This is a genomic window from Pseudoxanthomonas winnipegensis, from assembly GCF_004283755.1.
GTDB classification, from domain to species: Bacteria; Pseudomonadota; Gammaproteobacteria; order Xanthomonadales; family Xanthomonadaceae; genus Pseudoxanthomonas_A; species Pseudoxanthomonas_A winnipegensis.
Window position 1 is genome coordinate 57,672 of sequence record NZ_SHMH01000005.1, and the last position, 57,671, is coordinate 115,342.

Here is a 57,671-nt window from a genome sequence, read left to right on the forward strand (position 1 = left end):
GCTGCCGCGCAATCCGGCGCATGCGCCGATCGAGGTGCCGGCCGGGGCGGACTTCGCCATCGAAGGCCTGTACTGCGGCCTGGTGCGCAGGGGTTGAGGCCGTGGCCGAGGTGCCACGTCGTGCGTTGTCGGCGGTGCGGGCCCCGGGCCTGCCGCTGGACGAGCTGCTGGCCGCGCGCACGGTCTGGCGGGCCGGGCGCGGCGGCGCGCCGCGCCATGACGGCGAGCCCACCGGCCATGCCGCGCTGGACGCACTGCTGCCCACCGCCGGCTGGCCGCGCAAGGCCTTGACCGAGCTGCTGCTGCCGGCCGACGGCATCGGCGAGATCGCCTTGCTGCTGCCCACGCTGGCGCGCCTGACCAGCGCCGGTGAGCGCGTGGCGCTGATCGCCCCGCCGTACATTCCTTACGCGCCGGCCTGGCAGGGCCGCGGGGTGGATCTGGCGCAGCTGGAGGTGGTCGACGCGGCGCCGCGCGATGCGCTGTGGGCCTTCGAGCAGTGCCTGCGCAGCGGCGCCTGCGCGGCCGTGCTGGGCTGGCCGCAGGCGGCCGACGAGCGCGCGCTGCGCCGCCTGCAGGTGGCCGCCGACAGCGGCGACTGCTGCGGCTTCGCCCTGCGCGAGGCGCGCCATGCGCTCAACGCTTCACCGGCCGCGCTGCGCCTGGAGTACCACAGCGAGGAGGGCGCCTGGCGCGTGCGCAAGTGTCGCGGCGGCCAGGTGCCGGCCCAGCCGCTGCGGCTGGTGCATTGAGGCGTGGCCATGCCATCGCATCGACCGCTGCCGTGGAATCCGGCTCCCCGACCCGACGCTGACACGGCGCCCTGCGCGCGGGCGGTGCGCTGATGCTGTGGGCCTGCATCCTGTTGCCGCACCTGGCCATGGACGCGGTGCTCCGGCGCCTGCCCGAGGACGAGCGCGCCGCGCCGCTGGTGCTGGTCGAAGGCCCGGCGCAGCTGCGGCGGCTGCATTCGGTCAACGCCGCCGCCGCCCAGGCCGGGCTGACGCCGGGCATGCGCCTGTCGGCCGCGCACGCGCTGCTGGCGCAGGTGCGCACGGTGGATTTCGATGCGCAGGACCAGGCGCGCAGCCAGCGCTTCCTGGCCAGCTGGGCCTACCGGCACAGCTCGCTGGTCAGCCAGCAGTGGCCGCATGCGATCGTGCTGGAGGCGCGCGCCAGCTTCCGCCTGTTCGGGCCGTGGCCGCGCTTCGCCCAGCGCCTGCGCGAGGAGCTCGAGACGCTCGGCTTCCGCCACCGTCTGGCGCTGGCGCCCACGCCGCGCGCGGCGCAGGTGCTGGCCGGGCGCGAGGACGGCCTGGCCATCGCCCGGCCCGAGCGCCTGCAGCAGGTCCTCGACGCGGTGCCGGTCCGCGCCGCGCACCTGCCCGAGGACAGCGGCGAGCGCCTGCACCGCATGGGTCTGCACACGCTGGCCGCGCTGCGCGCACTGCCGCGCGACGGGCTGCGGCGGCGCTTCGGTCTGGCCCTGCTCGAACACCTGGATCGCTTGTACGGGCAGGCCGACGACCCGCTGGACTGGTACGCACCGCCGGACCACTTCGACGCGCGCGTGGAGATGGGCTATGAGGTGGAGAACCACATGGCGCTGCTGTTCCCGCTGCGGCGCCTAGTCGGCGATCTGTGCACCTATCTGTCGATCCGCGACGGCGGCGTGCAGCGTTTCGTGCTGCGGCTGGAGCACGAGCAGGGCCATAGCGATGTGGAGGTCGGCCTGCTGGCGCCCGAGCGTAACCAGGCGCTGCTGTTCGAACTGGCGCGCAACCGCCTGGAGCGCGTGGCCATCGATCAGCCGGTGGTGGGCCTGCGCCTGCTGGCGCGGCAGCTGCCGCCGTTCGTGCCCGCGGTGCGCGACCTGTTCGACACCCGCCCGCAGCAGGCGCTGGACTGGCCGCAACTGCGCGAGCGCCTGCGCGCGCGGCTGGGCGATGCGGCCGTCTACCGGGTCGAACCGGCCGGCGATGCGCGCCCGGAAAAGGCCTGGCGCCGCGCCCTGGGCGATGCGCCGCGCGGCGTGGAGACCGCCCCCGCGCGTCCGCCGCGCCCGGCCTGGCTGCTGCCGCAGCCGGTGGCCCTGCATGGCCCGGCGCGGATCATCTCCGGCCCCGAACGCCTGGAAAGCGGCTGGTGGGACCAGGGCGATGCGCGCCGCGACTACTACGTGGTGGAAACCGCGCGCGGCCAGCGTGCCTGGGCGTTCCAGCCGGCCGGCGTGCGCGACGCGCCGTGGATGCTGCATGGGTGGTTTGGATGAGGCGGGGCAGAGTGGAAGGCTGCGGGAGAGAGGGCGATGAGTTGGGATGACGCGGTCGATGGGGTGGATCGGGACACGCCGGGCGGGCGCATGCCGCGCGCCTGGCGCACGGCCCAGCGCCTGCGCACGGCGGCCAACGACGATGCGCCGCAGGGCGTGGCCGCAGACGGCCTGCCGGCCTATGCCGAGCTGCACTGCCTGTCGGATTTCTCTTTCCTGCGCGGGGCCTCGGATGCCACGGCACTGTTCGAACGTGCCAAGGCCTGCGGCTACAGCGCGCTGGCGATCACCGACGAATGCTCGCTGGCCGGCATCGTGCGCGGCTGGGAAGGCGCACGGGCCACCGGCGTCGGCCTGATCGTCGGCAGCGAGTTCGCGCTGGTCGATGGCACCAGCTTCGTGCTGCTGGTGGAGACGCGCGCCGGCTACACCCAGCTGTGCGCGCTGATCACCACCGCGCGGCGCGCCGCCAGCAAGGGCCGTTACACCTTGACGCGTGCCGATGTGGAGGCGCAGTTCCACGTCGCGGCGCCCGAACTGTTCGCCCTGTGGCTGCCCGGCGCGCAGCCGCAGGCGCAGGACGGGCGCTGGCTGCAGCAGGTGTTCGGCGAGCGCGCCTATCTGGCGGTGGAACTGCTGCGCGACGGCGACGACGACGCGCGGCTGGCCGCGCTGCTGGCGCTGTCCGGGCAGTTGGGCATGACGCCCCTGGCCAGCGGCGATGTGCACATGGCCACCCGCCGCGAGCGCGTGCTGCAGGACACGATCACCGCGATCCGCCACACCGTGCCGCTGGCCGAGGCCGGCGCGTTGCTGTTCCGCAACGGCGAGCGCCACCTGCGCTCGCGCCGGGCGCTCGGCAACATCTATCCGGCGGCGCTGCTCGAGGCGACGGTGGACCTCGCCCGGCGCTGCAGCGGCTTCGACCTCAAGCGCGATGTGAAGTACGACTACCCGGCCGAGCTGGTGCCGGCCGGGCATACCGCGACCAGCTATCTGCGCGAGTTGACCGAGGCCGGAATCCGCACGCGCTGGGCCGAGCGCGGCCTGACGCTCTCGGACAAGGTGCGGGGCGATATCGAGCAGGAGCTGGCGCTGATCGAGGAGCTGGAGTACGAGGCCTTCTTCCTGACCGTGCATGACGTGGTGCGCTTCGCCAAGTCGCAGGGAATCCTGTGCCAGGGGCGCGGCTCTTCGGCCAACTCCGCCGTGTGCTACGCGCTGGGCATCACCGCGGTGGACCCGGACGAGAATCGCCTGCTGATCTCCCGCTTCCTGTCCAAGGCGCGCAACGAGCCGCCCGATATCGACGTCGATTTCGAACACGAGCGGCGCGAGGAGGTCATCCAGTACGTCTACCGCAAGTACGGCCGCGCGCGTGCGGCGCTGGCGGCCACGGTCATCAGCTACCGCGGCAAGAGCGCGGTGCGCGAGGTGGCCAAGGCCTTCGGCCTGCCGCCGGACCAGATCGCGCTGCTGGCCAACTGCTTCGGCTGGGGCAATGGCGACACGCCGATGCAGCAGCGGCTGGAGGAGGCCGGCTTCGACACCGCCAATCCGCTGATCGTGAGGATTCTGGCTCTCACCTGCATGCTCGAAGGCAAGCCGCGCCACCTGTCCCAGCACGTCGGCGGCTTCGTCATCGCCGAGCAGACCCTGTCCACCGTGGTGCCGGTGGAGAACGCGGCCATGGCCGACCGCACCATCATCCAGTGGGAGAAGGACGACCTGGAGACCATGGGCATGCTCAAGGTCGACTGCCTGGCGCTGGGCATGCTGACCTGCATCCGCAAGACGCTGGACCTGATCCGCGTGCACCGTGGGCGCGATCACGACATCGCCAGTGTCCCGTCCAACGACAAGCCCACCTACGACATGATCCAACTGGCCGACACGGTCGGCGTGTTCCAGATCGAATCGCGCGCGCAGATGGCCATGCTGCCGCGGCTCAAGCCCGCCAAGTTCTACGACCTGGTGATCGAGGTGGCGATCGTGCGCCCCGGGCCGATCCAGGGCGACATGGTCCATCCCTATCTGCGCCGGCGTCAGGGGCTGGAGCAGCCCACCTATCCGTCCGAGGGCGTCGAGGAGATCCTCGGGCCGACGCTGGGCGTGCCGCTGTTCCAGGAGCAGGTGATGGAGCTGGTGATCCATGCCGGCTATCAGCCGGACGAGGCCGACGGCCTGCGCCGCTCGATGGCCGCCTGGCGACGCGGCGGCGACATGGAGCCGCACCGCGTGCGCATCCGCCAGCTGATGGAGGACAAGGGCTACGCGCCGGCGTTCATCGACCAGATCTTCGACCAGATCAAGGGCTTCGGCTCGTATGGCTTCCCGCAGAGCCACGCGGCCTCCTTCGCCAAGCTGGTTTATGTCAGCTGCTGGCTCAAACGGCACGAGCCTGCGGCCTTCGCCTGCGGCCTGTTGAACGCGCAGCCGATGGGGTTCTATTCGCCCAGCCAGATCGTGCAGGACGCGCGCCGCGGCAAGGCCGCGCGCCAGGCCGTCACCGTGCTGCCGGTGGACGTGCTGCACAGCGACTGGGACAACACCCTGGTCGGCGGAAGGCCGTGGCGCAGCGCGCACGATCCGGGCGAGCAGCCGGACATCCGTCTGGGCTTCCGCCAGGTGGCCGGCCTGTCCGAAGCCACCGGCAAGGCGGTCATGGCCGCGCGCGCGCAGCGCGCCTTCGCCGATCTGGAAGACCTGTGCCTGCGCGCCGGCCTGGACGAGAAGGCCCGCACCGCGCTGGCCGAAGCCGGCGCGCTGCGCTCGCTGGTCGGTCACCGCAATGCCGCGCGCTGGGCGGTGGCCGGGGTCGAGCGTCGCCGCCCGCTGCTGCCCGGCAGCCCGCGCGAACAGGCCATCGCAATGCCGGCGCCGCGCATCGGCCAGGACATCACCGCCGACTACCGCTGCGTCGGCCTGAGCCTGGAGGCGCATCCGATGGCGCTGCTGCGCGGGCGCATGCGCGCCCAGCGCATCCTCGGCCTGCGCGAGCTGCAGGACCGGCCCAGCGGCAGCGGCGTGCACGTGGCCGGGCTGGTCACCCAGCGCCAGCGCCCGGCCACGGCCAAGGGCACCATCTTCGTCACGCTCGAGGACGAGCAGGGCATGATCAACGTGATCGTCTGGCCGCACCTGGCGATGCGCCGGCGGCGCGCGCTGCTGGAGTCGCGGCTGCTGGCCGTGCGCGGGCGCTGGGAGCGCGTGGACGGGGTCGAACACCTCATCGCCGGCGACCTGCGCGACCTGAGCGAGATGCTCGGCGAGCTGGCGCTGCCCTCGCGGGATTTCCATTGAACGCGCGCTCGGCCCATCCGTACGTCGGCGACCTGTTCGCGCCCGCGCCGCTGACGGTGTTCGACGACGCCGAGGGCGGCATGCGCTACTGGCCCGACGTGGTCGATCCGGCCACCGCCGCGCGCTGGTTCGACGCCCTGCGCGAGGGCGCCCACTGGAAGCACGAGCGCCGCCCGATGTACGACCGCATCGTCGACGTGCCGCGTCTGCGCGCCGGCTACCGGCTGGACGAGTTGCCGCCACAGCTGCCGCTGGCCGACATGCTGGCCCTGGTGCAAGCGTGCGTGCCGGCGCCGTACACCGGGGTGGGCATGAACTTCTATCGCGACGGCCGCGACAGCGTGGCCATGCACCACGACAAGCTGCACACGCTGGTGCCCGGCCAACCGATCGCGCTGGTCTCGCTGGGCGGCACGCGGCGCATGCACATCCGCGCCATGCACGGCCGCCGCCGCACCTTCGCCCTCGATCTGGCCCCGGGCAGCCTGTTGGTGATGAGCCATGCCAGCCAGCTCACTCACGAACACGGCATTCCCAAGACCGATGCGGCGGTGGCGCCGCGCATGAGCGTGGTGTTCCGCGCGCGGCCGGACTGAGAACTGCGTCAAGCGCATTGCGTGCGGCGTGCAACGCCTGAGTTTGCCGGCTGGCGGCCCGGCAATGCCGCTGTTTCATCGGCAAGCGTGACGTACATGCACTTGTCAACTCGATCACGTTGGTAATTCGGGATATCCGCTTCAGAAAGCGCTTGCAGCACCGTCTTGGCCGATCTAAACAGGCGCACGCGATCCGCAAAGGCTCGCCAGGAACAGGGGCGTTACATGCACGGCTTGAAGCATCACCATCGCCTCCGGCGCGCCGGGGGTGCGTCAGCTTCCGTTGGCGATCGCCTGGCCTTGGCGTATCGCCAGGAAGGCTTTGCCGTGCGTGCCGCGCCGCTGCCCGCTGATGGCCCGCAGCAGCCCGATGCCGCCCTGCTGCTCAGCCGTGGCGGGCAGATCGTGCTGGTCCATGCCTACGGTTCGGTCCATGGCGCGCAGGCGCAGGCCGCCGTGCAGCAGCTGGCCACCGACGGTTTCACCCAGGGTGCGACGCGGGGCGAGCTGATCGCCGCCGCCGGCTTCACCGTGGCCGCCTACCAGGCCGCGCTGCGCCTGGGCCAGATCACGCTGTGCGAAGACGCCGCGCGCGCCGCGCTGCTCGATGCCCCTGTCGAGGACACGCCTATCGCCACGCGCGTCCGCACGCCGGGGCGTCCGGCCCTGGCGCTGCGCGCTGCCATCAGCTGCGGTGGCGCGGCGATGGCCCTGGTCCTGGTGCTGGCCGCCATGCCGGGCCTGCGCGGTCAGATGCAGGACCTGCTGCACCGTCCCGCGTCCGCGCCGGCCATGGCCACCCCGATCGCGGCCAGCGACTGGGTGGCACCGGCCGGATCGCGCTCTGGCGCGCTGGAGCTGGGCGGCACGCTCGCTCCGTCCATGGCCCAGGCCCAGTCGATGACCGCGCCGCTGCCGGCCAACTTCAACCAGGCACTGGCCGCGCGGCTCTAGGCCTCGCGCCTCCTCCGTCACGCAATGGCGTGACGTCCACGCCCCTGCATGCAGTCTGTTGTGGACAGCCCTTAGGAGCGCCGCATGCCGACCCTGCCCAACGACCCCATCCCGCCGTCCGACATGGACCCGCGCGTGGACGATCCGCCGCCGTTGCCCGCCCCGTCGCGGCATGACGGCCAGGAAGAGGGCGACCCCGCCGTCGACGAACCGCTCGCACCGGGCCATCCGCACGGCGCTTGAGGCCGCGCACAACGACGAAGGGCGGGTCCTGCGACCCGCCCTTCGTCTTGCTCCGACCTGGACTACTTACTGCGAAGACATCGAATAGGGCAGCTTGCCCAGGTCGGTGGCCCAGGTCGTGTTCGGCTGCGCCTGCATGGTGAAGCGCAGTTCGCCGCCGGCCATGATCTGCGCGTGGGTGAGGTAGGCGCGATCCAGCGGCTTGCCGTTCAACAGCACGCTGCCGACGTAAGGATGTGCGGCATCCAGTCCGTCGGCGATCACGGTGAAGCGCTTGCCGCCTTCCAGGTTGAGCGTGGCGCGCGGCAGGAACGGCCGGCCGATGATGTACTGGTTGCTGCCCGGCGTGACCGGGTAGAAGCCCAGCGCGGTGAACACGTACCAGGCCGACATCTGGCCCAGATCGTCGTTGCCGGCCAGCCCGTCGGGCGTGGCCTTGTACTGGGTGTCCATGATCTGCTTCAGCCGCTGCTGCGTGCGCCAGGGCTGGCCAGCGTAGGCATAGAGATAGGCCACGTGGTGGCCGGGCTCGTTGCCGTGCGCGTACCAGCCGATCAGGCCGGTGATGTCCTCCATGTGCTCGAATACTTTCGGGTCCACCTTGGCATCGAACGCCGCATCCAGCTTGCCCAGCAGCGCGTCGGCGCCGCCATGCGCCTTGACCAGCCCGGCCACGTCCTGCGGCACGTACCACGAGTACTGCCAGGCGTTGCCTTCGGTGTAGTCGGTGCCGTAGCCGCTGGCGGTGGGATCGAACGGCTCGCGGAAGGAACCGTCGCGCTTGCGCGCGCGCATGAAGCCGGTGGCCGGGTCGAAGGCGTGCTTCCAGTTGCCGGCGCGCTTGTCGAACTCGGCGGTGATGCCGGCATCGCCCATGTCGCGCGCCACCTGGGCGATGGTCCAGTCGTCGAAGGCGTATTCCAGCGTCTTGGAGGCCGCTTCCCCTTCCTCGTCGATCGGCACATAGCCCAGCTCGCGGTACTGGGCGATGCCGTCGTAGGGGCCGTAGTTGGCGCTGGCGACCATCGCCTCCAGCGCCTGGCGCGTGTCGTAGCCGCGGATGCCCTTCATGTAGGCATCGGCGATCACCGGGACGGCGTGGTAGCCGATCATGCACCAGGTCTCCAGGCCGTTGAACGCCCAGATCGGCAGGATCCCATACGGGCTCTCGCGCCGCGCGGCCAGCAGCGAGTTGACGATGTCGTTGGTGTGCGCGGCAGGCTGGACGATCGTCAGCAGCGGATGCAGCGCGCGATAGGTATCCCACAGCGAGAAGGTCGAATAGTTGGTCCAGCCCTTGGCCTGGTGCACGGCGTTGTCCGGGCCGCGATAGCGGCCATCGACGTCCATGAACAGCGTCGGCCCGAGGAAGGTGTGATACAGCGCGGTGTAGAACTGCGTGCGCTGGACCGGCGTGCCCTGCGCCTGCACCGCGGCCAGCGCCGTGGCCCAGGTCTGCCTGGCCGCGTCGCGCACGCCGTCGAAGTCCCAGCCGGGCACTTCGGCATCGAGATTGGCGATGGCGTTCTCTTCGCTGACCGGCGAGATCGCCAGCTTGACCAGCAGCGGGCCACCCGCATCGCCCACATCGAAGCTCGCGACCAGCTGGCGGCCCTCGATCTGCGCGCGCTGGCCCGGAGCCTTGTCGGCCGGCGGGGCGAAGCCCTTGTAGATCACGTCCTGCTCGGTGTCGTTGAGCGTGTGGCCGGTCAGGGGCTTGGAAAACCGCATGGCGAAATACAGCTGGCGACCGGGCGCCCAGCCGCGCGTCTCGCGGAAACCCGTCACCGTGCCGTCGGCGCGCAGCCGCACGCGCGACCACAGCACCTTGCCCGGGTAATCGTACATGCTGGTGCGCATGTCCAGGATCACGTGCCCGGGCTTGCCCTTGGGGAAGGTGTAGCGGTGCACGCCCACGCGCGCGGTGGTGGTCAGCTCGGCGCGCACGCCGGCATCGTCCAGGGTCACGGCGTAATAGCCGGGCTGGGCGGTCTCGGTCTGGTGACGGAAGCGCGACGTGAAGCCGCTGCCGGGCTTGTCGATGTCGCCGCGCTCCAGCTTGACCTCGCCGGTGGAGGGCATCAGCAGGAAGTCGCCCAGGTCCGAATGTCCCGAGCCGGAGAAGTGCGTATGCGAGAAGCCCACGATGGTGCTGTCGCTGTGGCGGTAGCCCGCCGCCCAGTCATAGCCGTCCTTGCGCGACTTGATCTGGGTATCGGGCGAAAGCTGCACCATGCCGAAGGGCAGGGTGGCGCCGGGAAAGGTGTGGCCCTCGCCGCCGCTGCCGATGAAGGGATCGACCGCATCGAACGCCGCCTGCTCGGCTGGTGTCAGCCGTTGTGCGGCGGTGCTCGACAGCGGCAGTGCCGTCAGCAGACCGGCCAGCCCCAGGACGCCGACATGCCGCATCAGCGCCGAGCGCTGGGAGGACAGGTTTCGCATTGTTCATGGACCCCATTGCGATGATGGGCACGGACCCTAGCACGGAGGGGCCGGCATTCCTGCTCGACCTTGGTCCTGCGGTGGCATGCATCACGGCGATACGCACGCGACCTTGACAGGGGCGGCTCTATAGGTGGGACTCCAGATGCATCGGGAGTCTTCCATGCCCAGCAACAAGTCCGCACACAAGGCCGCGCAGGACGACAAGCGCGCCGGCAAGTCCCCCAGCGCCCAGGCCGGCGAGTACGTGCGCGAGGAGATCGAGGAACTGGAGGCCGGCGAGGGTCGCGCCAAGAGCAGGCAGCAGGCCATCGCGATCGGCCTGTCCAGAGCGCGCCGCGACGGCGTGCAGGCCAAGCCCGCCAAGAAGGCCTCAGGCGAGGTCAAGCACAAGGCCGGCCAGGATCTGGCCACCGGCCGCAAGCGCGCCACGAAGAAGGTGGCCAAGAAGGCGGCAAAGAAGGCGACGAAGTCGGCCGCAAAGAAGACCGCGAAGAAAGCGACCAAGAAGACTGCCAAGAAAGCGACGAAGAAGACGACGAAGCAGGCCGTCAAGAAAGCCGCGAAGAAGGCCGCAAAAAAGACAGCAAAGAAGGCCGTGAAGAAGTCTGCAAAGAAGGCCACGAAGAAGACGGCGCGCAAGAAATCCAGCTGACGGCCCGCGCACAGGCCTCAACCGTCGTTCCCGCGAACGCGGGAACCTAGCGACCTTCGCATGTCGCCCGAGCGTTTCAACCGCCGTTCCCGCACAACGCGTAACGGTTAGCGCCTCTGAGCAGAATGTGCGCCAAAGCAGTGGCCGGGTGCGCCCGGCGGCGCCCGCGGCCGCGAGGATCGCCACGCTGTTCACAGACCATCGAATCCCCAGCCGCTAGCCTGCTGGAGTCACCACAGGGGTCATGCGATGCCGTACACCACACCGGTGCCCGACGGGGCGCCGATGCCGGAGGCGTTCGAACGCGCCGTTCCCGACGCACAGCGCACCGAGGGCGTGCTCTATCACACGCCGGCGCTGCCGGCGTCGGCACGTCGCGCCCCGGACGGGGAGGACGCACGCCTGCTGCTCGGGCTGTCCTCGCCGGAACAGGACTGGTGGCAGGCGCTGTTCGAGGCCGACACCGAAGGCGCGCGCCGCGAGTACGACGCCTTCCTCGCCGGCGATGCGCCGTTGGACATCGAGTACCGCGTGCGCCTGCCCGGCGGCGGGCAGCGCTGGTTGCGCGACCGTGCGCGCGTGGTCGCCCGCGACGCGCAGGGACGCCCGAGCCAGCTGATCGGCGTCTTGGACGATGTGACCGGGCGCAACTCGCTGCGCCGACGCGCGCGCGAGGCGGCCGAGAAGTACCGGCTGCTGTTCGACTCGATCGATGCGGGCTTCTGTGTGATCCAGATGCTGTTCGATGCGCAGGGACGTCCGCAGGATTACCTGTTTCTCGAGGTCAACGCCGCCTTTGCGCGGCAGACCGGTATCCAGGACGCGCCGGGTCAACGCATGCGCGAGATCGCGCCGGCGCATGAGGAGCACTGGTTCCAGACCTATGGACGCATCGCCCGCAGCGGCGTGCCCGAGCGCTTCGAGCACAGCGCCGCGCAGCTGGGCTTCTACTACGACGTCTATGCCTTCCGCTTCGGCGACCCGGCGTTGCATCAGGTGGCGGTGCTGTTCAACGACATCTCCGCCCGCAAGCAGATGGAGGATGCGCTGCGCGAGGACGGCCGGCGCAAGACCGAGTTCATCGCCATGCTGGCCCACGAACTGCGCAATCCGCTGGCGACCATCACCAGCGGCCTGCAGGCGATGAAGCTGGGCAGCCACGGCGTGGCCATGCATCCGGCCGCGCCGATGATGGAGCGCCAGATCGTGCAGATGAGCCAGCTGCTGGACGACCTGCTGGACATCAACCGCATCGCGCTGGGCAAGGTGGTGCTGCGCAAGGAGCGCTGCGACCTGGGCCAGCTGGCCGCGCATGTGGCCGAGGCCTTCCGTGCCCATTACCTGGAACGCGACGTGCGCCTGGAGCTGGAGCTCCCGCAGACGCCGGTGTGGGTGCGCGCCGATTCCACGCGCATGGCGCAGGTGCTGGGCAACCTGCTCAGCAACGCGGCCAAGTTCAGCCATCCCGGCAGCCGGGTGCGGCTGCGCGTGGGCGAACAGGACGGCCGGGCGATGGTCGAGGTGCGCGACACCGGCATCGGCATCGAGCCCGACAAGCTGCAGCACATCTTCGAACTCTTCGCCCAGGTCGACAGCAACCGGCACGCGTCCTTCGGCGGGCTGGGCGTGGGCATCGCGCTGGCGCGCGAGCTCGTTGGCCGCCACGACGGCGTCATCGAGGCGCACAGCGCCGGCCTGGGGCAGGGCAGCACCTTCACCGTGCGCCTGCCGCTGGACGCCCCAGCACCGGCCGTGGTGCACGGCGTCGAGGACAAGCCGGCCCGCGACGGTGCGCTGCAGCTGCTGCTGATCGACGACAACCGCGACGCGGCCGATTCGATCTCGATGGTGCTCGAGCTGCTCGGCCACCAGGTCACCACGCGCTACAACGGCGCCGACGGCCTGGCCGCGGCCGAACAGGCCAGGCCGGACGTGATCATCACCGACATCGGCATGCCCGGCATGGACGGGCACGAGGTCTGCCGCCGGCTGCGCGCGCGGGCCGACGGCGCAGCGCTGCGCATCGTGGCGCTGACCGGCTGGGGCACCACGGAGGATCGCGAGCTGACCCGGCAGGCCGGCTTCGACCACCATCTGGTCAAGCCGGTGACCGCGGCCAAGCTGCGTGAGGCGCTGGCGGCGGTGACCGAACGCGCCTGAGCGGGCACCCGCTCAGGTCGGGATCGGCCCCGGCGTCCGGCTGTCAGGCGATCCCACGTCCTGGCATTTCTCGAAGAAGCCGCACGCCTCCTCGGCCGGCATCGGACGGCCCAGCAGATAGCCCTGCAGCAGGGTGCAGCCCAGCTCGGTGAGCAGGGACTGCTGGGCCGGGGTTTCCACGCCCTCGGCGATGACCTGCAGCCCCAGCGAATGGCCCAGCGCGATGATGGCCGATACGATGGCGGCATCGTCGCCACCGCGCTCGAGGTCCTGCACGAAGCCGCGATCGATCTTCAGTTCGCTGGCTGGCAGCTTCTTCAGATACAGCAGGCTCGAGTATCCGGTGCCGAAATCGTCGATGGAGATGCTCACGCCCATCTCCACCAGCCGCTGCAGGATCGCCAGGCTGGCCTCCGCATCGTGCATGGCCATCGATTCGGTGATCTCCAGTACCAGCGCGCTGGCCGGCAGGCCGTGGCGGCGCAGGGCCTGCGCCACATCCTGGTAGAGCTGGTCGGAATGGAACTGGTTGGGCGAGAGGTTCACCGCCACGCTCTGCACCTCCAGGTCCTGGGCGCGCCACTGGGCGAGCTGGCGGCAGGCCTCGTCCAGCACCCAGCGGCCCAGCTCGATGATCAGGCCGGACCGCTCGGCCAGCGCGATGAAGTCGCCGGGCATGATCAGCCCGCGCTGCGGATGCTGCCAGCGCACCAGCGCCTCCACCCCGATCACCGGCCCGTCCGGTGCGCGCAGCTTGGGCTGGTAGTGCAGGCGCAGCTCGTTGCGCTGCAGGCCGCGGCGCAGATCCTGGATCAGCGCGATGCGCGCATGCGCGCCGTGGTTCATGCCCGGCTCGAACAGCTGGTAGCCGTTGCGGCCGCGCTCCTTGACCGCGTACATCGCCGCATCGGCGTTGGCCAGCAGGTCGTGGGCGACGGTGCCGTGCTCGGGATACAGCGCCGCGCCGATGCTGGCCGACACGGCGATCTCGCCGCGGTCCAGCTCCAGCGGCACGCTGGCCAGCTCCATCAGCAGCTCGGCGATGCGCATCGCGTCCTGCGGCGCCTCGATCGTGCTGAGCACCACGAACTCATCGCCGCCGAGCCGGGCGATGGTGGCGTGCGGCGAGAGGCGCCTGACCAGCTGCGAGGAGAACTGCAGCAGCAGCCGGTCGCCGATCTGGTGGCCGTAGGCGTCGTTGATGCCCTTGAAGCCGTCCAGGTCGACGAACAGCAGGGCGAAGCGCCCGCCCTCCCGCTCGGCCGCCGCGATGGCCTCGCCCAGCCGCTCCTCCAGCAGGATGCGGTTGGGCAGGCTGGTCAGGCCATCGTGCAGGGCCAGATGGCTCAGTTCGCTGTTGGCCTTGGCCAGCGAGGCGGCCAGCAGCGCGGTGCGGTCCTGCAGGCGCCGGTCCAGCACCGAGGTCATCAGCGCGATGCCCAGGATGGCGAAGGTCGCCATGCCGATCAGCGCCGCTAGCACCGGCGGGGTCAGGCCGTTGTGCAGGGCGGCGCCGCACACGCTTCCGGCCGGGAAGCGCGCCGCCGCCATGCCGGTGTAGTGCATGCCGGCGATGGCCAGGCCCATGACGCTGGCGGCCGCCAGGCGCCACGGCAGCAGGTGGCTGAGGCGCTCGCTGCGCAGCCGGAAGAAGATCCACAGCGCCGCGGTGGCCGCCGCGATGGCGATCAGCACCGACAGGGCGAACCACAGCGGGTCGTAGTCGATCCCCGGCTGCATGCGCATGGCGGCCATGCCCACGTAATGCATGGCGGCGATGCCCACGCCCATGATCGTCCCGCCGCCGAACAGCTGGCTGGCCGGCAGGGTCTCGCGGGTCACCATCCACAGCGCATAGGCCGAGGCCACCACCGCGATCAGCAGCGAATACAGCGTGATCAGCAGGTCGTAGCCCTGCGGGATGGGCAGGCGGAAGGCGGTCATGCCGATGAAGTGCATCGACCAGATGCCGAAGCCCATCGCGCAGGCGCCGCAGACCAGCCAGCCGCGCGCGGCCCGGCCGCTGCTGGCGGCGATGCGCCCGGTGAGGTTCAGCGCCACATACGAGGCGAAGGCGGCCACGATGAAGGACGCGACCACCAGCAGAGGGTTGTAGATACCGGACATGCGACTGACGAATTCGGCTCGGGGGAGGGCACCGCGACCAGCCGGTCAAGCAAGGTCCATGCCGATCCCGGCGCGTCCCGTGCGGGCTGGATCAGGCGGTCGCACGCCCCCTCGAGCCTGCCGGAGCCCGGCGGAATGTGACCTGGCGCGTCATCGCCCTGTGACACCGCCCGCAACGAGAAGCCCCGCCGAGGCGGGGCTTTCGTGGTCTCGACCCGGGCCTGGGATCAGGCCTCGACGTCTTCCTTGTAGGCATCGACCGGGATGCAGGCGCACATGATGTGCTTGTCGCCGTAGACGTTGTCCACGCGCGCCACCGGCGGCCAGTACTTGGCCTGGCGCAGCGAGGGCAGCGGGAAGGCCGCCAGCTCGCGCGGGTAGGCGTGGGTCCACTCGCTGCCCGAGACCTGCACGGCGGTGTGCGGGGCGTGCTTGAGCGGGTTGTCCTCGCGTTCCAGGCGGCCGTCCTCGACCGCGCGGATCTCCTCGCGGATCTGGATCATGGCGTCGATGAAGCGGTCCAGCTCGTGCTGGGACTCACTCTCGGTCGGCTCGACCATCAGCGTGCCGGCGACCGGGAAGCTCAGGGTCGGGGCGTGGAAGCCGAAGTCGATCAGGCGCTTGGCGATGTCCTCGGCGCTGATGCCGGTGGTCTTCTCCAGCGGGCGCACGTCCAGGATGCACTCATGGGCGACCAGCCCGTTGCGGCCGGTGTAGAGCGTCTTGTAGTGCGGTGCCAGGCGCTTGGCGATGTAGTTGGCGTTGAGCAGCGCCACCTGGGTCGCCTTGCGCAGCCCGGCGCTGCCCATCATGGTGATGTACATCCAGCTGATCGGCAGGATCGAGGACGAGCCGAAGCTGGCCGCCGAGACCATGCCCACCTCGCCCTGTCCGCCCAGCGTGCGCGGCAGGAACGGGGCCAGGTGCGACTTGACCGCGCACGGTCCCACGCCCGGGCCGCCGCCGCCGTGCGGGATGCAAAAGGTCTTGTGCAGGTTGAGGTGGCTCACGTCCGAGCCCCACTTGCCCGGCTTGGCCACGCCGACCAGGGCGTTCATGTTGGCGCCGTCGGTATAGACCTGGCCGCCGTGCGCGTGCACGGCCTCGCAGATGGCCACGATGTCCTCCTCGAACACGCCATGCGTGGACGGGTAGGTGATCATCAGCGCGGCCAGGCGGTCGGAATACTTCTCGGCCTGCACGCGGATGTCCTCGACATCGACGTTGCCGTTGGCATCGCACTTGGTGACCACGACCTTCATGCCACACATCTGCGCCGAGGCCGGATTGGTGCCATGCGCCGATTCGGGGATCAGGCAGATGTCGCGATGGCCCTCGCCGCGTGAGCGGTGGTAGGCGCGGATCGCCAGCAGGCCGGCGTACTCGCCCTGCGCGCCGGAGTTGGGTTGCAGGCTGACCGCGTCGTAGCCGGTGCACTCGACCAGCATGGCCTCCAGCTCGTCGATCAGCTGGCGGTAGCCGGCCCACTGCGCGGCCGGGGCCAGCGGATGGATGGCGGAGAACTCGGGCCAGGTCACCGGGATCATCTCGGCGGTGGCGTTGAGCTTCATGGTGCAGCTGCCCAGCGGGATCATGGTGCGATCCATCGCCAGGTCCTTGTCGGCCAGGGCGCGCATGTAGCGCAGCAGCTCGTGCTCGCTGTGGTGGGTGTTGAACACCGGGTGCTGCAGGAACGCGCTGGTGCGCACCAGGCCCTGCGGCAGCGCATCGGCGCTGGCCGCGTCCAGCGCGTCCACATCGACCTCCACGCTGAACAGCTTGCCCAGGGCGACGATGTCGGCGCGGGTGGTGGTCTCGTCCAGGCTGATGCCCAGCGCCTCGCTGTCGATCACGCGCAGGTTGATGCCGGCCTGCAGCGCACGGGCGTGCAGCGCGTCTGCATCGACGGCCTTGACGTGCAAGGTGTCGAAGAAGTGCTCGCCGACCTGCACGCCCGCCCCGCGCAGCGCGGCGGCCAGGATCGCCGCCAGGCGATGGGTGCGGCGGGCGATCCGGGTCAGGCCCTCGGGGCCGTGGTAGACCGCGTACATCGAGGCCATCACCGCCAGCAGCACCTGGGCGGTGCAGATGTTGGAGGTGGCCTTCTCGCGGCGGATGTGCTGCTCGCGGGTCTGCAGGGTCAGGCGGTAGGCCGGGTTGCCCTCGGCATCGATCGACACGCCGATCAGGCGGCCGGGCATCGAGCGCTTGAAGGCGTCGCGACAGGCCATGAACGCCGCATGCGGGCCGCCGAAGCCGAACGGCACGCCGAAGCGCTGCGAGTTGCCGACCACGATGTCCGCGCCCCATTCGCCGGGCGCGGCGATCAGGGTCAGCGCCAGCAGGTCGGTGGCCACGGCCACCAGGCCCTGGCGCGCATGCACCGCGTCGGTCAGCGCCTGGTAGCCGGCGAGCGTGTCGAACGAGAGCTGGCCGAAGGTGTCCGGATACTGCAGCAGCACGCCGAAGGCGTCGGCCTCCATCGCCTGGGCCGGGGTGCCCAGCTCCAGCACGATGCCCAGCGGCTCGGCGCGCGTACGCAACAGCTCCAGGGTCTGCGGATGCACGGCGTCGTGGACGAAGAAGACATTGGACTTGGACTTGGCCGAACGCTTGGCCAGGGTCATCGCCTCGGCGGCGGCCGTGGCCTCGTCCAGCAGCGAGGCGTTGGCGATCTCCATGCCGGTCAGGTCGGCGCACAGGGTCTGGAAGTTGATCAGCGCTTCCATGCGGCCCTGCGAGATCTCGGCCTGGTAGGGCGTGTAGGCCGTGTACCAGGCGGGGTTCTCCAGGATGTTGCGCAGGATCACCTTGGGCGTGTGGGTGCCGTAGTAGCCCTGGCCGATGAAGCTCTTGAACACCTGGTTCTTCCGCGCGATGGCGCGGATCTTGACCAGCGCCTCCTCTTCGGTGATCGCCTCGGGCAGGGCCAGGGCGGCGGGCGACTTGATCTTGCCCGGGACGATGGCGTCGGTCATCGCATCCAGGCTGGGGTGGCCGACCGCCTCGAGCATCTGCGCGATCTCGGTGTCGTTGGGGCCGATATGGCGTTCGACGAACGCGGCGTGGTGTTCGAGGTCGCGCAAGGACGGGGAGGGCTGGGACATGGCAGGCATCCGAAGAAGAGGGCACGCGGGATGGAACGGACCTCCCCTCCTGGCCGCGTCCCCCCGCGCGAAGCGGAGGTCCGGCGCCGGCCTGCGGCCTGACCGCGGGCAACGTCGCCGGGTTCCCGCTTGCGCGGGAACGACGAGCGGATGGAAGCATCCTCTCGCGCCCCTCTGTCCTTCTGCCTGAGAGTTTGGAGGCGCGCTGGACTGCGCCTTGTGCCCCTTCGGCGCCGGCGCCGACCCTTGCGGGCGGCCGGTCTCTCCAGAGTGTGTGCTGCCTGCGGTGGTATCGGGCCTGAGCGATTACGGGCGTTGCGCCTTCGGCAGCGGTGCGGGCCTGGCATGGCCCCGCGCCGCTTCTCCCACCTGTGTTGCCCTGGCGATTATACGGGCCGGGGACGGGTGCGTATCGCCTGCGGCAGCGCGAGCCGGGCGAGCCCTGTTCAGTGCCGTGCGGCAAGACGCTGTGCGCAGCGCCTATCATGAGCGCCAACCCGCCTTCCTTCCCCGTCACGCCGCGCCCTGCGCGCGGCGCGCCCGCCGTGCCGTCCGCGCGGCAGGCCCCCGCTTTCCCGGACCCCCGCATGCCGTTGCCCGCCACCTCGACCCGCCGTCTCGCCCTGCTGCTGGCGGGGCTGGCGATGTTCGGCCCGTTCTCCATCGACACGATCTTCCCGGCCTTCCCGCAGCTGGCCCAGCGCCTGGGCGTGGACCAGACCGCGGTGCAGCAGACCGTCAGCGTCTATCTGCTGGCCTATGGCGTGATGAGCCTGGCCCATGGCGCGCTGTCCGACGCGTTCGGGCGGCGGCGGGTGATCCTGGCCGGGCTGTGCGTGTTCGTGGCCGCCTCGGCCGGCTGCGCGCTGTCGCGCGATCTGGGCACGCTGCTGCTGTTCCGCGCGCTGCAGGGCTTCTCGGCCGGCGCCGGCATGATCGTCGGGCGCGCGGTGATCCGCGACCTCTACGCCGGCCCGCTGGCGCAGCGGCTGATGAGCCAGGTGTCGATGATCTTCGGCATCGCCCCGGCCATCGCGCCGATCATGGGCGGCTGGATCCTGGGCACTGGCCTGGGCTGGCCGATGATCTTCTGGTTCCTGATGGTCTTCGGCCTGCTGCTGTTGCTGGCCACCGCGGCCTGGCTGCCCGAGACCCTGCCCGTGGACGCGCGCACGCCGCTGTCGCCGCGCGGGCTGGCGCGGCGCTATGCCTCGATCGGGCTGGACCGGCGCTTCCAGCGGCTGGCCGCGTCCGGCGCGCTGGCCTTCGGCGGGGTCTTCCTCTACATCGCCTCGGCGCCGGTGTTCGTGCTCGAACTGCTGGGCAAGACCGAGCAGGAGTTCGCCTGGCTGTTCCTGCCCACCATCGGCGGCATGACCCTGGGCGCGTGGCTGTCCGGGCGCATGGCCGGCAGGATGAAGCCCGCCACCCAGGCGCGGCTGGGCTTCGTCTGCTGCGGCGTGTCCGGCGTGGCCAGCATCGTCTACGCGCTGCTGGCGCCGCGCCTGCAGGTGCCGTGGGCGGTGCTGCCGATCTTCGTGGCCGGCACCGGCATGGGCCTGGTGTTCCCGATCCTGGCGCTGGCCGTGCTGGACCTGTACCCGCATCAGCGCGGCCTGGCGTCCTCGCTGCAGGCCTTCGTGCAACTGATGGTCAGCGCGCTGGTCGCCGGCGTGGTCTCGCCGCTGGTGGCGCATCACCCGGTCAAGCTGGCGCTGGCCGCCAGTGCCTTCTTCCTGGCCGGCTGGCTGTGCTGGAAGGCCGACCGCCGCGCCGGCCGCCGCCTGCCGCGCCAGGACGCGATCACCCCGCGCCTGGAGCCGCAGGACAACGTCTAAACGCCAGGCACGCCCGCTCAGGCCGGCGGCAGCGCGATCGCCTGGCCCTCGACGCAGGCGATCAGCCGCTCGCCCGGGGCCAGGTCCGGCACCACGCCGGCGGTGAACTGCGAGAACGCCGGCAGCACCGTCATCTCCTGGCGCAGCAGGAAGGCCGGCCAGCGCACCGTGGTGCCCGGCGCCTTGAACACCGGATGCAGATGGCCGCACAGCACGTGCCGCTGCGGATCGGGCTGAGGGTGGTGGCGCAGCACGAACGGCCCGTCCTCGACGCTGTCGGGAAACACCTCGAAGCCCAGGTCGGCGGCGGCGTCCAGGTCGCGGTCGTGGTTGCCGGCCAGCGCGATCACGCGCAGGTGATGGTGCTGGCGCCGCCACCGGTCCACATGTCCGCGCCAGCTGGCCTGCGGCGCCGGGCCGTGCAGCACGTCGCCCAGCACCCACAGCTCGTGCGCGCCGGTGTGTTCGACCAGCGCCGCCAGCCGGGCCAGGTCGTGGTGGGTGCCGCCGCTGGGCAGGGCGATGCCGGCGCGACGGAAGATGTCGCCCTTGCCCAGGTGCAGGTCGGCGATCAGCAGGCGCCGGCGCGCGGGCCAGTACAGCGCCCGGTCGCCCAGGGCGCGCATCGGTTCACCGGCCAGCATCAGGTCCAGCTCAACGGCCATGCTTGCGTTCCAGCTGCTGCGCGGCGCGCTGCACGCGCGTACTCCAGTCCTCGGTGCTGAGCTGCCCGCGCAGGCTCTCGGCCCATAGCGGGAAAGACAACGGCGTCAGGCTGGCCGGGGCGCACAGCCGCAGCTGGCGCCGGGCGCAATCGTGCAGGGTGTCGGTGAGGCGGTCCAGTTCCAGCACGCCGCTGAACAGCTCGCGCTGGGCCTGGTGCAGCAGCAGGTGGTCGGGGTCGTGGCGGTTCAGCACGTCGAACAGCAGCCCGCTGGAGGCCTGCAGCTGGCGCATGCTGCGCGGCGTCTTGCCGGGCAGGGACGGCGGCAGCAGGCCGGCCACGCGCGCGATCTCGCGGAACTGGCGGCGCGCCAGCTCGCCCAGGTTGAGGCTGGCGGTGAGGTCCTCCAACAGCCGCGCGGGCGAGAGCAGGGCGCGCAGGGTGTCCTCTTCCAGCTCGACCGCATTGGCGGGCGAGAGCACCAGCCCGTAGTCGTTGGCGGCGAAGGCGAAGGTGTTGGCGTGCAGCCGGCCCCAGCGCAGCGCCAGCAGCGCGGCCAGGCCCTCGTGCACCTGGCGTCCGGCGAAGGGGTACAGGAACACGTGCAGGCCATCGCGCGCCTTGACCCGCTCGCACAGCAGGCTGCCCGGCGCGGGCAGGGCGGACAGGCGCGCCTGCAGGGACAGCAGCGGGGCGATCGCGCGCAGCTCCGGCGCGCTGTGGTCGCCGCCGAAGACGGCCTCCACCTCGTGCCCCAGTTCGGAGGACAGCGGCATGCGTCCGCCCATCCACTTGGGCACGGTGCCGTCGCCGCGCTTGGCCACGCGCACGTAGGCGGTCATGTCTTCCAGGCGCACCAGTTCCAGCGTGCGGCCGGCGAACTGGAAGCGGTCGCCGCGCCGCAGGCGGCCGACGAACTGTTCCTCGATCGAGCCCAGCCCGCCGCCGCGCAGGAACTTCACCTGCACCGCGCCGTCGCTGGTGATGGTGCCGATGGACAGCCGGTGGCGCAGGGCGACCTTGCGGTCGTGCACGCGGTAGACGCCATCCTCGTCGCGCACCACCTTGTGGAAATCCGGGTAGCGGTCCAGCGCGCTGCCGCCGCGTTCGATGAAGTCCAGCACCGCGCGCCAGGTGACCTCGTCCAGCGCGGCGAAGGCCTGGGTGGTGCGTACCTCGGCCAGCAGCGCGTCCGCCTCGAAGCCGCCGCCCAGCGCCAGGGTGACGCAGTGCTGGGCCAGCACGTCCAGCGACAGGCGCGGGGCGTGGCGCGGCTCGATCGCGTTGCGGGCGATGGCCTGGCGCGCGGCGGCGTATTCGACCAGTTCCAGCGCGTGGGTCGGCACGCACACCACATGGCCGGCCTCGCCCGGACGATGGCGTGCGCGGCCGGCGCGCTGCAGCAGGCGCGCGATGCCCTTGGGGCTGCCGACCTGCAGCACCTGGTCCACCGCCGGGAAGTCCACGCCCAGGTCCAGGCTGGAGGTGGCCACCACGCAGCGCAGCGTGCCGGCGCGCAGGCCGGCCTCGGCCTGCGCGCGCAGCTTGGGGCCGAGCGAGCCGTGGTGCAGGGCCAGGGTCTCCAGCGCCTCGGGCCAGACCGAGGCCAGCGCCTGGTGCCAGAGCTCGGCCTGCGCGCGGGTATTGGTGAACACCAGGCTGGTGCGCACCGACATCAGCTTGTCCAGCACGCGCGCCAGCTGCGCCAGGCCCAGATGGCCCGACCACGGGAAGCGCTCGCCGGCCTTGGGCCGCAGGGTCTCGATCACCAGGGTGCGGGGGCGGACGCCGGAGACGAGTGCAAAGCCGGGGTCAGGAGCCGGGGACCGTGAGCCAGGGGCTGAAGCAGGCGCATGGGCCTGCTCGGTGGCCGTGACGCGCGCGGCGAGCGCTTTCTCTGGCCCCTGGCCGCTGGCCTCCGGCCCCACTTCCACCGGCATCAACGCCCCCGCAGCCTCCTCCAGATTCCCCAGCGTCGCCGACAGTCCCCAGGTCTTCATGCGCGGCGAGAGCGCGCGCAGGCGGGCCAGTGCCAGCTGCAGCAGCACGCCGCGCTTGTTGGGCAGCAGTTCGTGCCATTCGTCGACGATGACCGCGCGGATCTGGCGCAGCTGGGGCGCGGTGTCGGGATAGGACAGCAGCAGGGCCAGCGACTCGGGCGTGGTCACCAGCACGTCCAGCTTGCCGGCGCGGGCCAAGCGCTTGTCGTGCGCGCTGGCATCGCCGGTGCGCTGGCCGACCTGCCAGTCCAGGCCGACGCCGGCGATGGCCTCGCTCAGGGCGCGGGTGGTGTCGGCGGCGAGCGCCTTGAGCGGGGTGATCCACAGCACCTGGAGGGGGCGGACGCGATTGTTCTTCTTTCTGGGGGGCGGGGTGGGTTCTGCTTCCTCGCGGTTGGAAGAAGAGCCCTTGGGCGTCGCCGCTGTCTGAAGCGCTAGTTCAGCAGGCAGATCTGGTGCGGTTGCGCTTCTTGTCTTCGGGCGCACCCTCACCCCAACCCCTCTCCCGGGCGGAGAGGAGCTTGCGGCGGCTTCTTGCAGGGCTTCGAGCAGCGGGCCGCCGAAGGCGGCCAGGGTCTTGCCGCTGCCGGTCGGGGTGTGCAGCAGGCCGGAGCGGCCGGCCAGGTAGTGCTGCCAGACCTCGCGCTGGAACGGCAGCGGCTTCCAGCCGCGCGTGCCCAGCCAGGCCTGCAGCGGCGCGTCGAAGGCGCGCGCGCGCGTCGGGCGCGTCGCCTTCGGCTGCGCCTTGTCGGTGCGGCCGGTGGCCGCGGTCTTGCGGGGCGTCACCGCGCCAGCGCCTTGAGGTCTTCCAGCCGGTCGGCCTGCGCCATCGGCTTGTCGTGGCGCCAGCGCAGGATGCGCGGGAAGCGCGTGGCCACACCGGACTTGTGCCGCTTGCTCAGGTTGACCGCCTCGAAGCCCAGTTCGAACACGTGGTGCGGCGTGACCGCGCGCACCGGCCCGAAGCGCTCGGTGGTGTGCGCGCGGATCCAGCTGTCCAGCTTGAGGATCTCCGTATCGTCCAGCCCCGAATACGCCTTGGCTACCGGCACCAGTGTGTCGCCGTCCCACAGGCCGAAGGTATAGTCGGTGTACAGCGTGCTGCGCCGGCCGTGACCGGCCTGGGCGTAGAGCAGCACCGCATCGATGGTCAGCGGATCGATCTTCCACTTCCACCAGTCGCCGCGCCGGCGGCCGCCCTGGTAGGTGGAACTGCCGCGCTTGAGCATCAGCCCCTCCACGCCGCGCGTGCGCGAATCCTCGCGCAGCCGCGCGGCGGCCTCCCAGTCGGCGGCCTGGACCTGCGGGGACAGGACGATGCGCGGATCGGCGTGCGCGGTGAGCAGCTGTTCCAGCAGGGCGCGGCGCTGGTCCAGCGGCTGCTCGCGCAGGTCTTCGCCGTCCAGCTCTAGCAGGTCGTAGGCCTGCACGCGCGCGGGCGTGTCGGCCAGCGTCTTGGCGCCGGGCTTGCGACGCTGGATGCGGGTCTGCAGCGCGGTGAAGGGCAGCGGCGCGTCTTCGCCGGCGCGCCAGGCCAGCAGCTCGCCATCGATCACGCAGTCGCGCGGCAGCGTGGCCGCGGCCGCTTCGATCTCCGGGAAGCGGCCGTCCAGGCGCTCCTCGCCGCGCGACCACAGCGCCACCTCGCCGTGGCGGCGGATCAGCTGCAGGCGGATGCCGTCCCATTTCCATTCCAGGCGCCAGTGGCCGATGTCGCCCAGCGATCCGACCTCGGCCTCCAGCGGCGAGGCCAGAAAGAACGGATACGGCTGCTGGCGATCGCCAGGCAGTTCCTCGTCGGAAAGCAGATCCTGGAGGAACTGCGGCGTCGGCGCCCAGGTCCCGAGCATGCGCTGGGCGATGCGTGCGATGTCGATGCCGCTCATTTCCGCCAGCGCCTGCTGCACAAGACGCTGCGACACGCCCACGCGCAGCGCGCCGGTGAGCAGCTTGTTGAACACCAGCCGCTGCGCGTAGGGCAGGGCATGCCAGGCCTCGACGATGACCGCGCGGCGCACGGCTTCGTCCCGGTTGGCCACCGGCAGCAGACGCTCCTCGATCCATTCGGCCAGGCCCACGTCCGGCGGCGGGGCGGCCGGGTCGTCCAGCAGCAGCGCCAGGGTCTCGGCCAGGTCGCCGACGTGGTCGTAGCTGTCGTCCACCAGCCAGTCCGGCGTGGCCGATTCCTGCGCGATCCACGCACGCAGCTCGCCGGTTCCGGCGATCTTCTGCCGCGGGCCGGTGATCTTGCCGCCGGCCAGCAGGTACAGGGCCCACACCGCATCGCGCGGCGGCGCATCGCGGAAATAGGCGATCAGCGCCGCGCGCTTGTCCAGCGTGGCGGTGCTCTCGTCCAGCGCCTTGTACAGCTCGGCAAAGCGCTTCATGCCAGCCTCCGGCCAGGCACGTCCATCTCTTCGTTCTCGCGCATCCCCACCGCGTCATTCCCGCGCACGCGGAAATCCAGGGACTTCGCTTTCGGTCCCACGGCACAGCAGAGCGATGAGGAAGAGAACGCGCCCTTGCAGGCAGCAAGGCAAGCGCGCGAGGGCGACAACACAGGCCGCTTCACTCCTCGCTCCCGTAATCGGTGCGGAAGGCTTCGGCCGCGATGCCGGCCTCGTTCATCGCGCGGATGATGGCGTCGGTGTTGCCGTGCGTGGCGATCACCCGACGCGCGCCGGTCTCGCGCACGGTGCGCAGCAGATCCGGCCAATCGGCGTGGTCGGAGACCACGAAGCCGCGATCGTAATTGCGCCGACGGCGGTTGCCGCGCACGCGCATCCAGCCCGAGGCGAAGCCCTGCTGCGCCTTGCGGAAGCGCCGGATCCACGGGCTGCCCGCCGCCGACGGCGGCGCCAGGATCAGCTGGCCGGCGTAGTCGCTGCCCTTGGCCGTCTCCGACACCGGCAAGGTGTCGAGCATGGCGATGCCGGCGCCGCGATAGACCTCCACGCCGGCCTGGATCGCGCCGTGCAGCAGCGCCGGCTGATCGTCCAGATCGCGTAGCTCGGCCAGCAGCCGCTGCGCCTTGCCCAGTGCGTAGCAGTAGAGGATCGCCGCCTCGCCGCGCTGCGCGCAGTGTCGGCGCCAGGCGACGATCTCGCGCGCGACCTCGCGTGTGTCCGGCCAGCGGTAGATGGGCAGGCCGAAGGTCGCCTCGGTGATGAAGGTGTCGCACTGCACCACCTCGAACGGCGCGCAGGTCGGGTCCGGCTGGCGCTTGTAGTCGCCCGAGGCGACCCAGACCCGATCGCCCACTTCCACCCGCACCTGCGCCGAGCCCAGCACATGGCCGGCCGAATGCAGCGACAGGCGCGCATCGCCGATCCGGAAGGCCTCGCCGTAGTCGTGGATGGCGTAGTCCTGCTCGCCCAGCCGCCACTGCAAAATCGGCAGGCTCTCGCGCGTGGCCCAGTAACGGCCCATGCCGGTGCGCGCGTGGTCACCGTGACCGTGGGTGATCACCGCGCGCGGCACCGGCCGCCAGGGGTCGATATGGAAATCGCCGGCCGGGCAATACAGCCCTTCGGGACGCAGGACGATCAGGTCGTTTGAGGCTTGGGCCATGGTCGGGAGGGTGCGGACTGGGATGTGCACAGGCCGCCAACGTTGGGACCGGCCGTCTCAGAACCTGAGATCGAACCCGAACCGCAGCTGACGCATCGGGCTTACGCCGCCACAACACCATGACCTGCAAGCTGCAGGCAAGCGGACTAGGAGGACTCATGAGAACAACGCTGCTACCCATGCTGCTGCTTGCGCTGAGCGCCTGCGCACCAGAGGCGCCGCAGGCCGACGCACCGGTTGCTTCAGCGCCTGCGGCTTCCACGACACCGGTCGCATCGATGCCGGCCTCAGAACCGGCTGCGCCGCAGGCGTCGGACAAGGACGCCGAGGTCGATGCCCGCATCGATCAGGTCCTGGGCGACCACGCGGCCTATCGCAGCGTGTTGGAGCGGCTGCAGGTGGCAGTCAAGGCGGACGACCGACCCGCCGTGGCGGCGCTGATGCGCTATCCCTTCGAGGTGCGCCTGGCCGATCGCAAGCGGCGCATCGACAACGCGCAGGACTTCGTCGCGCAGTACCAGCAGATCCTGACGCCCGCCATCGCGCAGGTCATCACCGCCCAGCGCTATGGCGCGCTCCAGGTGAACCAGAACGGCGTGATGCTGGGTAGCGGCCAGGTGTGGATCAACGGCGTGTGCAACGACGCGGCCTGCAAGGATGTCGACGTCAAGGTCGTCGCGCTGCAGCAGGGCGGCTGACCGTTCCTGCGGCACAATCGGCGCGGGAGGAGTCCGATGATGGAACACCGCGCCACGCCCGCCTTCGAGACCCACACGGTCGACAATCAGCCGCCGGAGTTCGCGCCGTGCGATCTCTGGACCGACGATGTAGTGCTGCGTGAGGGCTGCACGCGCGAGGGCGCCGGCGACTTCGCCGCCGCGCTGCAGGCCTATGGCGCACAGGCAGGCAGCGAACTCTATGCCCTGGGCTTCGACGCCAATCGCGACAAGCCGCGGCTGAAGACGCACGACCGCTTCGGCCATCGCATCGATCTGGTCGAATTCCATCCCGCCTATCACCAGCTGCTGCACGCGGCCAAGGCCGGCGGCGTCGCCGGGTTGTCCTGGCACACGCCGCGGCCGGGCGCGCATGTCGCCCGGGCCGCGCTCAGCTATCTGCATCACCAGGCCGAGGCCGGCACCAGCTGCCCGTTGACCATGACCCACGCCGCGGTCCCGGTGCTGCGCCGCGAGCCCGCCCTGCGCGAATGGGCGGGCAAGGCCGCCGCCCCGCACTACGACCCGCGCGATGTGCCCATCGCCGACAAGACCGGCATCACCTTAGGCATGGGCATGACCGAGAAGCAGGGCGGCTCGGACGTGCGCAGCAACGCCACGCGCGCCACGCCGCTGGCGGGCGAGGGCGAGTACGCGCTGGTCGGGCACAAGTGGTTCTTCTCCGCGCCCATGTCCGACGGCTGGCTGGTCCTGGCCCAGGCGCCGGGCGGGCTGAGCTGCTTCCTGATGCCGCGCCGCCTGCCCGATGGCCAGAAGAACGCCTTCCGGCTGATGCGGCTCAAGGACAAGCTGGGCGACTGGGCCAACGCGTCCAGCGAGGTCGAGTTCACCGGCGCCTGGGCGCGGCGCATCGGCGAGGAAGGGCGCGGCGTGGCCACCATCCTGCAGATGGTCATGCTCACCCGGCTGGACTGCATGCTCGGCGCCACCGCCGAGATGCGCATGGCCCTGGCCCAGGCCGTGCATCACGCGCGCCATCGCGCCAGCTTCGGCAAGCCGCTGGCCGCCCACGCGCTCATGCGCAACGTGCTGGCCGACCTGACGCTGGAATGGGAGGCCGCGCTGGCGCTGGCCCTGCGCGTGGCCGGCGCGGTCGATCGCGGCGCGCACGATCCGCACGAGGCCGCGCTGGCGCGCGTGACCACCGCCATCGGCAAGTACTGGCTGTGCCGCCGCGCGCCGGCCTTCGTCAACGAGGCGCAGGAATGCCTGGGCGGCGCCGGCTACGTCGAGGAATCGATCCTGCCGCGCCTGTTCCGGCAGTCGCCGCTCAACGGCATCTGGGAAGGCAGCGGCAACATCCAGTGCCTGGACGTGCTACGCGCCTTGGGCAGGGAGCCCGACTGCAGCTAGGCGCTGCTGGACGAGCTGAACGCCGCGAGCGGGCAGGATCGCGACTACGACCGCCAGCTGGACCTCGTCGCCGCGCAGCTGGCCGGCCGCGCGCTGGTCGAATCCGGCGCGCGCCTGCTGGTCGAGCGCGTGGCGCTGCTGCTGCAGGCCGGCGTGCTGCTGCGCACGGGCAGCCCCGTGGCCGAGCCGTTCTGCCGCTCGCGCCTGGGCGGGGCGCACGGACTGGCGATGGGTACGCTGCCGGCGGAGACGGATTTCGCGCCGCTGATCGGGCGTGCCCTGCCCTGAGCGCGAATCAATCGTCCAGGCCGAGGCCAGCCATGATCCGCGCAAGGTTTTTCTCGACCCGCGCCTGGCGGGTCTTGGACTGCTTGGCCGACGAGAAATGCAGCAGATAACCGCGTTGGCGGCCCGGCGTCAGGCCTTCGAAGGCGGCCTTCAGCGCCGCGTCTTCCTCCAGCCGTGAGCGGAACTCGTCCGCCACGGGAAAATCGGCGGTCTTCCTGGGGGCGATCTTGAGCCCGGCCTGTTCGACCGCAATGGCCGCCTCGACATAGGCCTTCAGTGTCGCGGCTTCGCCTTTGATCTGATCCAGTGCGGTGAAGCGGATCTGCCGCGCCGATCGTACGTACTCGGTCTGCTGGACCAGCAGGCCATCTAGGTCGGGCATCAGCGCGCCCTTCATGAACAGCAGGGCGCAGTACTCCTTGAAGCGGTGCATCAGCACGACGTTCGCCTTGCCCAGCGCATAGCAGGGCTGGCCCCACTTCAGGTCCTCGGTCAGCGGCGTCTGGCGCAGGATCGATCGCAGCGCCTCGAACTCGGCCCGCCAACGCTCGGCCCGCACCATGAATGCATCCACCTTGGGATTTGCCGTCGCTGCCGTCATCGCGCTCTTCCGTCTGCGTGCTTGTTCGAACTTGAGGGCAAGCGTCAGCGATCGACGCCCACGCCCTTGGCCATCGCGCGCGAGCCGGTCAGGATCATGCGCAGCATGGTGGAGAGCTGGCCGATCAGCTCGGGATCGCGTTCGCGCGGCAGGTCCATGGCGCTGGCGCCGGCGGCGAACACCAGGCGGGTGATCGCCTTGGAGACCAGGGCCGGCTGGTGCAGGGTGGCGCCCTCGGCCGCCGCCAGGCGCACCAGGTCCACCTGCAGCTCGTCCTCGAAGTAGGTGAGCTCGCGCTCGACCGCCGCCTTGAACGCGTCCGAGCCGACCATGCCCTCGCGCAGCATCACGTGCAGCAGCTTGTCGTCGGCCCGTAACTGCTCCATGAAAGTCTCCACCGACAGGCGGATCACGCTGCGGTCGGTCGAGGCCGCGCGCTGGCGGGCCTGGCCGATGATCTGGCGCAGCGAGCGGCCGGCCAGGTCGATCAGGGCCACGGCCAGCTCGTCCATGTCGCGGAACTGGCGATAGAAGCTGTTCGGCGCGATCCCGGCCTCGCGGGCGACCTCGCGCAGGCTCAGCGAGGACAGGCTGCGGTGCGGGCCGACCAGGCGCAGGGCGGCGGCCAGCAGGTCCTGGCGCGAGATGGCGGCGCGGCGGCCGCCGCTGGCGTCGTCGGAGCTGGGGTCGATGGCGGCGGACTCGGTAGCGGGCACTGCGGATCCTGGTCCGTGCGGGGCGCCGCCATCATAGCCCCTCACATGAATATACAAGTGTATAGACATCCGTTCTCACGCCTGTATAGTGCATGGCCATGAATGCGATCCGTCGTCCTCGTTCCAGCTCCCCGGTCCAGCGCGTCGCCCGTCGCCTGGTCGAGCCGGCGGTCTTCGACTTCTGGGCCAGCCGGGTCCACCCGCTGTGGAGCTGGGAGCGCCCGCTGGCGCGCCTGCGCGAGCGCCGCCAGGCCGCCGAAGGCGCGGTCACGCTGGTGCTGCAGACCAACCGCCATTTCGCCGGGCTGCGCGCCGGTCAGCACATCAACCTGGGCGTGGAGCTGGACGGCGCCCGGATCACCCGCAGCTACAGCCCCAGCAAGGTCGCCGGCAACCGGATCGAGATCACCGTGCGTGAGGTCGAAGGCGGGCGGGTCAGCCAGCATCTGTGCCGGCACGCGCGCATCGGCGAGGTGTTCGCGCTGGGCGCGGCCTTCGGCACCATGACCCTGCCGGCCGCCGTGCACGGCCCCTGGCTGTTCCTGGCCGCCGGCAGCGGCATCACGCCGCTGATGGCGATGCTGCGCGAGCTGGACGCGGCCGGCATGCCGGTTGAGCTGGACCTGGTCTACTGGGCGCGCACCCGCGCCGAGGTCTGCTTCGCCGACGAGCTTGCCGCGCTGGCCGCGCGCCATCGCGGCCTGCGCGTCCATCTGCGGCTGACCCGGCAGGCCGATGGCCCGGCGGCGCCGCGCATCGACGACACCGACCTGGCCGCGCTGGTGCCCGAGCTCGGCCATCGCCAGGTGTTCGCCTGCGGCCCGCACGGCTTCGTGCAGAGCGCGCGTGCGCAGCTGGAAGGGCGTGTGGTGCGGTTCGAGGCCGAGGCCTTCACCCCGCCGCGCGCGCTGCCGGGCGAGGGCGGCAGCGTCGCCCTCACCCTGTCACGCAGCGGGCGCACGCTGACCGTGCCGCGCGATGCCTCGCTGCTGGAGGCGCTGGAGGCGCAGGGCCTGCGCCCGGCCTCGGGCTGCCGCATGGGCATCTGCAATACCTGCGCCTGCACGCGGCGCGAGGGCATCACGCGCGACACCCAGACCAATGCGCGTTCGGGCGAGCCCGACGCCACCGTGCGCCTGTGCATCAGCGCCGCGGCCACCGACCTGACGCTGGACCTTTGATGAGCAAGCACAACCGCCCCCTGTCCCAGGACGAGCTGCAGCGCTTCGGCGCCGAGCTGGACGCCCTGCGCGCCCGCACCGTGGCCACGCTCGGCGCGCGCGATGCGCGCTACATCCGCCGCGCGGTCGCGGCGGTGCGCTGGAGCGGCGCGCTGGGCCGCATCGCGCTGTTCGCCGGCGCGGTGGGCGGGGCCTTCGTGCCGGCGCTGCTGTGGCCGCTGTGCGTGCTCGGCACCGCGCTGCTGGCGCTGTCCAAGATCCTGGAGAACATGACCGTCGGCCACAACGTGATCCACGGCCAGTACGACTGGATGGGCGATCCGCAGCTGCACAGCCGCAGCTACGAGTGGGACATCGTGGCCACCAGCGAGAACTGGAAGAAGACCCACAACTTCCGACACCACACCTACACCAACGTGCGCGGGCTGGACGACGACATCGGCTACGGTCTGCTGCGCATCTTCCCCGAGCAGCGCTGGAAGCCGTTCTACCTGCTGCAGCCGCCGATCGCGGTGGTGTTCTGCCTGCTGTTCGAGTGGGGCGTGGCGATCCAGGACCTGCGCCTGGGCCGCTGGCTGGCCGGCAAGATGAGCTTCAGGCAGCTGCGCGCGCAGTTCGCGCCGGTCGGCCGCAAGATGGGCCGGCAGGTGCTGAAGGACTATGTGCTGTTCCCGGCGCTGGCCGGGCCGTGGTTCCTGCCGGTGCTGCTGGGCAACCTGGCGGCGAACATGCTGCGCAGCATCTGGACCTATGTGGTGATCTTCTGCGGTCACTTCACCGCCGATGCGGAGACCTTCCCAAAAGACTGCGTGCGCAACGAGAGCCGTGGCCACTGGTATCTGCGCCAGCTGCGCGGGTCGTCCAACATCTCCGGCGGTGCGCTGGTGGACGTGCTCACCGGCGATCTGAGTCACCAGATCGAGCATCACTTCTTCCCCGACATCCCGGCCAACCGTTACAGCGAGATGGCGGCGGAGGTGCGCGAGATCTGTGCGCGCTACGGGCAGCACTACAACACCGGCTCGCTGTTCAAGCAGTTCAGCCAGGTGGCCTGGCGCATCGTGCGCCATGCGTTCCCGAGCCGGCCGCGCCGGGTGCGCGCGCTGGTCGAGGCGCCCGCGGCGGGCTGAACCGCGCTGCGTGCGCGGAGCGGGCTTCACCGCGCAGCCAGCGGCATCGCGCTAGCGTGGCCGGACACTCACACAAAGGAGTTCGGTCATGCTCAACCGGACCGTCATCCTGTCGATCGCGGCGCTGCCGATTCTGGCCGCCGCGCCGCTGGCGCAGGTGCAGCAGCTCAACCAGCCGCAGCCGGTGCAGATTCCCAATGCGCGCGATGCTTCCGGCACGTCGCCCCAGCGCAGCACCGGGGTGCGCTCGGACGCGGGCCAGCGTGCGACCACGCCGCCGGTCAGTCCCAAGGGGCCTGCTACGGATGCACAGCGGCCCACGCAGCCCAGCAGCGTCACGCCCACTGCGCCGGCGACGCCCGCGCGCGTGATCGATGCGCAGGGCCGGCTGGTGCCGGGCGCGGTGCAGGTTGGTAACAACCAGGTGCTGGACCCGAAGACCGGGCGGATCTATCCCGTGACGCCGGCGGGTGACGGGCTTCGTATTGCGACGCCGCCGAAGCCCTGAGTGCTTTAGGGCTTTTAAGAGAAGCTACGTCAGAAAAGCCCGGTGCAAGCCGGGCTTTTTTTGCGCGTTGTGGCGTTTTGCCTGATCAGTGGCGAGAGGGGGAGGGCGCTGACTTCGGAGGGGCAGCGGTCCGGCGGGCGGCGCCCGCTTATCCCTCGATCAGGGCATCCTGCCCTGACTTGGGCGCTCGGCGTCCTGCCTCGCTAGTCGCGGACACCGCCCGCCGGCCCGCTGCCGTGCGCGTCATGGATGGGGCTTCGGTTCGAAAGAAATCCTGATCTATTCGCCGCAAAGCCTCGATCCTGCCGCGCGTGGTACAGAGCGGACAGAATGAATCGCGGCGGCGCGCTTGGTGCTCGCGGAGCGCCAACCGAATCCCACCTGTAGAGCGGAGCTTGCTCCGCTGCGTTTCGTTCGGTTTGTGGGGAAAGCCCCAGCGGAGCAAGCTCCGCTCTACAGGCAGGCCGCTGCGCGATTCGAGGAGACAGTTGTTCCCACCTGGCCGTGAGGCGCGGTCAGTCTTTTCCCATTCAAGCGTCGGCCATCGAGGGGGAGCCGAGCCGAGGGGCCGCGCTTGGCGTGGTCGAGGCGGGTGGGCGAAATACGCTCACCGCCCCGCACTCATCCCGTCGACTTGCCTGCTGCTCCGCAAGCCCTCAGTCCGCCTTCGCATCCAGCCCGCGCTTCTCCAGCAGCGGTTCGATCCGCGGCGCGTGTCCGGTGAAGTCGACGAACAGCTTCATCGCGTCCTGGCTGCCGCCCTGGGAGAGCAGGGTCTTGCGGAAGCGGTCGCCGTTGGCGCGGCTCAGGCCGCCGTGCTGCTTGAACCACTGCTGGGTGTTCGCATCCAGCACCTCGGACCAGATGTAGGCGTAGTAGCCGGCCGAATAGCCGCCCATGATGTGGCTGAAGTAGGGCGTGCGGTAGCGCGGCGGCACCGGGGCGTAGGCGATGCCATCGGCCGCCAGCGCCTTGGCTTCGAAGTCCACCACGCCGGACGCGGCCGGGACCTGGTCTTCGGTGATCTGGTGCCAGCGCTGGTCCAGCATCGCCGCGCCCAGGTATTCGGTGGTGGCGAAGCCCTGGTTGAACTTGGCCGCGGCCACGACCTTGTCGAGCAGGGCCTGCGGCATCGGCGCGCCGGTCTGGTGATGCTTGGCGTAGTGGCGCAGGATCGCCGGATCGTCGGCCCACATCTCGTTGACCTGCGAGGGGAACTCGACGAAGTCGCGCGGCACGCTGGTGCCGGAGAAGTAGGGGTACTTCACGTCGGAGAACATGCCGTGCAGGGCATGGCCGAACTCATGGAAGGCAGTGGTGACCTCGTCCCAGGTCAGCAGCGTCGGCTGGCCGGCCGGCGGCTTGGGGATGTTGAGGTGGTTGGCCACCACCGGCTTGTCGCCGGTCAGCGCGGACTGCGACACGTAGGAATTCATCCACGCGCCGCCGCGCTTGGACGCGCGCGCATACGGGTCGAAGATGAAGATCGCCAGCTGCGAGCCGTCGGCATCGAACACGTCGTAGACGAAGGTGTCGGCGTGGTACTTGGGCAGATCGTGGCGCTCCTTGAAGCTCAGGCCGAACTCCTGGTTGGCGGCGTAGAACACGCCGTTTTCCAGCACGTTGCGCATCTCCAGGTAGGGCTTGAGCTGGGACTCGTCGAAGTTGTACTTGGCCTGGCGCACCTTCTCGCTGTAGAAGGCCCAGTCCCAGGCTGCGAGTTCGAAGCCCGGCTTGCCGGCGGCCTTCCGCTCGGCGTCGATCATCGCCTGCAGGTCGGCGGCCTCGCGCTTGGCGTTGGCCAAGGCGGCCGGAGCCAGCTTGCCCAGCATCGCGTTGACGGCCTCGGGCGTCTTGGCGGTCTGGTTCTCCAGCGAGTAGGCGGCGTAGTTGGGATAGCCGAGCATCTTCGCCTTCTGCGCGCGCAGGGTCATGATGCGCGAGACGATGGCGGTGTTGTCGTAGGCGTTGCCGCGGCTGCCGCGGTTCACCGAGGCCTTGAACAGCTGCTCGCGCGTGGCCCGGTCGGTCAGATGGGTCAGCGGCGGCTGGCCGGTGGTGTTGAGCAGGGTCAGCACGTACTTGCCGGGCAGCTTGCGCGCCTTGGCTTCGTCGGCCGCGGCGGCGATCTCCGCCGCGCTCAGGCCGTCGAGCTGCCTGGCATCGTCCAGCACCAGGGCCGAATCGTTGACCTCGGCCAGCACGTTCTGGCTGAACTTGGTCGACAGCGTGGCCAGCTCGGCGTTCATCGCCTTCAGGCGCGTCTTGTCCGCCTCGGAGAGCTTGGCGCCGGAGCGCACGAAGTCGCCGTAGACCTTCTCGACCAGGCGCAGGCTCTGCGGATCCAGGCCCAGGCCGGCGCGGCCGTCGTAGAGGGTCTGGATGCGCACGAACAGCTTGCCGTTGAGGTTGATCGCATCGCGGTGCGCGGCGAACTTGCCGGCGTAGTCGGCCTGCAGCTGCTTGCGCGTGTCGTTGGTGTCGGTGCCGACCAGGTTGAGGAACACCGAGGTCGCCCGATCCAGCAGCTGGCCGCTCTGCTCCAGCGCCACGAAGGTGTTGTCGAAGCTCGGCTTGGCCGGGTTGTCGGCGATCGCCGCGATCTCCTTGAGCTGCTGCGCCATGCCCGCATCGAAGGCCGGGGCGAAGTCGGCGTCCGTGATCTTGTCGAACTGCGGGTAGTGCAGCGGCAGCGGGCTTTGGACGAAGAACGGATTGCTGGCCTGGCTGGCGGCGGGCGTCGCGGAGGTCTGGGCGTAGGCGGGCATGGCGGTTCCAAGGGCGAGGGCGAGCGCCAGGGTCAGGCGGTGGGTCATGTGGCTCCGGATCGGGGTGGTGGACATCGACCCCCGAGGCTAACCGGGACCCGGCGCCGCAGCCCATGACCGAAGGCATGGCCTGACGCAATCGTCACGCGTGACCGGCCACCCTCGATAGCCTAAAATTTGTGACGTAACTCACATAACATTAGGTGCGGCGCCGTCATGGCGCCTATGATCGGTCGGCCAGGGACAACGGAAGGTAGGCATGCGGGGTGTTTTCGAATTCGCGGCGCTGGACATCAATGGCCACGAGCAGCCGCTGGCCGACTGGGCCGGCTCGGTCCTGCTGATCGTCAATGTCGCCTCCCAGTGCGGGTTCACCCCGCAGTACGGCGGCCTGGAGCTGCTGTGGCAGCAGTATCGCGATCGCGGGCTGGTGGTGCTGGGCTTTCCCTGCGACCAGTTCGGTCACCAGGAGCCGGGCGACGAGGCGCAGATCCGCGCCTTCTGCAGCCTCAACTACGCGGTGACCTTCCCGATGTTCGCCAAGGTCGAGGTCAATGGGCCGAACGCGCATCCGCTGTGGCAGCGGCTCAAGCACGACCGGCCGGGGGTATTCGGCACCGAGCGCATCAAGTGGAACTTCACCAAGTTCCTGGTCGGCCGCAACGGCCAGGTCCTGCGCCGCTATGGATCGCGCAACGCGCCCGCATCGCTGGCGCGGGACATCGAGGATGCGCTGGGCTGACGCGTGCAGCGAGTCCTGCCTGCTAACCGTCTCTCGGATCAAGCCGCGGCCTTCTTGTAGAGCGGAGCTTGCTCCGCTGCTCTTCGTTCGGTTCCTGGAGAAAGCCCCAGCGGAGCAAGCTCCGCTCTACAGTCCGCTGCTCCTCGTTCGGTTCGTGGGGGAAGCCCCAGCGGAGCAAGCTCCGCTCTACATGGAGCCGCCATCGGCTAAGGGGCCACAAGGGCGGCGTCTGCAGAGAGGCTTGCCGACTACTTCTCTACGAAGGCGCGCTCGAACACGTAGTGGCCGGGGCTGCCGATGCGCGGGGAGGCCTCGAAGCCGCGGCTGTCCAGCAGCGTGCGCAGGTCGGCCAGCATCTGCGGGCTGCCGCAGATCATGAAGCGATCGCGCGCCGGGTCGATCGGCGGCAGGCCCAGCGTCTGGGCCATCTGCCCGCTGCCCAGCAGCTCGGTCAGCCGGCCCTGGTTGCGGAACGGCTCGCGCGTCACCGCCGGGTAGTACAGCAGCCGCTCGCGCAGCAGCTCGCCCAGCAACTCGTGCTGCGGCAGCTCGCGCTCGAAGTAGTCGCGGTAGGCCAGATCCTGCTCGTAGCGCACGCCGTGGGTGAGGATCACCTTATCGAAGCGCTCGTAGGTCTCCGGGTCCTTGACGATGCTCAGCCACGGCGCCATGCCGGTGCCGGTGCCCAGCAGGTACAGGTGCCGTCCCGGGTGCAGGTCGGAGATCAGCAGGGTGCCGGTGGGCTTGCGCCCGATCAGGACGCTGTCGCCCGGCCGGATGTGCTGCAGGCGCGAGGTCAGCGGGCCGTTGGGGACCTTGATGCTGAAGAACTCCAGCTGCTCTTCCCAGTTGGCGCTGGCGATGGAGTAGGCGCGCAGCAGCGGGCGGGTTTCGCCCTCCAGGCCGATCATCACGAACTGGCCGTTCTCGAAACGGAAGGCCTCGCTGCGCGTGGTGGTGAAGCTGAAGTAGTCGTCGGTCCAGTGACGGACCTCAAGCACCGTTTCGGCGCCGTAAGCGGAAGACATGGGCGGATCGTGTTGGGCAGGGGAGAGGAACGCGTTCCAGTATAGCCGCGAAGATGAGATTGGTTCTCATATCCGCGCACGCGTCGACCGACGGGGCGGGGCGCGGACGCGCGAGACCGCGCGTCCGCCGGCCGGATCAGCCCTGGCCCCGCGGACCGCGACCGCGCGGCGCGCCGCCGGAACGGTTGCCGCCCGGGCCGCGGTTGCCACCCGGACGCGGGCCGTTGCCGCCGGGGCGGTTGCCGCCGGCTGGACGACCGCCGGGGCGGGCCTGGCCCTGGCGCTGGCCGTACGGGCTATAGCTGCCGGGCGTGGCGTGGTCGGACGGGAAGCTGGGCGCATTGCCCGGATGCCCGTACGGCTTGGCCTTGCGCTGCTGGCCCTGGCCTGCGCCCTGGCCGCGCGGACCGCGCTCGTCGCCGAAGCCGCCGCCATAGGGGCTGTTGCCGCCACCACCACCACCACCGCCCGGACCGCGGCGCTGGCCGCCGGCCGGCTTGCCGCCGAAGGGCTTCTTCGGGCCGGCGTTGCGGTGGCCGCTCGGGCCGGTGTCCACGCCGTCGGGCACGTACCAGCTGCGGAACGCGGCCGGGTTGCCTTCCGGCAGCGGCTTGGGACCCTTTTCCTTGCGCTGCTTGAACGGCTTCTGCGACTGCTTGGCCGCCGCTTCGCCGCTGACGGTCAGGCCGCCCTTGAAGCCGCCGCCCTTGCCGCGGCCACGGCCGCGATCCTCGCGCACGTTGTCGAAGCGGCGCAGCTCGCGACCTTCGTCGGCGGTGCTGTGGCCGTTGACGTAGGCGTTGCCGGCGCCGCGCGCGTTGATCTGCAGCGTAGCCTTGGCCGCCTTGCGCTGGCCGATCACCGGCTGCAGGGTCAGCGCGGCCGGGGCGCCGTCCTCCAGGCCCAGCTGCTTGCGCAGCGCCTGGACCTGGGCGTCGGGCAGCTCCTGCGACTGGCCGCGCAGCAGCGGCTGCGGCAGTTCGATGGCGCCGTAGCGGATGCGCTTGAGGCGGCTGACCTGGCAGCCCTGCGATTCCCACAGGCGGCGCACCTCGCGGTTGCGGCCCTCGCTCAGGGTCACGCGGTACCAGTCGTGCGAATCGGTGCCGCCGATGCGTTCGATCTCGTCGAACTTGGCCGGGCCGTCCTCCAGCGCCACGCCGCGGCGCAGGCGATCGACCAGGTTGTCCGGCACGGTGTCCTGGCCTTCCGGGGCGCGCACGCGCACCACGTACTCGCGGCTGACCTCGAAGGAGGGGTGCATCATCGCGTTGGCCAGCTCGCCGTCGGTGGTCAGCAGCAGCAGGCCGGTGGTGTTGATGTCCAGGCGGCCGATGGCGATCCAGCGCGCGCCCTTGAGCGCGGGCAGGGACTCGAACACGGTCGGCCGGCCTTCGGGGTCCTCGCGCGTGGTCACCTCGCCTTCGGGCTTGTTGTAGATCAGCACGCGGGTGGGCTCGGTCAGCGCGCTGGCCACGAAGCTGCGGCCGTCCAGCTCGACGCGGTCGCCGCTGCCGATGGACATGCCGATCTGCGCGGTCTGGCCGTTGACCTTGACCAGGCCATCGGCGATGCGCTGCTCCAGCGCGCGGCGCGAGCCCAGGCCGGCCTGGGCCAGCACCTTGTGCAGGCGTTCCTCCAGGCGGACTTCGGGGGCTGCGGCGGCGTCGCGCTTCAGCGAGAGCTTGCTGCGGGGGGTGTCACTCATGTTTGTGCTCCGACGAGACCGTATCGGCGTCGTCTTCTTGGTGGGTGGTGGAAGCCGGCGCGTCGGTCTGCGGCGCGTCGGTGGGTTCGGCCGCGTCCGCGAGGGGCGCGTCGAGGTCGGGGGCGTCCTGCGTGGCCGGCGGCGGCAGGTCGCCGTCGGCCTCCGGCGCGTCCTGCGCCGGCGGGGAATCGAGGGAGGCCGGCGGTTCGCCATCGTCGGCGCCGGTGGCGGCGTCATCGGCCGGCACGGCCTCCGCATCCGCCTCCGCGTCGGGCTGGCCCTCGGCGGCGGCGCGGGCCGGCAGCGGGGCGCCGGGCAGCGGCAGCTGCGGATCGAGCTCGGCGATGTCCTTCAGCTCGGACAGCGGCGGCAGTTCGTCCAGGCGCTTGAGCCCGAAGTAGTCCAGGAAGCCCTTGGTGGTGCCGAACAGCGCCGGCCTGCCGGGCACGTCGCGGTGGCCGACCACGCGGATCCACTCGCGCTCTTCCAGCGCCTGGATGATGTTGCTGCTGACCGCCACGCCGCGCACCTGCTCGATCTCGCCGCGGGTGATCGGCTGGCGGTAGGCGATCAGCGCCAGGGTCTCCAGAGTGGCGCGGGTGTAGCGGGTCTTGCGCTCGGTCCACATGCGGCTGACCCAGGCGTGCACGTCCGGCTTGACCTGGTAGCGCCAGCCGCTGGCCACTTCGACCAGCTCCACGCCGCGCTCGGCGCAGGCCTGGGCGAGCTGTTCCAGCGCCAGGTCCAGGCTGCCTTCCGGCGCCGGGCGGTCTTCCGGGAACAGCTCGGCCAGCTGCGCCAGGCTCATCGGCTGGGCCGAGGCCAGCAGCGCGGCCTCCACGATGCGGTTGATCAGGCCCTGGTCCGCCTGGGCGACCGGGGCGGTCGCGGTGTCGGTATCGAAAGCGTCGTCGTCGTGCATGCGAGGGTCTTGGCCGCGCCGTCAGCGCGTGCGGGTCGTGGTGGCCGGCGCGCTCATGCGTCGTTGGCCGCGTCGGTGTCGTCGAACTCGCTGGAGAACTGCAGCGGCTCGTTGGTGTTGTTCAGCGCCAGGGACTTGATGTAGATCGGCGCCAGCGGAGCCTCCTGGACGATGTCCAGCAGCTGCTCCTTGGCCAGCTCCAGCATCGCCAGGAAGGTCACCAGCACGCCGAGCCGGCCCTCGGCCACGGTGAACATGGTCTCGAAGCGGTGGAACTTGCCGTCCTCCAGCCGCGAGAGCACCTCGCCCATGCGCTGGCGCACGCTCAGCGCCTCGCGCTTGATCGCGTGGCCGGAGAACAGCTCGGCGCGCTTGAGCACATCGTGCAGCGCCAGCAGCATCTCCTTCAGGTCCACCTCCGGCGGCACCTTGATGGCGGTGCGGTCCGGCACATGGGCGTGGGCCACGGCGGTGTCGCGGTCCTGGCGAGGCAGGGCGTCGATGTCCTCGGCGGCCTGCTTGAAGCGCTCGTATTCCTGCAGGCGGCGCACCAGGTCGGCGCGCGGGTCGCCTTCCTCGCCGTCCTCGGCCTGCGGCCGCGGCAGCAGCATGCGCGACTTGATCTCGGCCAGGATCGCGGCCATCACCAGGTATTCGGCCGCCAGCTCGAAGCGCAGCTCCTGCATGACGTTGATGTAATCCACGTACTGGCGGGTGATCTCCAGCACCGGGATGTCCAGGATGTCCAGGTTCTGCCGGCGGATCAGGTACAGCAGCAGGTCCAGCGGGCCCTCGAAGGCATCGAGGATGACCTCCAGCGCGTCCGGCGGGATGTACAGATCCTGCGGGATCTGCAGCACCGGCTGGCCATGCACCATCGCCAGCGGCATCTCGTGCTGCTGCGGGCTTTGCGGCTTGTCGGTGGAAGCGGTCGCGTCGGGCGCGGATTGCGATGTCATCGAGGGTCGAAAGCGGGTCGCGTCAACACTGCGGTCCGGACCGGTTGGCGTGGGGGAACGCCGGGGCCGGCCCTGCGATTGCCAGGGGGCATGCGCTTCCCGCAAGGGGCGGCGCCGGGGTACTGCAGGTGGTCAAGCCTTGCGTGGGCGGTCGCGGTGCGCACGTCAGCCAATGCGGCGCTCGCCTGTGGGGAGGGCGGCGGGCAACGAAGGATCAGGTGGTCTGGCCTTAAGGACGCGCTTGGCAGCGTGTGGGTCGCGGGCAGGTCCGGGCGGGCCTGGGCGATGGCCGCTGCGGGTCGTGCCGTGCCAATCAGGTTCGCAGAGTACGGTTTGGCCGGCCGCCTGTCCAGCGCGGGCGCATCCGTACAATCGCAGGCCCATCCGAAGTCCAGCGGTCTTAATGCCATGTGGTACGCCATCGAAGGCCATGATGTCCCCGATTCCCTGCCGCTGCGCCAGCCGGCGCGCCCGGCGCACCTGGCGCGGCTGCAGGCGCTGCTCGATGCCGGCCGGCTGCTGGTGTGCGGGCCATGCCCGGCGATCGATTCGCCCGATCCGGGCCCGGCCGGCTTCAGCGGCAGCATCGTGATCGCGCAGTTCGACTCGCTGGAGGATGCGCGCGCCTGGGCCGACGCCGACCCATATGCGCTGGCCGGTGTCTATGCGCGGGTGGACGTGCGTCCGTTCCTGAAGGTGCTGCCGTGAGCGAGGCGACGCGGATCGAGCGCATCCGCCAGGCGCTGGACGCCGGCCTTGCGCCGACGGTGCTGGAGCTGGAGGACGAGAGCCACCGCCACGCCGGCCACGCCGGTGCGCGCGACGGCCGCGGGCATTTCAAGGTCCGGGTGGTCAGCGAGGCCTTCGCCGGCAAGCTGCCGCTGGCCCGGCACCGGCTGGTGTATGCCGCGCTGGGCCCGATGATGCAGACCGACATCCATGCCATGAGCATCGTCGCCCAGACCCCGGGCGAGGCCTCCAGCGCCTGAGCGGGCGCGGGTTGCCCAGGCGTGCGACGGCACCGATTTCGCGGGCTTTTGATCCGGCGCCGCCCTAGCATCGGCCCAAGGTAGGATGGACCGCGCGGAGTGGAAGCGCTTACATTCCGCGCCAGAACCAGTCAGCCAGACCGCGGAGGGCGGATGTCGCGCAACGGAACCATCACCATCCGGGATGTGGCGCGCGAGGCGCAGGTCTCGGTGGCGACCGTCTCGCGGGCGCTCAACGGTCACGACAACGTCGCCGAGGAGGTCCGCAAGCTGGTCCTGGAGACCGCCCGGCGCCTGCGCTACCAGCCGCATGCCGCCGCGCGCAGCCTGAGCAGCCGCAGCACCCAGACCATCGGCGTGGTCCTGCCGGACCTGTATGGCGAGTTCTTCTCCGAGCTGATCCGCGGCATCGACGGGGTGGCGCGCGAGCACCGCCGCCATCTGCTGGTGTCCAGCTACCACGGCGCCCAGGACGCCCAGGGCGCGGCGCTGCGCGCGATGCGCGGGCGCGTGGATGGGCTGCTGGTGCTCTCGCCCTATGCCGACCAGCCGGGGTTCCTCACCGACAACCTGCCCGACGGCCTGCCGGTGGTGCTGATCAACACGCACCTGCCGCATGGCGACTATCCGGTCCTGAACATCGACAACCACGGCGGCGCGGTGGCGATGATGCGCCACCTGGTGGCCAGCGGCCGCAGGCGCATCGCCTTCATCGCCGGGCCGGCCTGCAACTTCGACGCGGCCGAGCGCCTGCGCGGCTATCGCGACGCGCTGGCCGAGCTGCTGCCTGGGGTGGCCGAGCAGGTGCTGCCGGGGCGGTTCGACGAGGCCTCCGGCATGGAGGCCGGCACCGCGCTGCTGGCGGCCGGGAGCCGGCCCGACGCGGTCTTCGCCGCCAACGACACCATGGCCCTGGGCTGCCTGTTCGCCTTCAACCAGGCCGGGGTGCGCGTGCCGCAGGACATTGCCCTGGCTGGGTTCGACGACGTGCCGGTGGCGCGCTTCGTCCACCCGCCGCTGACCACCATGCGCATCAGCATCGCCGAGCTGGGCGCCAACGCGCTGCGGCGGCTGCTGCAGGACATCCAGGCCAAGGCGCCGCTGGCGCTGCCCGATCCGGCGCCCTTGGTGCCTGAACTGGTGGTGCGCGACTCGGCCCCGGCGGCCGCGGCGCTCTGACTCGGCAGGCCACGGCTGTTAACCTTGCACCACCCCCGCACCGCTTTCGTTTTGCGCCGGACTTTGTTTGCAGGTGTAAACGTTTACATGGATCTTGAGCCTTGAAGACGCGTCGACGCCTCACCTCGCTGCTGCCGCTGACGGCATCGGCCCTGGCCGTGCTGCTGGCGGCCTGCCAGCAGCAACCCGAACCCACGCCCGTCAAGCCGGTCAAGGTGACCGGGCGTCCGCCCGTCGAGCTTCCCGTGGAAGACAAGAAACCCGAATTGCCCGCGCTGTTCCGCGACATCGAGCGCCGGACCTTCCAGTTCTTCTGGGACACCACCAACGAAAGCAACGGCATGACGCCGGACCGCTATCCGTCGCGGCCGTTCGCCTCGGTGGCCTCGGTCGGGTTCGCGCTGACCGCCTATCCGATCGGCATCGAGAACGGCTGGGTCAGCCGCAGCCAGGCGGTGGACCGCACGCTGACCACGCTGAAGTTCCTCTACGAGCTCAAGCAGGGCAAGCAGCCCACCGGCACGGCCGGCTACAAGGGCTTCTACTACCACTTCCTGGACATGCAGACCGGCCAGCGCTTCTCCAGCTGGGTGGAGCTGTCCACGGTGGACACCTCGCTGCTGCTGATGGGCGTGCTGTTCGCCCAGTCCTATTACGACGGCGATGACCCGCGCGAGAAGCAGATCCGCGACCTGGCCGAGCAGATCTACCGGCGCGTGGACTGGACCTGGATCCAGCCGCGCTCGCCGCTGATCTCGATGGGCTGGTTCCCCGAGAGCGGCTTCATCAACCACGACTGGACCGGCTACAGCGAGGGGATGATGGTCTACATCCTGGCGCTGGGCTCGCCCACCCATGCGGTGGAGCCCGACGCCTGGCAGGTGTGGACGCGCACCTACAACGAGATCTGGGGCGTCTACCAGGGCCAGGAGTATCTGTCCTACGGCCCGCTGTTCACCCATCAGTACACGCATATCTGGGTCGACTTCCGCGGCATCCAGGACGACTACATGCGCGAGCACGGCATGGACTACTTCGAGAACAGCCGCCGCGCCGCCTATGCCCATCGCCAGTACGCCATCTCCAACCCGATGAAGTGGAAGGACTACGGCGAGAACGTGTGGGGCCTGACCGCCTCTGACGGGCCGCAGCAGACCCAGCAGGAGTACCGCGGCGAGATGCGCGAGTTCCGCGACTACTCCTCGCGCGGCGCCGGCCTGCGCGACAACTTCGACGACGGCACCATCGCCCCGACCGCGGCCATCGCCTCGCTGCCGTTCGCGCCGGAGATCGTGATCCCGGCCACCGAGGAGATGCACAAGCGCTTCGGCGACTACATCTATTCCAGCTACGGCTTCCTGGATGCGTTCAATCGCAGCTTCACCTACGACATCCCGATCAAGACCGGTCGCGTGGTGCCGGACAACGGCTGGGTCGGCAGCGACTACATCGGCATCGACCAGGGTCCCATCCTGACGATGATCGCCAACTATCGCGACGACTTCGTCTGGAACGTGATGAAGAAGAACCCGCACATCCGCAAGGGGCTGGAGCGGGCGGGCTTCACCGGCGGCTGGCTGGCCGGCGAGGACAAGGGCAAGGACGACAAGGACAAGCGCGCGCAGGCCGAGGCGGCCAAGACCGCGCAGGCGCCGGGCCAGATGGACGCGGCCACCGCGCGCGCGCTGGGCACGGCCGAATCGCGCGTGCCCAATTCGCAGTCCGAGCCGCAGCAGCAACAGCAGCAGCGCCCGCAGCAGCCGGGTTGAGCCGCGCATGAGTCCATTCCGCTTTTCCCCGGCGCGCGGCGCGCTGGCGCTGGTGCTGCTGGCGGGCATCGCGGCCGTGCTGGCGGCCTGCGCGCCGCGCGATGCGCAGCAGCGCACGACGGTGCGCTTCTGGGCGATCGGCCGCGAGGGCGAGGTGCTCGGCACGCTGCTGCCCGAGTTCGAGGCCGCCCATCCCGACATCCGCGTGGACCTGCAGCAGATCCCCAGCACCGCCGCGCACGAGAAGCTGCTGACCGCCTTCGCCGCCGACACGCTGCCGGACGTGTGCCAACTGGGCAACACCTGGATCGCCGAGTTCGCCACGCTCAAGGCGCTCACGCCGCTGGAGCCCTACGTGCGGCGCTCGACGGTGGTCAAGCAGGACGACTACTTCCCCGGCATCTGGCAGACCAACATCATCGACGGGCAGCTGGTCGGCATCCCGTGGTATGTGGACACGCGCCTGCTGTTCTATCGCAAGGACATCCTGCGCGAGGCGGGGGTGAAGCTGCCGATCACCACGTGGGCGCAGTGGGACAAGGCGATGGCGCAGATCAAGGCGTACGTCGGGCCGGACCGCTACGCCATCCTGATGCCGCTCAACGAGTTCGAGCAGCAGCTCTCGCTGGCCCTGCAGCAGGACGATCCGCTGCTGCGCGACCACGACAACCGCGGCAACTTCGAGAGCCCCGGCTTCCGCGCGGCGCTGGCCTTCTACGCCAACACCTTCGCCCAGGGCTGGGCGCCGAAGATGTCCGAGACCCAGGTCTCCAACGTCTGGGACGAGTTCTTCCGCGGCACCTATGCCTTCTACCTGTCCGGGCCCTGGAACATCCGCGAGTTCCGCATCCGCGCGCCCGAGGCGCTGAAGGACCAGTGGGGCACGATGGCGCTGCCGGGGCCGCACGGCCCGGGCGCGGGCATCGCCGGCGGCTCGAGCCTGGTGATCTTCCAGAGTTCACGCCACAAGGAGGCGGCGTGGAAGCTGATCGAGTTCCTCTCGCGTCCGGACATCCAGCAGCGCTTCCACGCGCTGATCGGCGACCTGCCGCCGCGCCGCTCCACCTGGCATACGACGCAGCTGGAAGGCGATCCGCTGGCGCGCGCCTTCGCTGACCAGCTCGAGCGGGTCAAGCCCACGCCCAAGGTGCTGGAATGGGAGCGTATCGTGCAGGAGATGCGACTGGTGACCGAGCGGGTGGTGCGCGGCGGCGAAAGCCAGGACGCGGCGGTGGCCGACCTGGACCAGCGCGTGGACAAGATCCTGGCCAAGCGCCGCTGGATCTATGAACGCGACCATCCCGGCAGCGACGCCGAACAGACGGAGACCGCCCGATGAACCGTTCGCTTGCCGGATGGGTGTTCACCGCGCCGGCGCTGATCGTGCTGGGCGTGTTCTTCGGCCTGCCGGTGCTGGCCGCGCTGGCGCTGAGCGTCACCGACTTCGATCTCTACGCGCTGGCCGATCCGCACAACCTGCGCTTCATCGGGCTGGACAACTACATCGACCTGCTGCGCACGCCGATGTTCTGGAAGGCGCTGTGGAACACCACTTACTTCGTGCTGGTGGGCGTGCCGCTGTCCATCGCCGCCTCGCTGGGCGCCGCGCTGCTGCTCAACGCGCCGGCCGCGCGCTTCCGCGCGCTGTTCCGCACCGCGCTGTTCGCGCCGGTGGTGACCACGCTGGTGGCGGTGGCGGTGATCTGGCGCTATCTGTTCAACACCCAGTACGGGCTGGTCAACTACGTGCTGGTGCACCTTGGCGTGCCGGCGCCGGACTGGCTGGGCGATCCGCACTGGGCCATGCCGATGATCATGCTGTTCGCGGTGTGGAAGAACTTCGGCTACAACATGGTGATCTTCCTGGCCGGGCTGCAGGCGATCCCGCACGACCTCTACGAGGCCGCGCGCATCGACGGCGCCAACCGCTGGAAGCAGTTCTGGCACATCACCCTGCCGATGCTGGGCCCGGTGCTGCTGGTGGTCGGGGTGATCACCATCTCCGGCTATTTCCAGCTGTTCGCCGAGCCCTATGTGATGACCCGCGGCGATCCGCTGCAGAGCACGGTGAGCGTGCTGTATTTCATGTTCGAGGAAGGCTTCAAGTGGTGGAACCTGGGCCGCGCCTCGGCGGTGGCCTTCCTGCTGTTCCTGATCATCCTGGCGGTGACCACCGTGATGCTGCGCCTGGGCCGCAGGAAGGGGTTGGTATGAGGGGCTTGCACATGCGCGCCCGGTGCGCGGGAGGCCCGGCATGAGCCGCGAAGTCGGCGGCTCGCGCTGGAACGCGATCCTGGTCAACGGCGGCCTGCTGGCGCTGGCCATCGTCAGCCTGGCGCCGCTGGCGTGGATGGTGTCGGTGTCGTTCATGCCGGCCGGCGAGGCCAGCCGCTTCCCGCCGCCCATGCTGCCCAGCGCCGCGACGCTGGCCAACTACCATCAGCTGTTCGAACGCACCGGCATGGCCGACAACTTCGTCAACAGCCTGATCGTGTCGCTGGCCATCACGCTTGGATCGCTGCTGTTCAACACGCTGGCCGGCTATGCCTTCGCCAAGCTGCGCTTCGCCGGGCGCGAGCGGGTGTTCCAGGTGCTGCTGGCCGCGCTGGTGATCCCGGCGCAGGTGGCGATGCTGCCGCTGTTCCTGCTCATGAAGCAGCTGCATCTGGTCAACAGCTTCGGCGGTGTGATCGTGCCGGCGCTCGCCACGGTGTTCGGCATCTTCCTGGTGCGCCAGTACGCGCGCAGCATTCCCGACGAGCTGCTGGAGGCCGCGCGCATGGATGGCGCCGGCGAGCTGCGGATCTTCTTCCAGATCGTGCTGCCGATGCTCAAGCCGGTGCTGGTGACGCTGTCCATCTTCACCTTCATGGCGGCCTGGAACGACTTCATGTGGCCGCTGATCGTGCTGACCGACCAGGATCACTACACGCTGCCGGTGGCGCTGGCCTCGCTCTCGCGCGAGCACGTGATGGACGTGGAGCTGATGATGGCCGGTGCGGTGGTGACGGTGGTGCCGGTGCTGCTGCTGTTCCTGCTGTTGCAGCGGTACTACATCCAGGGGCTGCTGCTGGGGAGTGTGAAGGGGTAGGCCCGCGTGAGCTTGCGGATCGCGGTCTCGCGCTCAGGGTCTTGCTCTACGCAATCAAAGGCTTTCGTGCGGCTGCGCCGCCCGACCTCCTTTTCTTTGCTCGTGCAAAGAAAAGGAGGCAAAAGAAAGCACGCCCCCGACGGCGCGCCTGCGCTGCGCGCAGGTCCGCTGCGGGCCGAGGGATTTTCCGAAGGGACATCCTGTCCCCTCGGAAAACGCCGCACTCCTGTGCGGCGCCCTTCGGGTCTGGTCCTCGGCCCTCCGCCGCGCCTCAAGGGGGACGGAAAAGCCAAGGCAACAGCTTTGGATTCCGCGAGACGGTTGTCTTCACGGGAATCTCCCATAATCTTTTCGATGAACGTCATTGACATGTCCCGTTGCCGCTCGCTTGTCGCTTTCTTGATCGCGCTTGGCTTGCCTGCGTCTGCGCAAGCGCAGACGCGCGTGCTCGATGCGTTCGACGATCCTTCCACCTGGAAGGTGGTGACCTCCAACCAGGTCACCGCGAGCCTGCGTACGGTGCCCGGGGCCGATGGCGGCAAGGCGCTGTGCCTGGACTACGACTACCACGGCGTGTCCGGCTATGCGGGGCTGCAGCGCCAGGTGGCGCTGGACTATCCGGACAACTATCGCTTCGACTTCCAGCTGCGCGGGGCCTCGCCGGCCAACGATCTGCAGTTCAAGCTCACCGATGCCTCGGGCGACAACGTGTGGTGGGTCAATCGGCCGGCCTACGACTTTCCCGGCGAGTGGACGCCGGTGACCTATCGCAAGCGCCAGATCGACAAGGCCTGGGGGCCGGACCCGGACAAGACGCTGCGCCATAGCGCCAAGCTGGAGTACACGATCTACAACAACGCCGGCGGCAAGGGCTCGGTGTGCTTCGATGCGCTCACCTTCACCGCGCTGCCGCCGCAGGACACCCGCCCGCTTACCGGCTCGGCCAGCGCCTCGACCGCCAACGGCGGCAGCAGCGCTGCGCTGGCGGTGGACGGTAATCCGGACACGGCCTGGTATGCGGACTTCGATGCGGCCACGCCGCCGCAGCTGACCCTGGACCTGCACAGCGTGCGCGAGTTCGGCGGGCTCAAGCTGGTGTGGAAGCCGGGCGAGCAGGCCAGCGACTACCTGGTGCAGCTGTCCGACGACGGCGTGCAGTGGCGCGACGCGCGCGCGGTGGTCGATGGCGATGGCGGCACCGACTGGATCGCGCTGCCGGAAACCGAAGCGCGCTACGTGCGCGTGCTGCCCGCCGAAGGGCCGCACAACTCCTTCGGCCTGGCCGAACTGCAGGTCCTGCCGCTGGCGTTCTCGGCCACGCCCAACGAGGTGATCAAGACCATCGCGGCGACCTCGCCCAAGGGCTGGTATCCGCGCGGCTTCAGCGGCCAGCAGCCGTACTGGACGATCATCGGCCTGGATGGCGGCACCGAGCAGGGCCTGATCGGCGAGGACGGCGCGGTGGAGGTCGCGCGCGGCGGCTTCAGCGTCGAGCCGTTCGTGGTGACCGACGGGCGGCTGGTGAGCTGGGCCGACGTCAAGGCCCAGCAAAGCCTGCAGGACGGCTATCTGCCGATCCCCAGCGTGGAGTGGCGCCATCCGGCGCTGGCGCTGACCACCACGGCCTTCGCCGACGGCACGCCGGCCGATTCGCAGCTGGTCGTGCGCTACACGCTGCGCAATCCGGACAGCCGCGCGCATGCGTATCGCCTGGCGCTGGCGCTGCGGCCGTTCCAGGTCAACCCGCCGACGCAGTTCCTGAGTGTGCCGGGCGGGGTGAGCCGGATCGAGTCGATCGCCTTCGACGGCCGCACCGCGCGCGTCAACGGCGCGCCGCGGGTGTACGCCTCGCAGGCGCCCGATGCCGCCTTCGCCACAAGCTTCGACGGCGGCATGGCGGTCTCGCACCTGCTGGACGACACGGTGCCGGCGCAGGCCGAGGTGGTCGACGAGACCGGCCTGGCCTCCGGCGCCTACGTGTACGAGCTGACGCTGGAACCGGGCCAGTCGCGCCAGTTCGACCTGCGCGTTCCGATGACCGGCAAGCCGCGCTGCTCGAGCAGCGTAACCGCCGCCGACTGCGGCGCGCAGGCGCGTCAGGACGCGGTGGCGGCGCTGTGGCGCGACAAGCTGGACCGCGTGCGCTTCACCGTACCGGCCGCCGGCCAGCCGCTGGTCGATACGCTGCGCACCGCCACCGCGCACATGCTGATCTCGCGCGTGGGGCCGCGCCTGCAGCCGGGCACGCGCTCGTACAACCGCAGCTGGATCCGCGACGGGGCGATGATCTCCGAGGGCCTGCTGCGCATGGGCCGCCCGCAGGTGGTGCGCGACTACATCGCCTGGTATGCGCCGTTCCAGTTCAAGGACGGCATGGTGCCGTGCTGCGTGGACCGCCGCGGCAGCGACCCGGTGCCGGAGAACGACAGCCATGGCGAGCTGATCTTCGCCATCGCCGACTACTGGCGCTATACCGGCGACACCGCCTTCGTGCAGCGCATGTGGCCGCACGTGGAGGGCGCCTATCGCTACATGGAACAGCTGCGCCTGTCCGAGCGCACCGAGCAGAACCGCGCCAAGGATCCGGCCTTCTACGGGATGATGCCGGTGTCGATCAGCCACGAGGGCTATTCGGCCAAGCCGGTGCATTCGTACTGGGACAACTTCTGGGCGCTGCGCGGCTACAAGGACGCGGTCGAACTGGCCCAGGTCCTGGGCAAGACCGAGGACGCCAAGCGCATGGCCGCCTCGCGCGATCAGTTCCGCGCCGATCTGATGGCCTCGCTGCAGGCGGCGGCGCGTGAGCACGGCATCGATTTTCTGCCCGGCTCGGCCGAGCTGGGCGATTTCGACTCCACCTCGACCACCATCGCCCTGGCGCCGGGCGGCGAGCAGGGCCAGCTGCCGCAGCCGCTGCTGGACAACACCTTCCAGCGCTACTGGACCGAATTCGAGCAGCGGGCCGACGGCCAGCGCGCGTGGAAGGACTACACGCCCTACGAGTGGCGCAACGTGGCCGCCTTCGTGCGGCTGGGCTGGCGCACGCGCGCCAACCGCGCGGTGGACTTCTTCTTCGCCCATCGCACCCCCCAGCCCTGGAACCAGTGGGCCGAGGTGGTCTCGCATACGCCGCGGGTGCCGTTCTTCCTCGGCGACCTGCCGCATGCCTGGGTGGCGTCGGACTTCGTGCGCACCGCGCTGGACATGTTCGCCTACACGCGCGAGCTGGACGACAGCCTGGTGCTGGCCGCGGGCATTCCGCCGGCCTGGTTGGACGAGCAGGGCATCGCCATCGCCGGCCTGCGCACGCCCGAGGGCCCGCTGAGCTACACGCTCAGGCACGCCGATGGCCAGCTGCAGCTGGACGTGCCGGCCGGCCTGAAGCTGCCCAAGGGCGGCCTGGTGCTGCCCTGGCCGTATGCGGGCACGCCGGGCCAGGCGACCATCGACGGCAAGCCCGCGCAGTGGCAGGGCGGTGCGCTGCGCATCACCAGGCTGCCGGCGACGGTGCGGATCGCGGCGCCGTGAGCGAGGTCGTGCGTCGCTACTTGTAGAGCGGAGCTTGCTCCGCTCGGGCCTTTCCCACGAACCGAACGAAGAGCAGCGGAGCAAGCTCCGCTCTACAAGAGGGAGCTGCCGTGATGGTTCCCACCCACCAGCAGGAAAGCGAGGCACGTTCACGGGCAGGCATGCCGGGATGCGGGACCATTCAGTGCTCGATGGACCAGTGGAGGTCGTGCCATGCGCGCATTCGGATTCCTGAGCTTCGGCCACTACGGGCATAGCCCGGGTTCGGTGGCCCGCACCTCGGCCGAGATGATCCGCCAGGCGGTTGAGATCGGCGTCGGCGCCGATGCCCTGGGCGTCAACGGCGCCTACTTCCGCGTGCATCACTTCGCGCGCCAGCAGGCCGCGCCGATGCCGCTGCTGGCGGCCATCGCCGCGCGCACCCGGCACATCGAGGTGGGCACCGGCGTGATCGACATGCGCTACGAGAATCCGCTGTACCTGGCCGAGGAGGCCGCCGCGCTGGATGCCATCGCGCAGGGCCGCATCGCGCTGGGCATCAGCCGCGGCTCGCCCGAGCCGGCCCTGCGCGGCTACGAGGCCTTCGGCTACACCGGCGCGGCCGATCCGCGCGGCGGCGACCTGGCGCGCGAGAAGTTCGCGCTGTTCCTGCGCGCCATCAAGGGCGAACCGATCGCGCCAGGCGACCCGCAGCTGGTCGGGCCCGGCCAGCGCCTGGCGATCGAGCCGCGTGCGCCCGACCTGGTCAAGCGCATCTGGTGGGGCTCGGGCACCCGCGAGACGGCCGAATGGGTCGGACGCCAGGGTCTGAACCTGATGTCCTCCACGCTGCTCACCGAGGACGATGGAAAGCCCTTCCACGCGCTGCAGGCCGAGCAGATCGCGCGCTTCCGCCAGGCCTATCGCGAGGCCGGGCACAGCGGCGCGCCGCGCGTGTCGGTCAGCCGCAGCGTGTTCCCCATCGTCAACGAGCTGGACGCGCGCTACTTCGGCCAGCGCGGCGACGGGGCGAGCGATACGGTGGGCATCATCGACGGCTTCCGCTCGACCTTCGGCAAGACCTATGCGGATACGCCGGACAGGCTGATCGACCAGCTCAAGGCCGACAGCGCGGTGATGGCGGCCGATACGCTGATGCTGACCATCCCCAGTCAGTTGGGGCCGGACTACAACCTGCACGTGCTGGAGTCCTTCGCCAAATACGTCGCGCCCGCCCTGGGCTGGAAGCAGAACACCGAAGGCCCGGTGGTCGGCGACGCGATCGAACCCGCCGCGGCATAAGGCGCGCGTCCGGCGCGCTGCTGCAGGCGCGGGGTCAGTCGGCCTGGCGCGTCGGCAGCTGCGGCAACAGCGCGCTCTCGCCGACGTATTGCTGCAGGATGCCGCGCATCTCCTCATCGCCGATGCGCTCCAGCGGGATCGCCTCGGGCGCGAAGAACACGCCATGGGTGGCGACGCCGGTGCCCAGCTCGCAGCGGTAGACGATGCGGCGCTCGTGGCCGTGGCCGCACACCGCATAGACGAAGCCGACCACCACCGGCAGCTCGGTCGCCTCGCGCAGGCGGCTGGCCAGCGTCGCGTCCTCGCCCTGCGGAATATCGAAGGCCGGCAGGTGCAGCTGGCCGTCGCTGTCCTCGAACAGCAGCACCTGATCCTCGCGCGTGGCGATCGCCACCGCGCGCGCCTCGGGGGCCGCGCTGGCGGTGCGCGTGGCTTCCTCGGCCAGGCGCGGGGTGAAGTAGCTGCCGCGCACGTAGCCCAGCCCGTTGGCGGCGCTGTGCTCGAAGGCCTGCACGCGGCCGAGCAGGATCACGTGGTCACCGGCCTCGACCACGCGTTCCAGCGCGCAGTCGAACCACGCCGCCACCGTCTCGATCAGCGGCGCGCCATGCGGGCCAGTGCGCCACGCCAGACCGGCGAAGCGGTCCTGCACGGGCTGGGCGAAGCGGTTGGAGATCTCCTTCTGGTGTTCGGCCAGCACGTTGACCGCGAAGCCCGGGCCCTGGGTGAAGGCTGCCAGATTGCGCGAACTGCGCGCCAGGCAGACCAGCAGCAGCGGCGGGTCCAGCGAGACGCTGGCGAAGGAGTTGGCGGTGAAGCCGATCGGCCGCCCCTGCGCATCCAGCGCTGTCACCACCGTCACACCGGTCATGAAGGCGCCGAAGGCGTCGCGCAGGGCGCGGGGATCGTGGGTCTGAAGCATGTCCGGGACTTGCGGCGACGGCGGGGGAGCGCAGCCTACCAACTCGCGCGCTGCGACGGGTCCAGTCGCATCGCATACCGCGTTGCGGCGTTGGCATTCGCACCGTGGGAGCCGCCGAGGCGGCGATGGGGCTTTATCAGGAAACCCCCACTCGTCATTCCCGCGAACGCGGGAATCCAGCGGCTTTCGCGCGGAAGGCGAAGACGCCGGGTTCCCGCGTGCGAAGAAACGGCGGTAGGCGAGCGGCCGGTGACGATCGCTAGTAAAGCCTCATCGCCGCCATGGCGGCTCCCACCAGAAGCGCCGCTACCGCCCACCCTCAGCGCGAACTCACGCGCCACACCGTATCGCCCACGTCGTCGGCGATCAGCAGGGCGCCGCTGGCGTCCTGCGCCAGGCCCACCGGCGCGCCGAACAGCTGCTTCTCGTCGTCGGAGTGGAAGCCGCTGACCACCGTCTGCGGCGGCCCCGCCGGCATGCCCTGCTGGAACGGCACGTACACCACCTCGTAGCCGCTCAGCGGCGAGCGGTCCCAGCTGCCGTGCTCGGCCACGAAGGCGCCGCCGTGGTACTTGGCCGGCAGGGCGTTGTCCTGCGAGAACCACAGGCCCAGCGCCGCCACATGCGAGCCCAGCGCGTAGTCCGGCTTGATCGCCTTGGCCACCAGGTCTTCCCGCTGCTGCTTGACGCGCGTGTCCACGTGCTGGCCGTAATAGCTGTAGGGCCAGCCATAGAAGCCGCCTTCCTGCACCGAGGTCAGGTAGTCGGGCACCAGGTCGGCGCCGATCTCGTCGCGCTCGTTGGCGATGGCCCACAGCTTGCCGGTGGTCGGCTCCCACTGCAGGCCGGTGGGGTTGCGGATGCCCGAGGCGTAGATGCGGCTGCCGGCCGAGGCCACGTCCACTTCCAGCACCACCGCGCGGCGGTATTCCTGCTCCAGCCCGTTCTCGCCGATGTTGCTGTTGGAGCCCACGCCGACGTACAGCTTGCGGCCGTCGGGGCTGGCCAGCAGCGCCTTGGTCCAGTGATGGTTGATGGTGCCCGGCAGGTCGGTGAACTCCACGCCCGGCGCGGTGATGCGGGTCTGGCCGGCGACGTAGGGGAACTTCATGATCGCGTCGGCATTGGCCACATACAGGTCGCTGCCGATCAGCTGCACGCCGAAGGGCGAGTGCAGGTGTTCCAGGAACACGTGCTTCTCCCAGCGGCCGTCGGCGCCGGCGCGCAGCAGGGTGATGCGGTTGCCGCCCTTGCCGCTCTTGCCGGACTGGCCCTTGATCTTGTTGGCGACCAGCTGCTTGGGCGTAGTCACCGGCTCGGCGCCGGGGCCGTTGGCCTCGACCACCAGCACGTCGTGGTTGGGCAGCACGTAGAGCTGGCGCGGATGCATCAGGCCGTCGGCGATCTTCTCGATCTTCAGGCCATCGGCGACCTTGGGCGTCTGGCCGTCCTTCCAGCCCACGCCGTCGGGCACCTGCATCGGCGGCACCAGGAAGTTGCGCGCGGCCGGTAGCGGCGGCGCGTCGCCGGACTGCTGCGCCGGATGCAGTTCGGCCTTGCCGCCGCAGGCGGCCAGCAGGATCGCGCAGGCCAGGCCCAGGGTGGTGCGGGTGAGGGAATCAGTCATGGACATAGCCTCCAAGGCGGGCGTCGCGCACGGCGATCAGCACATTGCCGACGGCCAGCAGCAGCACGGTCAGGGCCGACAGCCACGCGCCGGCGGGGATCACGGCATAGGCATCGCGGCTGTGCACGAAGGCGTTGAAGATCGCCGCGACGATGGCCAGCAGGTTGAGCCAGAAGGCCAGCCGGTCCGCGCCCAGCGCGGTGCGGCGCCCGGTGATCCACACCTGCGCCAGATTGACCAGGCGCGGGATGATGGCGGCGACCAGGCCCAGGACGATCAGCCACGCCGCGCTCTTCATCCACAGGATCACCCCGGTGTTGGCGTAGGTGATGTCGAAGATCAGCGCGGCGACGAAGCAACCGAACGGGATCGGATTGAGCAGCCCGTAGAGCGCGGCGGCGACGGCCGAGCGTCGCGGTGCGGTGTGCGATGTCATGGAGAGGTCTCGAAGCGAGGAAAGGCGTCCGGCGCAGCGATCGGCGCAGGACGCGGTTCACTGTCCTCGCCCGGATGTGGATGTGGTGTGGTGGTCGCTATCGCGCGACGGTGCGTCCAGCGGCGCGTAGGCGCTGCCTACGCCACCGCTGCTTCGTCAATCCCGCGAAGGCGGGAATCCAGTGGCTTTCGCGCGCAAGCGCCCACGTCCATGGGTTCCCGCTTTCGCGGGAACGACGGTTCTAGGGTGTTTGTTCGAGCGTGAGAGCTTCGCATTGTCTGCATCGAGCGGTGGGCGGCGAAGCCCTCGCACCCCCGTCATTCCCGCGAAGGCGGGAATCCACTGGCTTTCACGCAAGCTCCAAAGTCCCTGGATTCCCGCTTGCGCGGGAATGACGATGGGATGCGTTGTTGCCACCTCAGGGGGCGTGCTCCTAGCCCTAAGGCGGCGCGGAGCGCTTCCTGCGCAAGCAGGTCGGTGAATTCAGACGCAGATGCGGCAGGTGCAGGAGACGCGTGCACTCGCAGCGCCTGCGCAGGCGACACTCAGCCGCCGCGCGCCTGCTTGACGATCTGCGCGGCGCGCGCGGCGGTCTCGCGCACGGAAGTCCAGTCGCCCGCGGTGATCCACTGCTTGGGCACCATCCACGAGCCGCCGATGCACACCACGTTGGGCTGGGCCAGGTATTCGGCGGCGGTGGCCTCGGTGATGCCGCCGGTGGGGCAGAGCTTGAGCTGCGGGATCGGCCCGTGCAGGCCCTTGATCATCGCCAGCCCGCCCACCGCATTGGCGGGGAACAGCTTGCACACGTGGAAGCCGAGCTGCAGCAGGGTCAGCAGTTCGGTCGGCGTGGCCGCGCCGGGGATCACCGGGATGGGCGCGGCGGCCAGCGCCTCGGCCATGTGCGCCGGGGTGCCGGGGGTGACGATGAAGTCGGCGCCGGCGCCCACGCACTGACCGATCTGGTCGATGGTCAGCACCGTGCCCGCGCCGATGGCGAACTGCGGCAGCTCGCGCTTGAGCGTGGCCAGCGCTTCCATCGCCACCGGCGTGCGCAGGGTCAGTTCGATCACCGGCAGGCCGCCTTCCAGCAGCGCATGGGCCACGCCGCGGGCCTGGTCCAGCGTGTCCACCGCGACCACCGGCAGGATGCCGGCGCGGCGAAGCAGGTCTTCAGTCTGTTGCTGGCGCTTGGAGATGATCATGGTCGTGCCTTGCGTGCGTGGAAGAGGATGGGGCAGGGCGCCGGTCAGGCGTCCTTGGCCTCGTGCGGGGCCGCGGCGGCCTGCGGGGTGTCGCCCAGTTCGTATTCGGCGTCGACCTCCCAGCCGTGCTCGGGCGTGGGCGGGCCGCAGGAAATGGACACCGCGCCCTGGTCGGCCGGCGTCACCTGGGCGCGGTTGAGCGCGAACAGGTTGCGGCCCAGGTCGTGCGAGGGCCGGGCGGTGTCGGGCGCCAGCGTGCGCAGCTGCCATTCCTCCGCGTCTACCTGCGCCTCCAGCACGCCGGCCTCGGCGTCGAGCAGGATCATGTCGCCCTCGCGCAGGCGCGCCAGCGGGCCGCCGGCGGCGGCTTCGGGGGTGATGTGGATCGCGGCCGGGATCTTGCCCGAGGCGCCGGACAGGCGGCCGTCGGTGACCAGCGCCACGCGCCGGCCCTGGTTCTGCAGCAGGCCCAGCAGCGGCGCCAGCGAATGCAGCTCGGGCATGCCGTTGGCGCGCGGGCCCTGGTAGCGCACCACCGCGACGAAGTCCTGCGGCAGGGCGCCGGCGGCGTGCAGCTTGTTGAGGCTGCGCGGGTCGTCCACGACCACGGCCGGGGCATGGATGCGACGGTACTCGGGCTTGACCGCCGAGGTCTTGATCAGCGAGCGCCCCAGGTTGCCGCGCAGCAGGCGCAGGCCGCCCTGGGCCTCGAACGGCGCCGACACCGGGCGCACCACCTTCTCGTCGGCGCTGGTGGCGATGCCGGGGCTGTAGGCCAGCTGGCCATCGGCCAGGCGCGGCTCGTCGCAGTAGGCGCGCATGCCGCCGGCCACGATGGTCGGGATGTCGTGCATCAGGCCGGCGTCGAGCAGCTCGCGGAACACGAACTGGGTGCCGCCGGCGGCGGCGAAGCGGTTCACGTCGGCCTCGCCGTTGGGGTAGACGTGGGCCAGCAGCGGCACGACCTGCGAGATCTCGTCGATATCGTCCCAGGTCAGCACGATGCCGGCCGCGCGCGCCACCGCCACCCAGTGGATGGTGTGGTTGGTCGAGCCGCCGGTGGCCATCAGCG

General features: G+C 70.3%; 42 protein-coding genes, 2 pseudogenes and 1 riboswitch (2 of these 45 cut by a window edge). Of the genes and pseudogenes, 25 read left to right on the forward strand and 19 right to left on the reverse strand.

Annotated features, from left to right (window positions below; genetic code table 11):
* The 7 genes from lexA to EAT51_RS20290 form a co-directional block, all read left to right on the forward strand.
* Nucleotides 1-97, forward strand: partial view of a transcriptional repressor LexA gene (gene lexA, locus EAT51_RS10610; protein ID WP_130517777.1) — the end only. It extends 509 nt beyond the left edge of the window; the window shows 97 of its 606 coding nt (coding positions 510-606); the start codon falls outside the window, past its left edge; it ends in the stop codon at nucleotides 95-97.
* Between the two features lie 4 nt (nucleotides 98-101).
* Nucleotides 102-752 (forward strand): translesion DNA synthesis-associated protein ImuA, encoded by a 651-nt coding sequence (imuA, locus tag EAT51_RS10615; protein WP_228257893.1) that lies wholly within the window; start codon nucleotides 102-104, stop codon nucleotides 750-752.
* A gap of 92 nt (nucleotides 753-844) precedes the next feature.
* Nucleotides 845-2,272: a Y-family DNA polymerase gene (locus tag EAT51_RS10620; protein ID WP_130517779.1), complete on the forward strand. Its 1,428-nt coding sequence runs from the start codon at nucleotides 845-847 to the stop codon at nucleotides 2,270-2,272.
* A 36-nt stretch (nucleotides 2,273-2,308) separates the two neighbouring features.
* Nucleotides 2,309-5,575, forward strand: a complete 3,267-nt coding sequence (locus tag EAT51_RS10625) for an error-prone DNA polymerase (RefSeq protein WP_165421917.1) — start codon at nucleotides 2,309-2,311, stop codon at nucleotides 5,573-5,575.
* 80 nt (nucleotides 5,576-5,655) lie between these two features.
* On the forward strand, nucleotides 5,656-6,171 hold the full coding sequence (locus EAT51_RS10630; protein ID WP_130518729.1) for an alpha-ketoglutarate-dependent dioxygenase AlkB: 516 nt from the start codon (nucleotides 5,656-5,658) through the stop codon (nucleotides 6,169-6,171).
* A 327-nt stretch (nucleotides 6,172-6,498) separates the two neighbouring features.
* Nucleotides 6,499-7,125, forward strand: coding sequence for a hypothetical protein (locus tag EAT51_RS10635; protein WP_130517780.1), 627 nt, complete (start codon nucleotides 6,499-6,501; stop codon nucleotides 7,123-7,125).
* A gap of 84 nt (nucleotides 7,126-7,209) precedes the next feature.
* A complete protein-coding gene (locus EAT51_RS20290) occupies nucleotides 7,210-7,368 on the forward strand; it encodes a hypothetical protein (protein ID WP_165402960.1) in 159 nt (52 codons plus the stop codon).
* A gap of 66 nt (nucleotides 7,369-7,434) precedes the next feature.
* Here EAT51_RS20290 and EAT51_RS10640 read toward each other — a convergent pair whose 3' ends face one another.
* Entirely contained in the window at nucleotides 7,435-9,777 is a 2,343-nt protein-coding gene (locus EAT51_RS10640; protein ID WP_130518731.1) for a GH92 family glycosyl hydrolase, read from the reverse strand.
* A 196-nt stretch (nucleotides 9,778-9,973) separates the two neighbouring features.
* On the opposite strand from EAT51_RS10640, the gene EAT51_RS20295 reads away from it, so the two are divergent.
* Nucleotides 9,974-10,465: a DNA-binding protein gene (locus tag EAT51_RS20295; RefSeq protein WP_165421918.1), complete on the forward strand. Its 492-nt coding sequence runs from the start codon at nucleotides 9,974-9,976 to the stop codon at nucleotides 10,463-10,465.
* 249 nt (nucleotides 10,466-10,714) lie between these two features.
* A complete protein-coding gene (locus tag EAT51_RS10650; protein WP_130517782.1) occupies nucleotides 10,715-12,625 on the forward strand; it encodes a hybrid sensor histidine kinase/response regulator in 1,911 nt (636 codons plus the stop codon).
* Nucleotides 12,626-12,637: 12 nt separating this feature from the next.
* Here EAT51_RS10650 and EAT51_RS10655 read toward each other — a convergent pair whose 3' ends face one another.
* Nucleotides 12,638-14,752 (reverse strand): putative bifunctional diguanylate cyclase/phosphodiesterase, encoded by a 2,115-nt coding sequence (locus tag EAT51_RS10655; RefSeq protein WP_130517784.1) that lies wholly within the window; start codon nucleotides 14,750-14,752, stop codon nucleotides 12,638-12,640.
* Nucleotides 14,753-14,979: 227 nt separating this feature from the next.
* On the reverse strand, nucleotides 14,980-17,868 hold the full coding sequence (gene gcvP / locus EAT51_RS10660; RefSeq protein ID WP_130561600.1) for an aminomethyl-transferring glycine dehydrogenase: 2,889 nt from the start codon (nucleotides 17,866-17,868) through the stop codon (nucleotides 14,980-14,982).
* 155 nt (nucleotides 17,869-18,023) lie between these two features.
* Nucleotides 18,024-18,138, reverse strand: a riboswitch (glycine riboswitch).
* Between the two features lie 308 nt (nucleotides 18,139-18,446).
* Here gcvP and EAT51_RS10665 point away from each other — a divergent pair.
* Nucleotides 18,447-19,697 (forward strand): multidrug effflux MFS transporter, encoded by a 1,251-nt coding sequence (locus tag EAT51_RS10665; RefSeq protein WP_130517789.1) that lies wholly within the window; start codon nucleotides 18,447-18,449, stop codon nucleotides 19,695-19,697.
* A gap of 17 nt (nucleotides 19,698-19,714) precedes the next feature.
* On the opposite strand, the gene pdeM is transcribed toward EAT51_RS10665, so the two are convergent.
* The 4 genes from pdeM to EAT51_RS10685 form a co-directional block, all read right to left on the reverse strand.
* The gene (gene pdeM / locus EAT51_RS10670; RefSeq protein WP_130517791.1) at nucleotides 19,715-20,362 is read right to left on the reverse strand and encodes a ligase-associated DNA damage response endonuclease PdeM; all 648 of its coding nucleotides are present in this window, start codon (nucleotides 20,360-20,362) and stop codon (nucleotides 19,715-19,717) included.
* On the reverse strand, nucleotides 20,352-23,054 hold the full coding sequence (locus EAT51_RS10675; RefSeq protein WP_228257915.1) for a DEAD/DEAH box helicase: 2,703 nt from the start codon (nucleotides 23,052-23,054) through the stop codon (nucleotides 20,352-20,354). The genes pdeM and EAT51_RS10675 overlap by 11 nt, the downstream gene beginning before the upstream one ends.
* Before the next feature lie 89 nt (nucleotides 23,055-23,143).
* Nucleotides 23,144-24,748 carry an ATP-dependent DNA ligase gene (locus EAT51_RS10680; RefSeq protein ID WP_130517793.1) on the reverse strand — a complete coding sequence of 535 codons (1,605 nt, stop codon included), beginning with the start codon at nucleotides 24,746-24,748 and terminating at the stop codon, nucleotides 23,144-23,146.
* Between the two features lie 181 nt (nucleotides 24,749-24,929).
* A complete protein-coding gene (locus tag EAT51_RS10685) occupies nucleotides 24,930-25,931 on the reverse strand; it encodes a ligase-associated DNA damage response exonuclease (RefSeq protein ID WP_130517795.1) in 1,002 nt (333 codons plus the stop codon).
* 278 nt (nucleotides 25,932-26,209) lie between these two features.
* Here EAT51_RS10685 and EAT51_RS10690 point away from each other — a divergent pair, with 278 nt between their 5' ends.
* Together EAT51_RS10690 and EAT51_RS10695 are read left to right on the forward strand one after the other, a co-directional pair.
* The gene (locus tag EAT51_RS10690) at nucleotides 26,210-26,629 is read left to right on the forward strand and encodes a hypothetical protein (RefSeq protein WP_130560896.1); all 420 of its coding nucleotides are present in this window, start codon (nucleotides 26,210-26,212) and stop codon (nucleotides 26,627-26,629) included.
* Between the two features lie 36 nt (nucleotides 26,630-26,665).
* Nucleotides 26,666-28,309, forward strand: a pseudogene (locus EAT51_RS10695) (acyl-CoA dehydrogenase family protein).
* A 7-nt stretch (nucleotides 28,310-28,316) separates the two neighbouring features.
* Here the strand turns inward: EAT51_RS10695 and EAT51_RS10700 are convergent.
* Together EAT51_RS10700 and fabR are read right to left on the reverse strand one after the other, a co-directional pair.
* On the reverse strand, nucleotides 28,317-28,910 hold the full coding sequence (locus EAT51_RS10700) for a YdeI/OmpD-associated family protein (protein WP_130517798.1): 594 nt from the start codon (nucleotides 28,908-28,910) through the stop codon (nucleotides 28,317-28,319).
* A 44-nt stretch (nucleotides 28,911-28,954) separates the two neighbouring features.
* Nucleotides 28,955-29,602 carry an HTH-type transcriptional repressor FabR gene (fabR, locus tag EAT51_RS10705; RefSeq protein WP_130518736.1) on the reverse strand — a complete coding sequence of 216 codons (648 nt, stop codon included), beginning with the start codon at nucleotides 29,600-29,602 and terminating at the stop codon, nucleotides 28,955-28,957.
* A gap of 122 nt (nucleotides 29,603-29,724) precedes the next feature.
* On the opposite strand from fabR, the gene EAT51_RS10710 reads away from it, so the two are divergent.
* The 3 genes from EAT51_RS10710 to EAT51_RS10720 all read left to right on the forward strand — a co-directional run bounded on the left by EAT51_RS10710 (nucleotide 29,725) and on the right by EAT51_RS10720 (nucleotide 32,445).
* Nucleotides 29,725-30,807, forward strand: a complete 1,083-nt coding sequence (locus EAT51_RS10710; RefSeq protein WP_130517799.1) for a ferredoxin reductase — start codon at nucleotides 29,725-29,727, stop codon at nucleotides 30,805-30,807.
* Nucleotides 30,807-31,937: a fatty acid desaturase family protein gene (locus tag EAT51_RS10715; RefSeq protein WP_130517801.1), complete on the forward strand. Its 1,131-nt coding sequence runs from the start codon at nucleotides 30,807-30,809 to the stop codon at nucleotides 31,935-31,937. Before EAT51_RS10710 ends, EAT51_RS10715 begins: the two co-directional genes overlap by 1 nt.
* A gap of 88 nt (nucleotides 31,938-32,025) precedes the next feature.
* On the forward strand, nucleotides 32,026-32,445 hold the full coding sequence (locus EAT51_RS10720; protein WP_130517803.1) for a hypothetical protein: 420 nt from the start codon (nucleotides 32,026-32,028) through the stop codon (nucleotides 32,443-32,445).
* 656 nt (nucleotides 32,446-33,101) lie between these two features.
* Here the strand turns inward: EAT51_RS10720 and EAT51_RS10725 are convergent.
* On the reverse strand, nucleotides 33,102-35,261 hold the full coding sequence (locus EAT51_RS10725; RefSeq protein ID WP_130517805.1) for a M3 family metallopeptidase: 2,160 nt from the start codon (nucleotides 35,259-35,261) through the stop codon (nucleotides 33,102-33,104).
* 211 nt (nucleotides 35,262-35,472) lie between these two features.
* On the opposite strand from EAT51_RS10725, the gene EAT51_RS10730 reads away from it, so the two are divergent.
* Nucleotides 35,473-35,955 (forward strand): glutathione peroxidase, encoded by a 483-nt coding sequence (locus tag EAT51_RS10730; protein WP_130517808.1) that lies wholly within the window; start codon nucleotides 35,473-35,475, stop codon nucleotides 35,953-35,955.
* A gap of 248 nt (nucleotides 35,956-36,203) precedes the next feature.
* Here EAT51_RS10730 and EAT51_RS10735 read toward each other — a convergent pair whose 3' ends face one another.
* From EAT51_RS10735 to EAT51_RS10750, 4 genes and pseudogenes are all read right to left on the reverse strand, one after another.
* Nucleotides 36,204-36,983, reverse strand: a complete 780-nt coding sequence (locus tag EAT51_RS10735; RefSeq protein WP_130517810.1) for a ferredoxin--NADP reductase — start codon at nucleotides 36,981-36,983, stop codon at nucleotides 36,204-36,206.
* Between the two features lie 136 nt (nucleotides 36,984-37,119).
* Nucleotides 37,120-38,691, reverse strand: coding sequence for a pseudouridine synthase (locus tag EAT51_RS10740; protein WP_130517811.1), 1,572 nt, complete (start codon nucleotides 38,689-38,691; stop codon nucleotides 37,120-37,122).
* A pseudogene (gene scpB, locus EAT51_RS10745) lies at nucleotides 38,687-39,613 on the reverse strand (SMC-Scp complex subunit ScpB); the annotation flags it as partial. The gene EAT51_RS10740 and the pseudogene scpB, both read right to left, overlap by 5 nt.
* Before the next feature lie 53 nt (nucleotides 39,614-39,666).
* Nucleotides 39,667-40,572: a segregation and condensation protein A gene (locus tag EAT51_RS10750; RefSeq protein WP_130517815.1), complete on the reverse strand. Its 906-nt coding sequence runs from the start codon at nucleotides 40,570-40,572 to the stop codon at nucleotides 39,667-39,669.
* Between the two features lie 408 nt (nucleotides 40,573-40,980).
* Between EAT51_RS10750 and EAT51_RS10755 the strand changes: the two genes are divergently transcribed.
* The 9 genes from EAT51_RS10755 (at nucleotide 40,981) to EAT51_RS10795 (ending at nucleotide 52,409) form a co-directional block, all read left to right on the forward strand.
* Nucleotides 40,981-41,280, forward strand: a complete 300-nt coding sequence (locus tag EAT51_RS10755) for a YciI family protein (protein WP_130517817.1) — start codon at nucleotides 40,981-40,983, stop codon at nucleotides 41,278-41,280.
* Nucleotides 41,277-41,561: a BolA family protein gene (locus tag EAT51_RS10760; protein ID WP_130561601.1), complete on the forward strand. Its 285-nt coding sequence runs from the start codon at nucleotides 41,277-41,279 to the stop codon at nucleotides 41,559-41,561. Before EAT51_RS10755 ends, EAT51_RS10760 begins: the two co-directional genes overlap by 4 nt.
* Before the next feature lie 153 nt (nucleotides 41,562-41,714).
* Nucleotides 41,715-42,740, forward strand: a complete 1,026-nt coding sequence (locus EAT51_RS10765; RefSeq protein ID WP_130517821.1) for a LacI family DNA-binding transcriptional regulator — start codon at nucleotides 41,715-41,717, stop codon at nucleotides 42,738-42,740.
* Between the two features lie 101 nt (nucleotides 42,741-42,841).
* Nucleotides 42,842-44,509, forward strand: coding sequence for a glucoamylase family protein (locus EAT51_RS10770; protein ID WP_130561602.1), 1,668 nt, complete (start codon nucleotides 42,842-42,844; stop codon nucleotides 44,507-44,509).
* Nucleotides 44,510-44,516: 7 nt separating this feature from the next.
* Nucleotides 44,517-45,848, forward strand: coding sequence for a sugar ABC transporter substrate-binding protein (locus EAT51_RS10775; RefSeq protein WP_130517825.1), 1,332 nt, complete (start codon nucleotides 44,517-44,519; stop codon nucleotides 45,846-45,848).
* Nucleotides 45,845-46,723 (forward strand): carbohydrate ABC transporter permease, encoded by an 879-nt coding sequence (locus tag EAT51_RS10780; RefSeq protein ID WP_130517827.1) that lies wholly within the window; start codon nucleotides 45,845-45,847, stop codon nucleotides 46,721-46,723. The genes EAT51_RS10775 and EAT51_RS10780 overlap by 4 nt, the downstream gene beginning before the upstream one ends.
* A 40-nt stretch (nucleotides 46,724-46,763) precedes the next feature.
* Complete coding sequence (locus tag EAT51_RS10785; protein WP_130517829.1) at nucleotides 46,764-47,600, forward strand: carbohydrate ABC transporter permease; 837 nt, start codon at nucleotides 46,764-46,766, stop codon at nucleotides 47,598-47,600.
* 369 nt (nucleotides 47,601-47,969) lie between these two features.
* On the forward strand, nucleotides 47,970-51,128 hold the full coding sequence (locus EAT51_RS10790; protein WP_228257916.1) for a discoidin domain-containing protein: 3,159 nt from the start codon (nucleotides 47,970-47,972) through the stop codon (nucleotides 51,126-51,128).
* A 213-nt stretch (nucleotides 51,129-51,341) separates the two neighbouring features.
* Nucleotides 51,342-52,409 (forward strand): LLM class flavin-dependent oxidoreductase, encoded by a 1,068-nt coding sequence (locus tag EAT51_RS10795; protein ID WP_130517833.1) that lies wholly within the window; start codon nucleotides 51,342-51,344, stop codon nucleotides 52,407-52,409.
* A gap of 34 nt (nucleotides 52,410-52,443) precedes the next feature.
* Here the strand turns inward: EAT51_RS10795 and EAT51_RS10800 are convergent, their stop codons facing one another.
* From EAT51_RS10800 to edd, 5 genes are all read right to left on the reverse strand, one after another.
* Nucleotides 52,444-53,331: a flavin reductase family protein gene (locus EAT51_RS10800; protein ID WP_130517835.1), complete on the reverse strand. Its 888-nt coding sequence runs from the start codon at nucleotides 53,329-53,331 to the stop codon at nucleotides 52,444-52,446.
* 319 nt (nucleotides 53,332-53,650) lie between these two features.
* A complete protein-coding gene (locus EAT51_RS10805) occupies nucleotides 53,651-54,958 on the reverse strand; it encodes a PQQ-dependent sugar dehydrogenase (protein ID WP_205953541.1) in 1,308 nt (435 codons plus the stop codon).
* Nucleotides 54,951-55,394 carry a DUF2231 domain-containing protein gene (locus EAT51_RS10810; protein WP_130517837.1) on the reverse strand — a complete coding sequence of 148 codons (444 nt, stop codon included), beginning with the start codon at nucleotides 55,392-55,394 and terminating at the stop codon, nucleotides 54,951-54,953. Before EAT51_RS10810 ends, EAT51_RS10805 begins: the two co-directional genes overlap by 8 nt.
* Before the next feature lie 545 nt (nucleotides 55,395-55,939).
* The gene (eda, locus tag EAT51_RS10815; RefSeq protein ID WP_130517839.1) at nucleotides 55,940-56,599 is read right to left on the reverse strand and encodes a bifunctional 4-hydroxy-2-oxoglutarate aldolase/2-dehydro-3-deoxy-phosphogluconate aldolase; all 660 of its coding nucleotides are present in this window, start codon (nucleotides 56,597-56,599) and stop codon (nucleotides 55,940-55,942) included.
* 44 nt (nucleotides 56,600-56,643) lie between these two features.
* Nucleotides 56,644-57,671 carry the 3' portion of a phosphogluconate dehydratase gene (gene edd, locus EAT51_RS10820; protein WP_130517841.1) on the reverse strand. The gene runs 883 nt beyond the window's last position, so the window shows 1,028 of its 1,911 coding nt (coding positions 884-1,911); its start codon lies off the right edge, out of view; the stop codon is at nucleotides 56,644-56,646.

Excerpts from the sequence above, each read along its gene's own strand:
- EAT51_RS10620 (WP_130517779.1), top strand. The coding sequence starts at position 845 with ATGCTGTGGGCCTGCATCCTGTTGCCGCACCTGGCCATGGACGCGGTG.
- EAT51_RS10625 (WP_165421917.1), top strand. The coding sequence starts at position 2,309 with ATGAGTTGGGATGACGCGGTCGATGGGGTGGATCGGGACACGCCGGGC.
- EAT51_RS10630 (WP_130518729.1), top strand. The coding sequence starts at position 5,656 with ATGCGCTACTGGCCCGACGTGGTCGATCCGGCCACCGCCGCGCGCTGG.
- EAT51_RS20290 (WP_165402960.1), top strand. The coding sequence starts at position 7,210 with ATGCCGACCCTGCCCAACGACCCCATCCCGCCGTCCGACATGGACCCG.
- EAT51_RS10640 (WP_130518731.1), bottom strand. The coding sequence starts at position 9,777 with ATGCGGCATGTCGGCGTCCTGGGGCTGGCCGGTCTGCTGACGGCACTG.
- EAT51_RS20295 (WP_165421918.1), top strand. The coding sequence starts at position 9,974 with ATGCCCAGCAACAAGTCCGCACACAAGGCCGCGCAGGACGACAAGCGC.
- EAT51_RS10650 (WP_130517782.1), top strand. The coding sequence starts at position 10,715 with ATGCCGTACACCACACCGGTGCCCGACGGGGCGCCGATGCCGGAGGCG.
- EAT51_RS10655 (WP_130517784.1), bottom strand. The coding sequence starts at position 14,752 with ATGTCCGGTATCTACAACCCTCTGCTGGTGGTCGCGTCCTTCATCGTG.
- gcvP (WP_130561600.1), bottom strand. The coding sequence starts at position 17,868 with ATGCCTGCCATGTCCCAGCCCTCCCCGTCCTTGCGCGACCTCGAACAC.
- EAT51_RS10665 (WP_130517789.1), top strand. The coding sequence starts at position 18,447 with ATGCCGTTGCCCGCCACCTCGACCCGCCGTCTCGCCCTGCTGCTGGCG.
- pdeM (WP_130517791.1), bottom strand. The coding sequence starts at position 20,362 with ATGGCCGTTGAGCTGGACCTGATGCTGGCCGGTGAACCGATGCGCGCC.
- EAT51_RS10680 (WP_130517793.1), bottom strand. The coding sequence starts at position 24,748 with ATGAAGCGCTTTGCCGAGCTGTACAAGGCGCTGGACGAGAGCACCGCC.
- EAT51_RS10685 (WP_130517795.1), bottom strand. The coding sequence starts at position 25,931 with ATGGCCCAAGCCTCAAACGACCTGATCGTCCTGCGTCCCGAAGGGCTG.
- EAT51_RS10690 (WP_130560896.1), top strand. The coding sequence starts at position 26,210 with ATGCCGGCCTCAGAACCGGCTGCGCCGCAGGCGTCGGACAAGGACGCC.
- EAT51_RS10700 (WP_130517798.1), bottom strand. The coding sequence starts at position 28,910 with ATGACGGCAGCGACGGCAAATCCCAAGGTGGATGCATTCATGGTGCGG.
- EAT51_RS10710 (WP_130517799.1), top strand. The coding sequence starts at position 29,725 with ATGAATGCGATCCGTCGTCCTCGTTCCAGCTCCCCGGTCCAGCGCGTC.
- EAT51_RS10715 (WP_130517801.1), top strand. The coding sequence starts at position 30,807 with ATGAGCAAGCACAACCGCCCCCTGTCCCAGGACGAGCTGCAGCGCTTC.
- EAT51_RS10720 (WP_130517803.1), top strand. The coding sequence starts at position 32,026 with ATGCTCAACCGGACCGTCATCCTGTCGATCGCGGCGCTGCCGATTCTG.
- EAT51_RS10725 (WP_130517805.1), bottom strand. The coding sequence starts at position 35,261 with ATGACCCACCGCCTGACCCTGGCGCTCGCCCTCGCCCTTGGAACCGCC.
- EAT51_RS10730 (WP_130517808.1), top strand. The coding sequence starts at position 35,473 with ATGCGGGGTGTTTTCGAATTCGCGGCGCTGGACATCAATGGCCACGAG.
- EAT51_RS10735 (WP_130517810.1), bottom strand. The coding sequence starts at position 36,983 with ATGTCTTCCGCTTACGGCGCCGAAACGGTGCTTGAGGTCCGTCACTGG.
- EAT51_RS10740 (WP_130517811.1), bottom strand. The coding sequence starts at position 38,691 with ATGAGTGACACCCCCCGCAGCAAGCTCTCGCTGAAGCGCGACGCCGCC.
- EAT51_RS10750 (WP_130517815.1), bottom strand. The coding sequence starts at position 40,572 with ATGACATCGCAATCCGCGCCCGACGCGACCGCTTCCACCGACAAGCCG.
- EAT51_RS10755 (WP_130517817.1), top strand. The coding sequence starts at position 40,981 with ATGTGGTACGCCATCGAAGGCCATGATGTCCCCGATTCCCTGCCGCTG.
- EAT51_RS10765 (WP_130517821.1), top strand. The coding sequence starts at position 41,715 with ATGTCGCGCAACGGAACCATCACCATCCGGGATGTGGCGCGCGAGGCG.
- EAT51_RS10775 (WP_130517825.1), top strand. The coding sequence starts at position 44,517 with ATGAGTCCATTCCGCTTTTCCCCGGCGCGCGGCGCGCTGGCGCTGGTG.
- EAT51_RS10780 (WP_130517827.1), top strand. The coding sequence starts at position 45,845 with ATGAACCGTTCGCTTGCCGGATGGGTGTTCACCGCGCCGGCGCTGATC.
- EAT51_RS10785 (WP_130517829.1), top strand. The coding sequence starts at position 46,764 with ATGAGCCGCGAAGTCGGCGGCTCGCGCTGGAACGCGATCCTGGTCAAC.
- EAT51_RS10790 (WP_228257916.1), top strand. The coding sequence starts at position 47,970 with ATGTCCCGTTGCCGCTCGCTTGTCGCTTTCTTGATCGCGCTTGGCTTG.
- EAT51_RS10795 (WP_130517833.1), top strand. The coding sequence starts at position 51,342 with ATGCGCGCATTCGGATTCCTGAGCTTCGGCCACTACGGGCATAGCCCG.
- EAT51_RS10800 (WP_130517835.1), bottom strand. The coding sequence starts at position 53,331 with ATGCTTCAGACCCACGATCCCCGCGCCCTGCGCGACGCCTTCGGCGCC.
- EAT51_RS10805 (WP_205953541.1), bottom strand. The coding sequence starts at position 54,958 with ATGACTGATTCCCTCACCCGCACCACCCTGGGCCTGGCCTGCGCGATC.
- EAT51_RS10810 (WP_130517837.1), bottom strand. The coding sequence starts at position 55,394 with ATGACATCGCACACCGCACCGCGACGCTCGGCCGTCGCCGCCGCGCTC.
- eda (WP_130517839.1), bottom strand. The coding sequence starts at position 56,599 with ATGATCATCTCCAAGCGCCAGCAACAGACTGAAGACCTGCTTCGCCGC.